Genomic DNA, 56,193 nt, shown 5'->3' on the forward strand with positions numbered 1-56,193 from the left:
CCAGGCCCCCAATACCGCGCCGGTCAACTGGGCGAGGATGTACGGAACCAAGGCAGATCTCCGCAACTCAGCCCGGAACGCCATCACGATGCTGACCGCCGGATTGAAGTGCGCACCGCTGACGGGGCCGAACACCTCGATAAGGACGTAAAGGCCACCTACCGTGGCCAGCGTGTTGGCCAGCAGCGCAACGGCAACATTCCCGCCAGCCAGGCGCTCGGCCATGATGCCTGAGCCAATCACCACCGCAAGCAGCAGCGCCGTGCCGATGAGTTCCCCGGAGATCTGGCGTGGCAGATCAATCTTCGTCATAAACTAGCTCCGCGCGAGATGCTGAAGCGTCTCTTCAAGCTCAGCATTGCTCATATCGTCCAGCGGAAGGAGCAGGAGTTGCAGCATCCGGTACGCGATGGCTTGCCGGGTCAATTCAAATGCCTGGCGCTTCTTTTCGTCGCCGCCTTCCGTGTTGGATGGATCCGGGTAGCCCCAATGTACCTTCACAGGGCTACCGGGCCAGTACGGGCATTCCTCATCGGCCGCGTTATCGCAAACGGTAATGACAACGCGCATTTGTGGGGCGTTCTCACCGATAAACTCATCCCAGCTCTTGCTGCGAAATTCGCTCACATCGACGCCGGCATTGCTGAGCGCTTCAATGGCAAACGGGTTGACACGACCGCTGGGCGAGCTTCCGGCGCTATAGGCACGCACATCGCGGCCAAACTGCTTAGCCAGATGATTGAGCATGCCTTCACTCAGCACGCTTCGGGCAGAGTTGTGAGTACAGAGGATCAGTACGTTAGTAGTCATATGGGTGCTGCGAAGCAATGTTTGGTATGGCAAAGAGCTTCTTAGCTCTTTCCGATGTCCTGGACCGCCTTCTTAAGCGCGACAGCGTCCAGCTTCTGAAGAGGTAGGGACAGGAACAGCTCAATGCGGCGCTTCAGCGTAATCGCCACGTCATTGATGGCTTGCTGCTTCTGGGCGTCGGTACCTTCGCAAGCTGCCGGATCGGGCACGCCCCAGTGCGCCGTCATCGGCTGACCCGGCCACACGGGGCAGACTTCACCCGCTGCCTTGTCACATACCGTGAAGACGAAGTCGAGTTGAGGCGCACCGTCCTGCGAGAACTCGTCCCAGCTCTTGCTGCGGAAACCCGTGGTCTCCAGGCCATGGCGCGCGAGCGCCGCCAAGGCCAGCGTATTCACCACACCCGTTGGATGACTGCCCGCCGAATACGCACGGAAGCGTCCTTCGCCCAGATGGTTCATCAGCCCTTCCGCCAAAATCGAACGGGCCGAATTGCCGGTGCAGATGAACAGCACGTTGTAGATCTTTTCGCTCATGGGGCACCCTTAGCAGCAGGACGACGTCGAGTTGACCGCAATGCCGACCGGCTTGCCCTTCGGAGCGCGACGGGCGCAGCACGCGGAGTCCGGCTTCGCGTCATCGATCTTTCGCGACTCGCCATACACCGGCACCCTGCCAAGGGTGTGGAAGTGCTCCCAGGCAATGCCCTGCGGGTCCGTCAGCCAGTACTTGTCGCTGCGTGCATCGCAGCAGGTGGTCTCGCCTTCGTCGAGCAGCGCCATGTCGGCCGCTTCGGCTCGCTGCTTCAACTCTGTCAGTTCGCCCGCTTCATCTGTCTGGAACCCGAGGTGGTCCACGCCGACGTCGGCTCCGCGCGCCGAAATGGCGAAGTTCACGCGAGGATCCTCCAGCATCCACTTTGCGTAGTCTTCTTTCACCACGGTCGGTTCGGCTGCGAAGAGTGTTGAGTAGAAACGAATGCTCGCAGACAGATCCGCGAGCTGACGTGAACATGGAAGCGTTTCATGATTGGGTCTCGGAGGCAACGGAGCAGTTGGACACAGGAGAGCACGGATTGCCGCCACAGCAGTTCTCCGTGAGGTAACCCAGCAATGCGTTCATGGTCTCGAAGCGAGCCATGTAAATGATCGAGCGACCGTCCTGGCGGCTGGAAAGCAAGCCGGCGCGATGCAGTTCCTTCAGGTGGAACGATAGCGATGACGCCGGCATTTCCATCAATTCGGCGATTCGACCGGCGGGAAGCCCTTCGGGCCCGGCCTCTACCAGCAGCCGAAAGACGGACAGACGTATCGAATGCGCGAGCGCGGCGAGCGCTTCGAGGGCGTGATCTGTTTTCATGATTCGACTATATTCGAATCATGAAACATTTCAAAATGAATTTTGCGTGACAAGGGGAGGCTAAGCCTGCACGTCGCAGGAGGATGCGAGTTGTGCACAAGCGAGCCGGCTATTCAGGGCCCTAGAGTTTCGGGTGACCTATATGCTGGAAGGCCTGCCGACGTCGGCTACTACCTAATGCTGGTACGCTCGCGAAGTCGCAAGCTGTGTTTTGTGTTCGCGGAGCGTTCAATTAACGCGTAGGCGGAGTCCAGATGCGTGTTGTCCCCCGACTGCAAGGCCAATAACTCGAGCGCACAAAGCAGATGATCAGCGACGCCGTCATTCTCGTGCCGCAACGCCAGTACGTACGTCGCATAGATGGCCTCCGCCAATGGAGGGGCGGTCAACTTAGTCATAGCGCACTCCTGATCCCGGACGTTAGTGCATTCGCGTCCGAGGATTAAGAACAGACTGTCGACCTTGCTACAGGGGGAAGGTCAAGAGTCTGACATTGGCCGGATCGCCAAGGTGCCGTCTAGCTAGCAGATGGCACATCAGTTCCTACTTCGTCGCATTGATCGTCTGTGCAGCAATGAGCCCGGCCTTAACCAGCAATTCTTCGGGCACAACCTCGCAGGTGTCGCCACCTACGTCGACAGTTCTGCACTCCGAGTCTCCGCAGACCGAACAACAAAGGCTGCTGCCCACTGAGGCATTTACCCATTCCTCCACCGGCTTTCCCGCGATCCGGATGCGATTGGATTCGGAAGGATTGGCTTTGAAGGTGGCGTCATCAATCTCCCGGGTCTCCAATACCAGCTCGATGCCCAACGGCATCAACTGCTCGCGAAGTTTTTGGTAGGCCCTCTCAACTTCATCTCCGGTACCAGCGCATCGCGGGCAAGTCTCCCCGCCAGAAACGAGGCGCTGCCAAATGATAGGAAGTGTCTTCATGGTGTTAGCTCACGGAGGCTGAATCAGACGCGCGGCCAGGCTCCCGAGCGACCAAATGCTCCAGGCCCGTGACGCCGACAGGAGGCTCAGCGAGCCACGGTATCAGCGCGCAGTCTTGTGCCAGGTCATCTACGACACGACGGATGAATGGCACCTCGTAGGCACCGCGCTGGCAGAGCACGGGGTGAGTTGTCCCGCTCGCCAAGAGCGACTGGTTGATGACCCACGCGTAGGGCTTGATACCAGCGCGGGCCAGGTCCTTGCCAAGACGCTCCGCCTCATGAGCGGGCGTGGCTTCCGGCAGGGTGACAATGAGCACCCGTGTGTAGCTGGGGTCGCGCAGTCGGGGTAGCAACTGCCGCACTGCCTCGGGCATATCCCCTTGCGGTGATAGGCCTCGGCCGCGTCGAGCAACAGGATAGTGTGGCCCGTGGGGGCCGTGTCTAGCACCACAAATCCGTCCTTGCCGTCGTCGACGGTGCGGGCAAACGCTCGGAATACGGCAATCTCCTCGGTGCACGGCACCCAGGTGTTCCTCCAGCATCGCGCGCCCAGCGGCATCGAGTTGCTGGCCAGCCTTGGTGAGGACCTCCTCCGTGTACTGACGCACTTCCGCGGAGGGGTCGATTCGGGTCACAGTCAGACCAGGAAGTGCACCGTCAATGGTGGCAGCGATATGCGCGGCCGGGTCGGTGGTCGACAGCACGACTCGATGGCCCTTCTTCGCAAGCGCCACGGCAACCGCGGCCGCGACAGTGGTTTTGCCCACGCCGCCTTTGCCCATCGTCATGATGACGCCTTGGCCAGCGGAAGCCATGCGTGGGCGCGCGAGGTCAGTTCCCAGGCGACCGAGGTAGCAATCCGTGTGGGCGTGCTCAACCGCATGGCTGAGCTCTCTCGCCCGCAGTCCGTCCGCATTGCCTGATTTCCAACTCAAAGGGGTAGCTCCGCCTTCAAATTCGATTTATGCAACAATGCCGTGGAGAGACCTCGCACAGCTACCGACCGCTCAGGCCGCTTTGGCCAAGGGTTGCTCCACTTGCCGAATAGCCATCAGCATGACGATGGCCCCCAACGCCAAGGGCCGATGACAGCCAAAGTGCCTTTGCGCCGAAAGCAGGTTCCGGCGCGTGTTGCCGAGGCATTGGCGCCATGGCTATTTGGGATCTTGCTGGATGCTCATAGACTTCCAGCCGAAGTCTGCAAGACCCTAGAGCAAGCCAAGAGCCAAGCCAGTACCTATGCTTAACATAGCTATTGCAACAATGAGTTGTACCGTGCGCAGCGTGACCTTCTGCAAGATGCGCTTGCCTACAAGAGCACCGATGAACGCGCAGATTGTTCCCACGACAACGGGTAATGCGAGTGTCTGAGCCTGTGAAAATTGGCCTGCAAGCATGAAGGTGCCGTACACCCCGAGGCGCACAGCGTCGACGATCACCGCCGAAACAACACCTGTCGCCACGAACGCATCTTTGGACAGGCCCGCCTTCAACAGGAACGCCGAACGCAACGCACCTTGGTTGCCCGATAACCCCCCGAAGAAGCCCGAGAGCGCCCCGCCAACAGGAAGCCAGCGCGCTGGAAGAGCGAGCGCTTGAAAGCGAGGGGATAGTTCAAGCAGTGCAAACAGCACGATCAAGCTGCCGATGACCGCTTTTACGGCGGTGATTTCAAAACCTGAGCCTGCGATGGTGTAGTGCCAGAGGGGCGGCAACTGATCGAAGAACGCGAGGGAGCGTGCGCCAAGGATTGCCGTCATGGCGGCGGGCACGCTGAATTTCACCACGACTGGCCAATCTGCCTGCCGGGCCATCAGCCCCAACTTAAAGAGGTTGCTGGCGAAATGCACCACGGCTGTTGCAGCGATGGCAAGCGACAACGGGAAAAACAGGGCGAACACCGGCATCAGGATCGTTCCCAAGCCGAAGCCAGAGAACAACGTCAGCCCGGATGTTAATAGGGCCACAACTCCGATCAGAACGAGTTCCATGATGGGATTGTTTCGTTATCGTATTTCGTTATCGAATTTCGATTATTATGGCTCAACTCTGCCACATAGCAAGATGTGACCATGACCGACATCACCATGACTGACCGCAGCCCTTGGACTGTTTTTCTGATTTTTCTCCGACTGGGCCTGACCTCTTTCGGCGGCCCAATTGCCCACCTAGGCTACTTTCGCGATGAGTTCGTGACGCGGCGGCAGTGGCTCACCGAACGAAGCTATGCGGATTTGGTCGCCCTCTGTCAGTTCCTTCCGGGCCCTGCCAGCAGTCAGGTCGGGATCGCGCTCGGGCTGTCCCGATCCGGCTATGCCGGGGCGTTGGCCGCCTGGGCGGGGTTCACGCTCCCATCAGCGATTGCCCTGATCCTGTTTGCACTGGGCATGGCTAGTTACGGGGATGCGATCCCGGCTGGCGTGCTGCATGGCTTGAAGGTGGTGGCCGTTGCAGTAGTTGCGCAAGCTGTATGGGGGATGGCTCGCAATCTTTGTCCAGACGCACCGCGCATCACCATCATGGCAGCGGCGACATGCCTTGTGCTTCTGGTGCCGTCCGCTTGGGGGCAGGTGGGGGTCATCGCCATTGCAGCGGTCATTGGCCTGTTGCTGTTCAAGCCTCAGCAGGGGCCAGCGCATGACCCGTTGCCGATTGCCATCACTCGTCGCGTTGGCTTGTTCTGGCTGACGCTATTCTTTGCCCTCCTGATGGGGTTGCCCTTGTTGACAACCTTGTTCCCGAATCAGGCGCTGTCGATGGTGGATGCCTTCTACCGTGCCGGGTCACTGGTCTTTGGTGGCGGGCATGTCGTGCTGCCCTTGCTGCAAGCCGAGGTCGTGCCGACTGGCTGGGTCAGCAATGACGCATTTCTGGCGGGTTACGGTGCTGCGCAGGCCGTCCCTGGCCCTCTGTTCACCTTCGCGGCTTTTCTCGGCGCTTCTATGAACCAGGCACCCACTGGCTGGCTCGGCGGCCTTATCTGCCTGCTGGCAATCTTCGCGCCATCCTTCCTGCTGGTCGTGGGAGCATTGCCGTTCTGGGAGCGCTTGCGTCGCAACCCCCGCACGCAAGCGGCGCTGTCTGGCATTAATGCGGCCGTGGTTGGCCTGCTGCTGGCTGCCCTCTATCAACCGGTATGGACGAGCGCGATTCACGCGCCAAACGATTTTGGTTTGGCCCTTGTGGCGCTCGTTGCCCTGATGTTCTGGAAGCTGCCGCCGTGGCTGGTTGTGGTCGGCAGTGGTGTTGCGGGCTGGTTGTTGAGCACGGTTCTGTGAGCTTCGGGAATGACAGACAAAGACCTTTATGGTGGCCTGATCCGTTTGCACATCCTCCACCACGCAGCCGAGGAACCCATCTTCGGCCTCGGCATCATCGAGGAGTTGCGACACCACGGTTACGAGATCAGCGCAGGAACTTTGTATCCAATGCTGCATGGCTTGGAAAAAAAGGGCTATCTCACTTCACGTCATGAGCGTACCGGCCGACGTGATCGGCGGGTTTACGAAATCACCGAGCAGGGCCTTATCGCGCTGAAGGATGCCAAGTCCAAGGTCAGGGAGCTTTTTGGAGAACTAATTGAAGGAACATGACGGAATAAGGTTGGTACGGTCGGTGACTCACGGCCTCATTGGTCTTTCATCTTGGCCGCATTGTTGACGTGGAACTGGGAGCGACCGACGGCATGATGCACTACCGTTTCCGCTGTGAGTACCAGCCCCCGTGGTCGTGCTCATCGTTCGTCGCCCCGACTGTGGCGACCTGCGACTGGAACCGAATCGGCGGTTTGTCGTATGGTCTGACGTCAACGTCCTGCAGGAAGGATTGCCGCTCGATCATGTACCGGCAGCCAGTTCGATCCCGCGCCAGGTCGCCAAGCTCGGTGGCCGGCTGGAAGCGGAGCAGGCCACCGACGCGCGGCAGCAGGCGGAGGTGGAGGCGAGCGTCCGCTCGCCCGAGATCCCAGAGCCCAGTCCGGTCGCGCGGTCGGCATTGACGGCGGCTACCTTCGGCGGGCCGGCCACCAGCGCCGCCAGGATGGCTGGTTTGAAGTGATCGTCGGGAAGTCCCTGCGGGATCAGGATGGCGGGCATAGTTTTGCCTACGGGCACAAGCTGGAGCGCCGACCGGCCGATCGCATGTGGAACTTCCTGCTACGAGAAGGTGTGCAATCCAGTCAGCCGGTCACCTTCCTGTCGGACGGCGGGGACACCGTCCGGTTTGCCCAACTTGGCTTTGGTGACCGCTGTGAGTACGTTCTCGATTGGTTCCACATCTCCATGCGGGTACAGAACCTCGAACAGATGATCAAGGGTCGGCCGGCACCCGTACGCACGGTGGTGTGGGAGGGGCCGGGCCGCGAGGCCCGCCCCTATCCCGATTACGCGGGCATAGGCCTGCCCAAGACACCAGATGGCCGGCATCGGAAAAGCGCGTCATGTCGCCGCCGATCTCCGCCAACAGGACTTGAGCGGTCAAGTCGCTAACCCCGGGGATCGTGGTCAGCACGCGGGCGCGCTGTCGGATCGGCGCCGGCGCTTTTCCCGCGACGGCATCGAGCTCGGCGAGCGTCAATGATATCCAGATGCAACTTGACCATCGTGCGTGTTCGGTAATGCGTCCGCGCAGGGCCAGAAATCGGGGTCATGCCAAGATGCGGGCAATCGGCTATCTTAAGTCATGGGGTTATATAGACAAGCAAAAACCTTCCGGTTGGTTATAACGCCGGTCTAGAATTTTGCCACCGTCCTCGGCTAGACTGGCTGGCCCTTCAGCGATTGCCGAGATCCTGTATGGCCACCGTCGAGCGTACCGCTTACCCGCGTTTCCCGAAGGTTTTCTCCACCAAGGAGCTACAGGCGTGCTACACGCCGGATGCCGAGGAACTGGAGTGGGCCACCCGCTCAACCCGCGGACAAGGTCCGCGACTTGGCTTGCTAGTGCTGCTGAAGGTCTTCCAGCAGCTGCATTACTTCCCCAACCTGGACAGCATTCCCGTCGTCGTGATCGACCAGGTGCGCGCCAGCGCTGGTCTGGCGCCAGATGCCGCGTTTGGCTATGACCGCAAGCTGTCCCCCACGCTGTACCGGCATTACACGGCAGTGCGCGAACTTCTCGGCGTCCAGCCCTATATTGGCACCGATGCCAACGAGGTAACGATCCGCGCCGCGCGCGAAGCCGCGGAAACGATGGACCAACAGGTGGACATCATCAACGCCACCATCGATGCGCTGATCCTGCACCAGATCGAACTGCCAGCGTTCTCCACCCTGGACAACATTGCCGAGCAGATTCACGCCCGCACGCAGACCGCCCTGTTTCGACGCGTCGCAAGGCGCTTGTCGGATGAGGAACGGCAGCGGCTGGACCGGCTTCTCACCCGGGAATTGACCAACCGCCTGACCGCCTACAACAACATCAAGCGCCACGCGCGCCGTCCATCACGCAAGCATCTCAACCTACTCATAGAACACCTGACCTTACTGGACGGTCTTGGCGATTTCTCACGCGCCATCGCCGGCGTGCCAGCCTCGAAGCTGCGCTCGCTGGCCAGCCAGGCCATGAGCCTGGACGCGGCCAATCTACGGGAGATCCTGCCGGAGAAGCGCTACACGCTGATCGTCGCCTTGCTCAACCATATGCGCGTGCGCACCCGCGACGATCTCGCCGAGATGTTCATCCGTCGCATGGGCGCCATCCACAAGCGGGCGCGCGACGAGATGGAGCGCATCCAGTCCCGTCAGCGCGCGCAGATGGAGAAGCTGGTCACCTTGCTCGACGGCGTGGTCGATATCGTCGCCGATGGCCAGGACGACGCGCTGATCGGCCGGCAGGTGCGCCGCTTCCTCGCGCCGTCCGGCGATCTGGAGCCGCTGCGCGAGAGCTGCGCCGAGGTGCGGGCCTTCAGCGGCAACAATTACCTACCGCTGCTATGGCGGCATTTCCGCGCGCACCGCTCCGTGATGCTGCGCCTGGCGCAGGTGCTGGAATGGGAGTCGACCAGCCAGTCGCGCACGCTGCTGGCGGCACTTGCGGTGGTGTTGGACAATGAATCCCTGCATCGCGAATGGATTGCCGCCGACGTCGATGTGAGCTTCGCCTCGGAACGCTGGCGCAAGCTGGTGCGCCGCTCCCACGACCAGGGCGCCCCCACCAACCGGCGCTACCTGGAACTGTGCGTGCTCTCGCATATGGTCAACGAGCTGCGTTCGGGCGACCTGTGCGTGGTGGGTTCCGACGCCTTCGCTGACTACCGGGTGCACCTGCTGCCCTGGCGCGAATGCGAACGGCGCCTGCCCGAATACTGCGCCAAGCTGGACATGCCGGCCAACGCGCAGGACTTCGTGTCGCATCTACGCCAGTGGCTGACCGACACGGCGCGTACGCTGGATGCCAGTTTTCCCGACAAGCGCCAGCACGTCACCATCGGCCAGGACGGCGAACCCGTGCTCAAGCGGACCATTGCCAGGGAGATCCCGGCCAGCGCGATCGCCCTGCAACAGGCGCTGCTCCGGCGCATGCCGACGCGCAATCTGCTGGACGTGCTGGCCAACATCGAGCACTGGACCCACTTCACGCGGCACTTCGGCCCGCTATCAGGTAGCGACCCGAAAATTCGCAATGCAGCCGAGCGCTACCTCCTGACGATTTTCGCGATGGGCTGCAACCTGGGGCCCACGCAGGCCGCCCGCCACATGGGGGATCGGGTCACGCCGCACATGATGTCGTTCGTCAACCGCCGGCATCTGAGCCTGGAGCGTCTCGAAACCGCGCAGCGGGAATTGATCGAGCTGTATCTGCGGCTCGACCTGCCCAAGCACTGGGGGGATGGCAAGACCGTCGCTGCTGACGGCACCCAGTACGACTTCTACGACAATAATCTGCTGGCCGGCTACCACTTCCGCTACCGGAAGATGGGCGCGGTGGCCTACCGGCACGTGGCCGACAACTACATCGCGGTATTCCGGCATTTCATTCCGCCCGGCGTGTGGGAAGCCATCTACGTGATCGAGGGTCTGCTCAAGGCTGGCTTGAGCGTCGAGGCCGATACCGTGCACGCCGACACCCAGGGCCAGTCGGCCGCGGTGTTCGCCTTCACTCATCTGCTGGGCATCAAGCTGATGCCGCGCATTCGCAACTGGCAGGATCTGAAGCTTTACCGTGCCGATGCCAACACCAAATACAAGCACATCGACCGGTTGTTCTCGGACACGGTCGACTGGGACCTGATCGCGTTCCACTGGCAGGACCTGATGCAGGTCGCGCTGTCGATCCAGGCCGGGACGATCTCGTCGCCGCTGCTGCTGCGCCGGTTCGGCTCGGAAAGCCGCCGCAATCGCCTGTTTCTGGCCGCGCAAGAACTCGGCAAGGTCGTGCGCACGGCGTTCCTGCTCGAATGGATCGGGAGCCGCGAGCTACGGCAGGAGATCACCGCCAGCACCAACAAGATCGAGTCCTACAATGGCTTTGCCAAATGGTTCTCATTTGGTGGCGATGTGCTGGCCGAGAACGACCCAGACGAGCAGCAGAAGCGCCTGCGCTACAACGACCTGATCGCCTCGGCCGTGATCCTGCAGAACACGGCGGACATGATGCAGGCCCTGCGCGCGATGGTGAAGGAAGGGATCCAGGTCGACGTGGCCGACATCGGCTTCCTGAGTCCCTACCTCACCAGCAATATCAAGCGCTTCGGCGACTATAAACTCAACCTGGAGCGGGTGCCGGAAGCCTGGATTCGCGACAGCCTCTTCGCGAGTCCCGCCCATTCCGTCCGCAAGCCTCGCCATGCCTGACATCGATACACCTTACGGCAAGGTCGACGCCGAGGCGCTGCAAGCGCTTCGGGACACGTTCGACACAACCACCATCCTGCGCGTGGTGGACCAACTCGATGCGATCCGCGCGCGTTGCTGTGAGCCAGCCGGACTGCGCGACGATCTGCTGCGCTTGCACGGCATGGCGCATACCGTGATCAATGGCGCCGCGTTGGCATATTCGACCACCGCCCCCAACCTCGTGGACCAGGCCGAAGACATCATTGAGGAACTGGATGACTGGGTCTTGCTGCTCAAGCGCGCCGTTCAAGCGCTGCGCCCCCTGGAGTCGCTTCGCCCCGGCGACGATGGTTGATCCAGTCTGGTCGCGCATCGGTCGAGATGGCGAGCGCGTTCGAGTAGGAATCGGAGCACTGACACTGTGCTGGCTTCTTACTTGACCAATGTGACCGGCACGGCTGACATCCGAATCAGCCTGTTCGAGAGTCTCCCAGCCACGAGCGTACCAATCAGCGAGCGTCCGGCCGTTCCCATCACGATGGCGTCGCACTGATTTGCCGCCGCGCATTGCGCAATCGTCCTGGCCACCGGCCCAACTTCGATCTGGGTCACATAATGCGCGCCGGCGTCATCCAGGATGCCTCGCGCCTTCCGCAAGGCAGCCTCGGCTTGCTTTCTTCCGATCTCGCGGAGTGCGGACACGGAGTGAAAGGCAATTGCACGGCCATGCTCAATTGGCCCCTGGACATTAAGCAACACAATGTCGGATACGCAGCGATCGAGAAACAGGTGTGCCGCATATCGCACAGCATCTAGCGCATGTTCGGAGCCGTTAACGGGAACCAGTAGCCTTAACATACTTCGCCATTCCTAGATTGCAGATCGGCGCATTTGACGCGCGGTCTCGGCGATCCGCCAGTTGAGCCTGCACCTTCATCGCAGAGGGTACTTTTGCCTTCGCTGGCATCATTTATAGGAATCGGTGCGCAAAGATTGCATAAAGAAAAGGCCGGCTTGTCAAAAGCAGCCTGTGGCAGCGCCGCGTAAATCCTGCTGACGTGCAGGATAGGCTACATCAAGGACTTGCCCGGCCGGATCCCAGCTAGCGAGACGGCTCCCGGGAGCGGCGTCGCGTCTTTACACAATCTTTATGTCGTAGGTCATGTTTTTGATACGGTCTTTACACCTGTTTTTCTACATTCCGTTTATCTCCTAGCGACGGAGCCATCTCGTGGACACGCTGGTCGGGCTATCGATCGCCGTCTTTGGCGCAGCGCTATGGGCGCTGATTGCCGGCTGCCGCCGGCTGGAGCGTCGATCCCATGAGCGCTGAGCTAATTTACTGGCTGGCGGGCGGCGTCACCATCGGCCTGTTCCTCTACCTGCTTTACGCGCTGTTTAACGCGGAGCACGTGGCATGAACACTTCCCCCTTCATCCAACTCGGCCTCTACCTGGTCGCGCTGTTCGCGCTGGCCTGGCCGCTAGGCCGCTACCTGACCGCCGTCATGGACGGCCGCCTGAGCGTCCGTTACCGCTGGCTCGGCGCCTTTGAGCGCGGCATCTGCAGGTCGATCGGCACCAGCGCCGATGAAGACATGCCGTGGTGGCGCTACGCCACGGCCATCGTGTTGTTCAATCTGCTCGGCGTGATCGCCGTCTATGCGTTGCAACGGTTGCAAGGCGGGCTGCCACTCAATCCGGCCGGCGTGGCCGCTGTAGAACCAGGCTCGGCCTTCAATACCGCTGTCTCCTTCACCACCAACACCAACTGGCAAGGCTATAGCGGCGAAAGCACCATGAGTTACCTGACTCAGATGCTGGCGCTGACGGTGCAAAACTTCGTTTCGGCTGCCACGGCGATTGCGGTGGTGGTGGCCATGGTTCGTGGCTTCGTGCGCCGCTCCGCCGACGGCATCGGCAATGCCTGGCTCGATCTCGGCCGCGCCACTGGCTACGTGTTGTTGCCGCTGTCCTTTTTGCTTGCCGTGTTCCTGGCCGGCCAGGGGGTGATCCAGAACTTTGACGCCTACCAGGATGTGAAGCTGATCGAGCCGGTCGCCTACCAGCAGCAAAAGCACGACGCCAACGGCAAGCCCATGGCCGACGCCGCCGGCAAGCCGGTGATGGAGACCCTGAGGGCCGGCAAGCAGACCATCGCCATGGGTCCAGTGGCCTCGCAGGAAGCGATCAAGATGGTGGGAACCAACGGTGGTGGCTTCTTCAACGCCAACTCGGCTCACCCCTATGAGAATCCGAACGGCGCCACCAATTTCGTCGAGATGCTGGCGATTTTGCTGATTCCGGCCGCACTGTGTTTCATGTTCGGCGCCATGGTCGGCGATATGCGCCAGGGCGTGGCGGTGGTCGCCGCGATGACGGTGATCTTCGTCGCCATGTTTGCCATGGTGCAGTGGTCCGAGATGCAGGCCAACCCGCTGCTGCCCCGTCTCGGCGTCGATGGCATGGCCGGCAACCTCGAAGGCAAGGAGACGCGTTTCGGCATCACCGCGTCCAGCCTGTTCGCCACCATCACGACGGCGGCGAGCTGCGGCGCGGTGAATTCGATGCATGACAGCCTGATGCCACTGGGCGGCCTTGCGCCGATGCTGCAAATGCAGCTTGGCGAAGTCGTATTCGGCGGCGTCGGCTCGGGCCTGTACGGCATGCTGGTATTCGCCATCCTGGCGGTGTTCCTGGCCGGCCTGATGATCGGCCGCACGCCGGAATACCTTGGCAAAAAGATCGAATCCTATGAAATGAAGATGGTGTCGGCTGCGATCCTGATCACCCCGCTCCTGGTGCTGGGCGGCACCGCGGTCTCGGTGCTAGCCAAGGATGGCCTCGCGGGCATCCTGAACCCGGGCGCGCACGGCTTCTCCGAAGTGCTGTACGCCTTTTCCTCCGCGGCCAATAACAATGGATCGGCCTTTGCCGGGCTGAGCGCAAACACGCCTTACTACAACCTCCTGCTGGCGCTGGCAATGTGGTTCGGCCGTTTCGTTCCCATCGTGGCCGTGCTTGCCATCGCCGGCAGCCTGGCCAGGAAGCCGCGGCTGGCGGTATCGAGCGGCACCATGCCGACCCATGGCGCGCTTTTTGTGCTGTTGCTGGTCGGCACGGTGATGATGGTCGGGGCGCTCACCTATATTCCAGCCCTGGCGTTGGGTCCCATGGTCGAACAGCTGCAACTGTTCGCGCATTAGGACACCGGACATGAACGATACGACAAAATCCGAACTGCACCCGCAGGCGGTCCACAAAGCTGGCGCCCACACCACGCTGACGCTGCCGTTGTTCGACCCGGCACTGGTCAAGCCGGCCATTGCGGAATCCTTTCGCAAGCTTTCGCCCCGCGCCCAGCTTCGTAACCCAGTGATGTTCGTGGTCTGGGTCGGTAGCGTGCTGACCACGCTGCTGGGCATCCAGGCCGTCTATGGCCAGGGGGAAGCGCCGGCCGGCTTTATCTTTGCCATCTCGGCCTGGCTGTGGTTCACGGTCCTGTTCGCCAATTTCGCCGAAGCGCTGGCCGAAGGCCGTGGCAAGGCGCAGGCCGCCACGCTGCGCCACAGCCGCAGGAACGTCATGGCAAAGAAGCTCGACCATCCCCGGCGCGAAGCCGAGATCACGGTGATCGACTCCGCCAGCCTGCGCCGGGGTGATCTTGTATTGATCGAGGCGGGTGAAATCGTGCCGGCCGACGCCGAGGTGTTGGAAGGTGTTGCCTCGGTGGACGAATCGGCCATCACTGGTGAATCGGCACCGGTCATCCGCGAATCCGGTGGCGACTTCTCTGCCATCACTGGCGGGACCCGCGTGTTGAGCGACTGGCTGATCGCACGCGTTACTGCCAACCCGGGCGAGGCTTTCCTTGACCGCATGATCGCTATGGTGGAAGGCGCCAAGCGCAAGAAGACGCCCAACGAGATTGCCCTGACCATCCTGCTGGTCGCGCTGACACTGGTGTTCCTGATGGCCACCGTTACGCTGCTGCCGTATTCGATGTATGGCGTGAACGCGGCGCAAAGCGGTAGCCCAGTCAGCATCACCGTGTTGGTCGCGCTACTGGTCTGCCTGATCCCGACCACTATCGGCGGCCTGCTCTCCGCCATCGGCGTGGCGGGAATGAGCCGCATGATGCAGGCCAACGTGATTGCGACCTCTGGCCGCGCGGTGGAGGCTGCTGGCGACGTTGACGTACTGTTGTTGGACAAAACCGGCACCATTACCCTTGGCAACCGCCAGGCCAGCGCGTTTCTGCCGGCACCGGGCGTGACCGAAAGCGAGCTCGCCGATGTCGCCCAGATGGCTTCGCTTGCCGACGAAACGCCGGAAGGTCGCTCCATCGTGGTGCTGGCCAAGGAGAAGTTCGCTCTGCGCGGGCGTGAGTTGCACGACGCCCACTTCATCCACTTCACCGCGCAGGCCCGGATGTCGGGCGTCAACATCGGCGAACGGCAGATCCGCAAGGGTTCAGCCGACGCCGTGAGGAGCCACGTGGAAGCCATGGGGGGCCAATACCAGCAAGGTGTGGCCGACCTGGTCGACCAGATTGGCCGCCGCGGCGGCACGCCCCTGGTGGTGGCCGATGGCCAGCGCGTGATGGGCGTGGTCGAATTGAAGGACATCGTCAAGGGCGGCATCAAGGAGCGCTTTGCCGAGCTGCGCGTGATGGGCATCAAGACGGTGATGATCACCGGCGATAACCGCCTGACCGCGGCCGCCATCGCCGCCGAGGCCGGTGTCGACGACTTCCTCGCCGAGGCCAGGCCGGAAGACAAGCTCAAGCTGATTCGCAGCCACCAGACCGAGGGCAGACTGGTGGCAATGACCGGCGACGGCACGAACGACGCTCCGGCGCTGGCGCAGGCAGACGTGGCGGTGGCCATGAACAGCGGGACGCAGGCTGCCAAGGAGGCCGGCAATATGGTCGACCTCGACAGTAACCCCACCAAGCTGATCGAGATCGTCGAAACCGGCAAGCAGATGCTGATGACGCGCGGCGCGCTGACCACCTTCTCGGTGGCCAATGACGTGGCCAAGTATTTCGCCATCATCCCGGCCGCGTTCGCGGTCACGTACCCGCAACTGAAGGTGCTGGACGTCATGCACCTGTATAGCCCGGCCTCGGCCATCCTGTCGGCGGTAATCTTCAATGCCGTTGTCATTATTGCCCTGATTCCGCTGGCGCTGAAGGGGGTGAAATATCGCGCGCTGGGCGCCGACGCGCTGTTGCGGCGCAACCTGCTGATCTACGGCCTGGGCGGCCTGGTTGTGCCATTCGTCGGTATCAAGCTGATCGACGTGGTGCTCGGACTTATCGGCGTCGCCTAGCCGGCGGGAAGCTCGCCAGATGAAGTGAAACAGGATTCAGCAAGGGGCTCTGATCATGAAAAATCTAGTTCGACCGGCCGTGTCGCTGTTCCTGCTGCTGAGCATCTTGACCGGCCTGGCGTATCCGGTGGCTATCACGGGCGTGGCCAGGCTGCTGTTCCCGCGTCAGGCGGCGGGCAGCCTGATCCAGCGTGGCAACGAGGTGGTCGGCAGCGAGCTGATCGGCCAGTCCTTCAGCGGCAAGGGCTACTTCTGGAGCCGCCCGTCGGCCACCGCGCCGATGCCGAACAACGCCGCGTCTTCCGGCGGTTCCAACCTGGGCCCGACCAATCCGGCCCTGGTCGACGCGGTCAAGGCTCGCGTCGACGCGGCCCGTGCCGCCCATCCGTACCAAACCGGACCGGTGCCGGCCGACCTGGTGACGGCGTCCGCCTCCGGTCTTGACCCACACATCTCGCCGGCGGCGGCCTACTATCAAGTGGATCGTGTCGCCAAGGCTCGCGGCATGCTCCCCGCCAAGGTCAGGCAGTTGGTCGACCAATATCGCGAGGGCCCGAGTTGGGGCATCTTTGGCGACAGCACCGTGAACGTGCTCAAATTGAATCTGGCGCTCGACAAGGCCTGACCCGCTCTCCCCCAAGGTCGGTGGAATGCGAGCTTTCAAGCCTTGCCGGGCGCGCCGTTTCGGGACCAGCTAGACTAGCTATGAACGCCGAACGCCCCGATCCTGACCGCCTGCTGGAAGCGATCAAGGAGGAAGAAGAGGCCGCCGCACGCGGCAAGCTGAAGATCTTCTTCGGTGCCTGCGCCGGCGTTGGCAAGACCTACGCCATGCTGCAGGCCAGCCGGCAGAAGCAGGCCGAGGGCGTGGACCTGGTCATCGGCGCGGTGGAAACGCACGGTCGGGCCGAGACCGCCGTGCTGCTCGACGGCGTGACCGTACTCCCGTCGCGCAAGATCACCTACCGCGACCGGCTCCTGCCCGAGTTCGATCTCGACGCCGCGCTGGCGCTGAAGCCCGCCCTGATCCTGGTAGACGAACTGGCGCACTCGAACGTCGAGGGTAGTCGCCACCAGAAGCGCTGGCAGGACGTGGAAGAGCTGCTGGCGGCCGGCATTGACGTCTACACGACGCTCAATGTGCAGCACCTCGAAAGCCTCAATGACGTGGTCGGATCGATCACCGGAATCCGAGTGCGCGAGACGGTACCCGACCGTGTGTTCGACGCGGCCGACGAAGTCACCCTGGTCGACCTGCCGCCTGACGAGCTCCTGATCCGGCTTGCTGCGGGCAAGGTCTATCTGGCCGATGCGGCCGACCGAGCGGCCAGGAATTTCTTCCGCAAGGGCAACCTGATCGCGCTGCGGGAGCTGGCACTGCGCCGCACCGCCGATCGGGTCGATGCGCAGATGCGGGCCTACCGCGCTGACCGGGCCATCTCCAGCGTCTGGCAGGCGAAGGAGCGCCTGGTGGTCTGTGTCGGCCCCGGCCAGAGTGGTGAAAGGCTGGTGCGTGCCGCCGCCCGGCTGGCGACCAAGCTGCAGGCCGACTGGATCGCCGCGTATGTCGAGACGCCGGCGCTGCAGCGACTGCCGCCCGCGGGCCGTGCGCTCGTACTGAGCGCGCTCAAGCTGGCTGAAGACATGGGCGCCGAGACTGCCACGCTGGCCGGCAGCGATGCCGCCGCCACGCTGGCAGCGTATGCCAAGAGCCGCAATGCCAGCAAGCTGGTGATTGGCCATCGGCTCATGCCCGGCTGGCGCCGCAAGCTGGTGCCGGGCCTGACCGACCGGCTGTCGGAACGGGCGGCCGAGCTGGATCTCTATCTGGTCGGCGTCGATGAAAGGGCGTTGCCGCCCGAGGAGCGGCGTGCCCCGCTTGGCCAACTGGACTGGCGCAGCTATGGTGCTGCCACTGCTATCGTGGCAGCCACCACGGTGGTGACGGCGGGCCTGCTGTCGGTGTTCGATCTGGCCAATGTGGTGATGGTGTTCCTGCTTGCGGTGGTCGGGATCTCCATCCGCTATGGGCGTGGCCCCGGTGCGCTCGCTGCCATGTTGTCGGTGCTGGCCTTCGATTTCTTCTTCGTCCCGCCTAAGCTGACCCTCACGGTCAACGACACCCAATACTTCTTCACCTTTGCCCTGATGCTGGTGGTGGCCCTGGTGATCGGCCAGTTGGCTGCCCAATTACGATTCGAGGCCAAGATCGCACGCCTGCGCGAACGGCGCGCCGGCGAACTGGCCGCGCTGGCGCAGCAGCTCTCGGCCGCCTTGACCACTGAGCAGATCGTTGGCATCGCGATCGACCGGATCGACGCGATCTTCCGGGCCAAATCGGCCGTGCTGCTGCCCGACAGCCAGGAGCGGGTACGCGAACCGCATGAGGCGAGCGAGGCGGCCTCGCTGGCGCTCACCGATAACAGCGTGGCGCAGTGGGTTTACGACCACCAGCAAGCGGCCGGCCAGGGCACCAATACGCTCCCCTCGGCGCCGGCGCAGTACCTGCCGCTGAAGGCGCCGATCCGCACCCGCGGCGTGCTGGTCATCCAGCCAGCCGACGTCGCGCTGTTTGATACGCCCGAGGACATGCGTTTGCTCGACGCCTGCGCCGCGCAGATCGCGCTGGCACTGGAGCGGGTGCACTTTGTCGAGGTGGCACAGGACGCATTGGTCAATATGGAGCACGAACGACTGCGCAACAGCCTGCTAGCCGCCGTCTCGCACGACTTGCGCACCCCGCTGACGGCGCTGGTGGGACTGGCCGATACGTTGACACGGAACGGGCTGACCGCCGAAGTCAGGCGGGAACTGACGGTTGATATGCGGGAGAAGGCCAAGGCTACCGCTGAACTCGTGGGCAAGCTTCTGGATATGGCGCGACTGCAGTCCGGCGCGGTCAAGCCCAAGCGCGATTGGCAGTCGCTGGAGGAGGTGCTCGGTTCGGCGCGGCGCCAACTGGATCCAATGCTGGCTACTCACCGTGTCAGTAGCCGGCTCCCGCCTGATCTGCCGCTATGCGAATTCGATCCCGTCCTGATTGAACGGGTACTGGTGAATCTGTTGGAAAACGCCGCCAAGTACACCCCGCCGGGGACTGAAGTGGTGGTTTCGGCCACGGCTGGCGATGACACCCTTCGCGTGGCCGTCGATGACAACGGCCCCGGCTTGCCGGCCGGACGCGAGGAAAAGCTGTTCGGCAAGTTCGAGCGGGGCGAAAGCGAATCGGCCCAGCCCGGCGTTGGTCTCGGCCTTGCCATTTGCCGCGCCATCGTCGAGGCTCACGGTGGCCACATACACGCCGAGCGACGGAGCGAGGGCGGCGCCCGCTTCGTCTTCACGCTACCGCTCGGCACTCCGCCAGCCATCGTCGAAGTCGAGTCTTGAATCAGCCATCTATTCGCCACGCGCATCATGAAATCCGCTGCCCGCCTTCTGGTCGTCGAAGACGATGCCGATATCCGCCGCTTCGTCTGCACTTCGCTGGAAGCTGAAGGCTTCAGCGTATTCGAAGCCGAAACCGCGACTCGCGCGCTGATCGAAGCCGCCAGTCGGCAACCCGAGTTGTTCATCGTCGATCTCGGCTTGCCCGACCGCGATGGACGCGAACTCATCGCTGAACTGCGCGGCTGGACCCTGGCCCCCATCATTGTGCTGTCGGCCCGTGACCGCGAGGAGGAGAAGGTGGCAGCGCTGGATGCGGGCGCCGACGACTACCTGGTGAAGCCCTTTGGCGTGCCGGAACTGCTGGCCCGGGTCAGGGCACAGTTGCGTCGCAGCGCCGTCGTGGCTGGTGCCGATCACGCCAAAGTCGTGAGCTTTGGCGAAGTCACGGTCGACCTGGCCCATCGCGAAGTGACACGCCAGGGTGAACTGATACGACTGACACCCATCGAGTACCGCCTGCTGGCTGCCCTCATTAAGGGGCACGGCCGCGTGCTGACGCACCGCCGCTTGCTGGTCGAGGTGTGGGGACCGAATGCGGTGGAGCGTGCTCACTATTTGCGGATCTATATGGGCAATCTGCGGCAAAAGCTGGAAGTCGATCCGGCAAAGCCGCGTCACTTGCTTACGGAACTGGGGGTGGGGTATAGGCTGATTGGCCTGAACTGAGTCATGAACCCAAGCGGGCAGCGAAATCCGTCTACGAAGCCACGTCACTGCGGTGCGGTCGTGGCTTCGCAAGGGGCCTGAGCAGCTCAGAACATATCAACGATCAGGAGGAGCAGTCGTGGATTCTCATGCCAATAACCTCGTAATGCCAGGCAACTCGCATCTGCAGCAATCCCGTGCCGCCCTGACGCTGGCAGCACTGGGTGTTGTCTACGGTGACATCGGCACCAGCCCTCTTTATGCGGTCAAGGAAACCTTCAATCCCGCTCACGGGATCGCTCCGCTCCCCGAGAACATACTTGGCGGCATTTCGGCTATCTTCTGGGCGCTGATGGTGGTCGTCTCCCTCAAGTATGTGATACTCATCATGCGGGCGAACAATAAAGGGGAAGGCGGCATCATGGCACTGCTCGCACTTGCCTTGTCATCCGTGAAGAAGACGGGGCGCTCATCCGCCCCGATCCTGCTCGTCGGCTTGTTCGGCGCTTCGCTCTTCTACGGTGACGCCGTGCTGACGCCTGCCATCTCGGTACTTTCTGCAGTCGAAGGCATCGAGGTGGGGACTAAGGTTCTCAAGCCTTATGTCCTGCCGATATCCGTGGGGGTGTTGATCGCGCTGTTCCTGTTCCAGCGGCATGGCACAGCGACAATCGGTGCCCTGTTCGGTCCGATTACGGTATTGTGGTTCCTCGCCCTGGCCGCGGCGGGCATCTACGGCATTGTCCAACATCCTGCCGTCCTGGGCGCGCTCAACCCGCTGCATGCATTCGGTTTCGTCACGCAGCACGGGTTCGCCTCGTTCGCGGTGCTGGGGGCGGTGCTGCTCGCGTTCACCGGTGCCGAAGCGCTATACGCCGACATGGGGCATTTCGGCAGTGGCCCGATCCGATTGGCATGGTTCGGGCTGGTTTTCCCGGCCCTTATGCTCAACTACCTGGGGCAGGGCGCGTTGCTCATCGTCAATGCAAAGGCGATCGAGAACCCCTTCTACCTGCTCTTTCCGTCGTGGGCTCTGTATCCGATGGTCGCACTCGCGACTGCGGCAACGGTGATTGCTTCGCAGGCCACGATATCCGGTGCCTATTCGCTTACCAAGCAGGCAATCCAGTTGGGCTATCTGCCCCGCATGAACGTGGTGCAAACCTCGGAGAAGGCAATTGGGCAGATCTACATACCGAGTCTCAACGGGATTCTGCTCGTGGCCGTTCTTGTTGCAGTGCTTGGCTTCGGTTCATCTTCGAACCTCGCCTCGGCATACGGCGTCGCAGTGACAGGGACGATGGTAGCGACAACCCTTCTCACCTTCTTTGTGATCCACTACGGCTGGGGCTACAACCTTCTGTTAAGCATCTTCGCCACCGGTTTCTTCATTGCGGTGGACGTGGCGTTCCTGTCCTCAAGCCTGTTGAAAGTTGCCGAGGGCGGCTGGTTCCCGCTCATTGTCGGAGCCGGGATGTTCATCGTGATGATGACATGGCTGCGCGGCCGGCAAGTCCTGATGGCAGCGCTTCGTAGTTCCGACCTGCAGCTCAAGACGTTCCTGGATTCGCTCTTCCGTGCGCCACCGCCGCGCGTGCAAGGCACCGCCGTCTTCCTCACTGCGACGCCCGATGTGGTGCCACACGCGCTGATGCATAACCTCAATCACAACAAAGTGCTGCACGAGCGCGTTCTGTTCCTTACCGTAACGATGAAGGACGTGCCTTGGGTGCCTTTGAGCGAGTGCGCCTCCGTCGAATCGCTCGGGCATGACTGCTATCGGATCACACTGCGCTTCGGTTTTATGGACCAGCCGGACGTCTCGCAAGCGCTTAATGCTCAGCTCCGAGAGTCTGGCCTGGCGTTCGACATGATGGACACCTCGTTCTTCCTGAGCCGAGAGACCATCATCCCGGTGGCCACCGTCTCCAGTGGTATGGCGCCTTGGCGTGAGGGCCTGTTCGCCACGATGAGCCGAAACGCTAGCAATGCGGCCGATTACTTCAACATACCGGCAAATCGCGTGATCGAGATTGGTACGCAGATCCAAATCTAGATCTTGGCGTGCTTAGAAGATTGATTGCTTGACGCGCATGTAGGCCGGTCGGCTATTGGCCATCGGTTCCGATGAGGCGTCGTCCGCAACGCGCCGTGCCCTGGTGGCGGGAGGTGAGTACCCTTTCTTTTCCAACCCGTGCAACATGGGGTACAAGCGTCCCAGCACTCATCTCGTAGCCGTGATGCCGAAGTTCTTCGATAATGCCAAGTCCGAAGACGGGGCCCTCGGCTGCGTGGTGAAAGATATGCAAACGGATCAAGGCGCCGTAGAGGTCTTAGTCGGTCATTCTCCGGCCTCACAGGGGCACACTCAGCAGCCATCCCGCCGCGCCGCTGCCCACGACCACCAGCCACGGTGGGAGCTTCCAGAACATCAGGGCAACCAGCGCCATCAACGCGAGGCCAAAATCGTGCGGCTGATGTACGGCGGTCGTCCATACTGGCTGATAGAGCGCCGCCAGTAGCAGCCCGACCACCGCCGCATTGACCCCGGACAAGGCAGCTTGCGTTCGTACATTGCGGCGAAGCTGCTCCCAGAACGGCAATGCGCCGACGACCAGCAGGAAAGACGGTGCGAAGATCGACAGCAGGCAGACCATGCCGCCAACCCAGCCCGAGGGGGGCGTGCTCATGGAGGCGCCGAGGAACGCAGCGAACGTGAACAAGGGTCCGGGCACCGCCTGCGCGGCGCCGTATCCAGCAAGAAAGGCTTCATTGCTGACCCAGTCGGACGGAACGACTTCGGCCTGCAGGAGCGGCAGCACGACGTGGCCGCCGCCGAAAACCAGCGACCCGGAACGGAAAAAGGCATCCACCATCGCCAGCGTATGACCGGGCGTCAGCTTCGCCAGGGCCGGCAGGCCGGCCAGCAGGACAAGAAACAGCAATAACCAGATCGTGCCGGCACGGCGGCTGACCGCGATCGGCAACGGATCATGCGCGGCGGCCTGCGGCGACTGGAACAGCAGTAGGCCCGCAATGCCGGCGGCCGCGATCACGCCGACCTGGCCCCAGGCCGACGGCACCAGCAGGACAATGCAGGCGGCAATCGCCATGAGGGTGACACGCAGAGCATCCGTACACAGGTTGCGCGCCATGCCCCACACCGCTTGGGCGACCACGGCAACCGCAACCAGCTTCAGGCCGTGCAGCACGCCGGGCGAGATGACATCGCCATAGCTCGAAACGCCCAACGCGAACAGGATCAGGGCGATGGCCGAAGGCAGCGTAAAGCCCGTCCAGGCCGCCACGGCACCAGCGTACCCGGACCGGGACAGTCCCAGGGCCATGCCGACCTGGCTGCTGGCGGGCCCCGGCAAGAACTGGCAGAGCGCAACCAGATCCGCATAGCTGCGCTCGGAAAGCCACTGCCGCCGCGCGACGAACTCGTCGCGAAAATATCCCAGGTGCGCGATGGGGCCGCCGAAAGAAGTGAGGCCAAGCCGCAGAAAAATGAGAAAGATCGTCCAGGGGCGGCGGTCGTCGGTACGCGTGTCAATCATGCCTGTTGAATAAGCTAAGCGAAATTCGATAACGAAACTCGATTATATGGACCTCTACCGACACTTGCGCGCTCACCCTGTACAGGAGGGTCGGCCGGAATTCGTTTTACGTGGCGGCGGCGCCAGCACCCGCGCGGCGATCAACATGACCGGCGGCGATGCCGCGCTCGATCTGAGCGCGGTGCCGGCGGTGGTGTTCATCGACCCGCAGGTCGCCACCGTGGGCTACAGCGAGGCGCAAGCGCACCACGACGGCATCGAGACCGATAGCCGGCTGCTGACGCACGACAACGTGCCGCGCGCGCTGGCCAACTTCGACACGCGCGGCTTCATCAAGCTGGTCGCCGAGGCGGGATCGGAACGCTTGATTGGCGTGCAGGCGGTGGCGCCAGAAGCGGGGGAACTGATCCAGACGGCGGCGTTGGCGATCCGGGCGCGGATGAGTGTACGGGAACTGGCCGATCAGCTGTTCCCGTACCTGACCATGGTTGAGGGGCTGAAGCTCGCGGCGCAGACCTTCGCCAAGGATGTGAAGCAGCTGTCTTGCTGTGCGGGGCGGTGAGGAAAAGCCAATCCTTGTGGCGTCAATGCCGTAAGGTACGACTGCGCGGAAGGTGCCCACTCCTATGCGGGATAGGCCACGCAGCACGCGATGCGAGAACGTTCGTGCTGGTGCCGGTCCGTTAAGTGCAGCAGGATTCAAAGCGGCAAGCAGAAGCCCGCCTGATCGGGAGAGATAGCGCCGCCGAACAGAGATTTCTGGTCGGCCGCGACGGGGATGTCATTGGTTCGGCGACGACGCATTGATCCTCCCCTCGTCATGCGATCCTTGGCAGCCGGATGCAGGGGGACATTCCCGTTTCTCATGGGCACTGCCGTTGGAGGAAGGGAGAGATCTCCTCGGGGCGCGCGAAGACCACTGTGGCGCGGTCGCCTTGCATGCCGGTGCCGATCAGCGCCGGCCCGCCGGCGGGCGGCCCGTCAGGGCTGCCATCCGTCTTGAAGCGCAGGTTGAACTCCCAGAAGATGTGGGTCTTACGATCGGCGGTGGTGACCCGGTACGCGTCGCCACAGTAGCGGATCATGGTGACCCGCGAAACCGGGTCCAGCTCCCGCAAGCTTGGCAATCCGCCGTCTTCGGGTGCTGACACGCGACCTGCAGAAATTGCCTCGATGTAGGAAACCAGACCGGCTCGGGTGCGCGCGTCGGGAATTCCGGGAAAGCCCATCGCGTTGCCTGGCACTAGCGCTGCGGGGTTTTTCAGCCACGCATCCAAGTTTTTTCTGTCCCACACCAGGCCTGAACGCCTCAAGGCATCCGAGTAGCGTGCGAATCCGTCGACAGTACCGGCCTTGCGACCCCAGACATGAGCCAGGCTGGGCCCTGTCATGTGGCGCCCTGGTGCAAACGAATGGCAGGCCATACACGCCCGTGCGGCTTGCGCGCCGCGCATGATATCGTCTTCGGCGCGCACTGGCGCGCTGAGCGCCAGGGTGGTCAAGGCGGTCGCGATCGCATTTCGGCAACATTGTCGAATCATTGGACGGCTCCTTCGATATGTAGAGGGCGTCAGCACGATCGCCGCCTTGCGAGGCCTTTCGAACTCATTTCGCCGCGGCGAGCGTCTCCGGCTTGCCAATGTTGCCGCGCCACCGACGCTCTCCCAATTGAGGCCCTTACTACGAAGGGGGCCTTTTTCGCGTCTTTCCCGGCTTGCGACCACTCTTGCGCGAGCGAGTAACATGGCTGCGGCCGCGCGAGCGGCCTGCGCCATACCGACGCCTGAGATACCAGGCAAACAGGCATATCGCGACAAGCGTCAATGCCAGGCTGATCAGGACCGCCTCAATGACATCACGGGGGAGATGGAAAGGAGGCATTCAGTTGATGGTCAGGTGCTCCGATCCGCTGACGAATTCAAGTCGGCTTGGCTGTTCTCGATCAGTCAGTCTGGAAGGGAAATAGGCGGATCGCACGACGACAGCCTTCTTCGCCGACTTTGGCGCCTCGACGCGAACATACTCAGACTCCCGCTGGCGGTTGAGCCGCATGGCGTGCCCGCCGCTCCAGGCGGCGGGCAGATGCTCAAATGCCTACTTGTGACGCATTTCCACGACGGTCGGCTTGCCGTCGACTTTGTCGAACGTGGCCAGGACTGAATCGCCTTCCTTGAAAGTCTTCAGCGCGGCGCGGTCCTTCACCGGGAACGCCATGGTCATGGCGGCCATGCCGAGGTTCTCGATTGGGCCGTGCTTGAGTGTGACCTTGCCTGTCGGCGCGTCGATCTTCTTGATCTCGGCCGCAACGGGTTGCGGGGACTGTTGCGATGCTGGCGATGGGGCAGACGGTTTCATGTCCATGCCGTTCATCGAGCCCGCCGCGAAGGCGACCGGGGCGGCAACGATGGCTAGCGCGAGGGTGAGCGTCTTGACGTGTTTCATGGTGCGTCTCCTTGAAGTGAGGGTTGGGTTGAAATGGGGGAGGACTTTGTCTGGCGTCGGCGTATCAGCAGGTACACCGCCGGCACAACAAACAGGGAGAGCAACGGTGCGGTCACCATGCCGCCGACCATCGGGGCGGCGATGCGCTGCATGACCTCCGATCCGGTGCCGTGCGACCACATGATGGGAACCAGCCCGGCCAGAATGACCGCGACCGTCATGGCCTTGGGACGCACGCGTAGCACCGCGCCTTCCTGGATGGCGTCGAGCAGCGCGGACAGGCTGGCTTCACCTCGGTCCTCGCGTTCGCTCCACGCCTGCTTCAGGTAGAGCAGCATGATGACGCCGAACTCGGCCGCCACGCCGGCGAGCGCGATGAAGCCGACGACCCCCGCCACCGAGAGGTTGTAGCCCAGCAGATAGAGCAGCCAGAATCCGCCGATGAGCGCCAGCGGCAGCGTGCCCATGATCAGCAGCGCCTCGTCCAGGCGGCCGAACACCAGGTAGAGCAACACGAAGATGATAAGTAATGTGAAGGGCACCACCACCTTCAGCTTCGCCGTGGCCCGCTCCAGGTACTCGAACTGCCCCGACCAGCTGAGGGAATAGCCGGCCGGCATTGGCACCGCCTTGGCCACGGCGGCCTGCATGTCGTGGACGGCCGAGCGCAGGTCGCGCCCGCGAATGTCCACATACACCCAGCCGGACAGGCGGGCGTTTTCGCTGCGTAGCATCGGCGGGCCCTGTACCACCTGGATGCGCGCCACATCGGACAGGACGATTTGCTGGCCCCTGTCGGTGACAATCGGGAGGCTGCGCAGTTGTTCCACCGAGTCGCGGTAGTCGCGGGGATAACGGACATTGATGGGAAAGCGCGCCAGCCCGTCGACCACTTCCCCGACGTTGTCGCCGCCGATGGCCGAGGACACGATGCTCTGGACATCCTCAATGTTGAGCCCGTACCGCCCGGCCGCCATGCGGTCGATGTCGACATCGACGTAGCGCCCGCCGGACAGGCGCTCGGCAAGGGCGGACGTGACGCCCGGCACCGTCTTGACGGCTTCCTCGATGCGCGTGGCCAGCCGATCGATCTCCTTCAGGTCCGTGCCCGCCACCTTGATACCGACCGGGCTCTTGATGCCAGTGGCGAGCATGTCGATGCGGTTGCGGATCGGGGGCACCCAGATGTTGGACAGGCCGGGCACCTTCACCACGCGGTCGAGCTCTTCCACCAGCTTGTCAGTCGTCATGCCGGGACGCCACTGGTCGCGCGGCTTGAACTGGATGGTGGTCTCGAACATCTCGATCGGCGCTGGGTCGGTCGCGGTGTCGGCGCGGCCGGCTTTGCCGAACACAGTGGCCACCTCCGGCACGGTCTTGATCAGGCGGTCGGTCTGCTGCAGCAGCTGCGCCGCCTTGCCGGCGGACAGCCCCGGCAGTGCCGACGGCATATACAGCAGGTCACCCTCATCAAGGGGCGGCATGAACTCGCCACCGATCCGCATGATCGGCCAGGCAGTCGCGACCAGCAGAATTGCCGCAATCGCCACGGTGGTCTTCGGCCAGGCGAGCACCCTGGCCAGCACCGGCTGATAGGCGCGAATCAGCCAGCGGCTTAGCGGATTGGACCGCTCTGAGGGAATCTTCCCGCGGATCATGTAGCCCATCAGGACCGGCACCAGGGTGACGGACAGCCCCGCCGCCGCGGCCATGGAGTAGGTCTTGGTGAACGCCAGCGGCGAGAACAGCCGACCCTCCTGCGCCTCCAGCGTGAACACCGGGATGAACGACAGCGTGATGATCAGCAGCGAGAAGAACAGTGCCGGCCCAACCTCGGCCGCCGACTCGCCAATCACGCTCCAGCGCTCGTGCCCGGTCAGTTCCCGCCCGGGATTGTCCGCATGCCAGTGTTCCAGATGCTTGTGCGCGTTCTCGATCATGACGACCGCGGCATCGACCATGGCGCCGATGGCAATGGCGATGCCGCCCAGCGACATGATGTTGGCGTTGACGCCCTGGTAGCGCATGACCAGGAACGCCGCCAGCACGCCCAGCGGCAGCGAAACGATGGCCACCAGGGCCGAGCGCAGGTGGAACAGGAAGACCAGGCAGACCAGCGCGACGACGATGAATTCTTCGATCAGCTTGTGCGTGAGGTTCTCCACCGCCCGGTTGATCAGCGCGGAGCGATCATAGGTGGTGACGATCTCGACGCCGGCCGGCAGGCTCTTCTGCAGCGAGGCGAGCCTGGCCTTGACCGCGTCGATGGTCTCCAGCGCGTTCTTGCCTGAGCGCATCACGATGACACCGCCGGCCACTTCTCCCTGGCCGTCGAGTTCGGCGATGCCGCGTCGCATCTCGGGACCAAGCTGGACCGTGGCGACATCGCCCAGTCGCACCGGAATGCCGGCATCGCTGGTCACCAGCGGGATCTGCCGGAAATCATCGAGCGTCCTCAGATACCCGCTGGCGCGGACCATGTATTCGGCCTCACCCAGCTCCAGCACCGAGCCGCCGGTTTCCTGATTGGCGCCCTTGAGCGCCGTCAGCACCTTGGCCTGTGACAGGTTGTAGGCGCGCAGCCTATCCGGCATCAGGACGACCTGGAACTGCTTCACCATCCCGCCCAGCGAGGCGACCTCGGCAACATTGGGCAGCGACTTCAGCTCGAAGCGCAGGAACCAGTCCTGCAGCGCGCGCAGCTGACTGAGGTCGTGCCGGCCGGTCTTGTCCACGAGCGTGTACTCGTAGATCCAGCCGACGCCGGTGGCATCCGGCCCCAGCGCTGGCTTGGCGGCGGCGGGCAGGCGGGATTGCACCTGGTTCAGGTATTCGAGCACCCGGGAGCGCGCCCAGTACAGGTCCGTGCCATCCTCGAACAGCACGTAGACAAACGAGTCGCCGAAGAACGAGTAGCCCCGTACCGTCTTGGCGCCCGGCACGGACAGCATGGTGGTGGTGAGGGGATACGTGACCTGGTTCTCGACAATCTGCGGCGCCTGGCCGGGGAACGGCGTGCGGATAATCACCTGCACATCGGACAGGTCCGGCAAGGCATCGAGCGGCGTGCTGCGCACGGCCCACAGTCCCCATGCGGTCAGCATGACCGTGGCCAGCAGGACCAGGAAGCGGTTGCGGATGGAGGCGAGAATGAGCCGGGCGATCATGGCTTGGCTCCCGGGGCGCTGGCAGCGGGCTCGACCGAGGACAGGATCGCCATGCCGTCGCTGTTCAGGTGGAAGCGGAAGCGGATGCGGTCACCGGGCTTGAGCCCTTTGGGCAGGCCGGCAGGCGGCGCGGCGAAATCCATGGTCATCGCGCCCCATTGTGCCGAGGGGATGGGGCCATGCGAGATCGTCAGGCCCCCGCCGGTCACGGCCTCGACGCGCCCGACGCCCTCATGCTCGGGCGCAGCCGCAGCCGCAGCCGGGGCAGAGGCCGCCGGCGTGGCGCTCATGCGCTCGGCGGTGCCCCGCAGGCTGGCCTCCGAATCGATCAGGAACTGCCCGGAGGTGACCACTTTCTGCCCGGCCTTCAGTCCGTCGAGCACCTCGACCATGCCCGCGGCCTCGCGCCCGGTCTTGACTTCCGTTGCCACGAAGCCCGCCTTGCCCGCATCCACCATGACGATGCTGCGCTGGCCGGTACGGATGACGGACTCCACCGGAATCAGCAGCGCCTCCTTCTGATCGCCGCTGTCAAACCGGACCGTCGCGAACATGCCCGGCAACAGGCGCCTGCCCTTGTTGGCCAGGACGATGCGGACCTTGATCGTTCGCGTCGCCGGATTGACGTCGGGCAGGACGGTATCGATCTTGCCAACCAACGGCTCGGGCGCGCCGGTCGGCAATACCTTGACCGCCACGCCGGGAGCGATGGCACGGGTCTGCCCCTCCGGTACCTCGGCTATCACCCAGACCTGGCTCAGGTCGGCCAGGCGGAACAGGGTCATGCCGGGCGAAACGGTCATGCCCTCACGGACCGCAACCTCGGTCACGAGGCCGTCGACCGGACTCACGATGCCAAGATGGGGCTGGAGCTTGCCGGATGACTCGACCGCGCTGACCTGGCCCGGCGTCATGCCAGCCTGCAGCATGCGGGCCCTTGCTGCGCCGCGCAGGTCGGTATGTTCACCCGCGGCCAGGCGGGACACGGCGAGATATTCCTCCTGCGCGGCCACCCAGTCGGGCGAGTACAGGGTCACCAGCGCTTGTCCGCGCCGGACGGGGTCAAGCGTCGCCTTGACCGCGACATGCTGGACGAAGGCGTTGGTTCGTGCCTGGATCACCTGGACGCTGCGTTCGTCGATGGCGACATTGCCCGGTGCCTCCAGCACCGGGCTCATTCGGCTCGGCTTGACCTCAGCTGTGCGGATGCCCAGGTTCTGCGCAACACGACTATCGACCGTGACGCCGCTGCCGCTGCCGCTGCCATCCCCGTCCGCATAGACCGGCACGAGCTGCATGTCCATGAAGGGGGACTTCCCGGGCTTGTCGAAGCGCTGCCCGGGCACCATCGGGTCATGCCAGTACAGGATCTTCTTGCCCGTCTTCGGGTCGGTGTCGCCCGCCTTGAGCGCAGCTTGCGCGCCGGGCGATGCCGACGATTGCGACGACTGCGCCGATTGTGTGCCCCGCGTGACGCCAAAGCGGTAGGCGCCATAGAGGGCGGCACCAACGAGAACGAGGACTGCCGCCGTGGCGATAATGTGCTTTCTCATTGGAATTCCTTGATGGCGGGCTCGGTCTGCGCGGTGGGCAGCGGGACCAGAAACGTCAGGTCCGCCCATAGCTTCGCGGTTTTGGCTTCGAGTGCCAGCCGCTCAAGCTTCGTGTCGATGACGCGATGGTTGGCCTCGGCGACCGCCAGCAGCGATCCGGTGTTGGCCCGGTAAGCGGTCAGGGCCGCCTCCGCCTGGATGGTGGCGAGCGGCAAGGTTTTCTCGTCGTAGCGTTGGAGCCGATCCCGGTTGCGTTGCAACTCGGCCAGCCTGGCCCCGACCATGGTCTGCGTATTGCGCCGGATGATTTCAGACTTGGCCCGCGCCTCCTGCGCCTGGGCCAGCTTGGCAGCGACTTCACGGTCCTGACGATTGGGCTGATCCCACGGCACGGGAAAGCTGACGTTCACAGAACCCATGTTGGAATATGCGGAGCCGCGCTGGCTGTACATCAGTTCGACGGTGACATCCGGCCTCTTGGTTTCGATGGCAGCCCGGATCTCCGCCTCCGCCCGGGCCACCTCGCGCTGCGCGGCCGCCAGCTCCGGCACCGCGTCGAACTGGCCTTGTGCCAGCTGCTTGACCTGCTGGGACACGTCGAGACGCGGGCGTTCGGAGAGCGGGCGCCTGGCCGCCGGTCCGACCCAGCGCTCCAGATTGAGCGCGGCGGTCGCCGCAGCGATCCGGTTTTCGTCCTGCCGATCATGCAGCTTCTGAACCTCCAGCTCCGCTGCGAGTACGTCTGCTCGCGTGCCACGTCCGCTGCGATAGGCAGCGGTTGCCGCCTGCAGCGCCAGTTCGAGGGGATGGCCGTGATGACTGAGCAGGACGCCGGCCTGTTCGGCATACCACCGATCGAGCCAGGCACCCACGGCATTGCGTTGCACATTGGCCAGTCCGACCCCGCGCTGCGCCTCGGCTGCGGTCGCCTCGGCTTCGAATCGGGCCACCTTGGCGCGCCGCTTGGCCGAGCGCGTGAACTCCTGCATCACGCTGATGGACCGCATGGTCATGAAGTCCCGGCTGAGCGAGAACTGGTCCGGCCCGTTCACGGGGACGTTGTTGAGCCCGAGCTTGAGCACCGGATCCGGCAACTGACCGGCGGCAACCGCCATCTGCACGGCCGCCTCGACGGCACCGCGCGAGGATTCGGCATCGCCGGCGTGAGTGGTCGCGAGCGCGACGGTTTCCTCAAGGGAAAGAGAAGGAGCGGATTGCGCAGCCGCGGCATGCGGCACCGCCAGGCCAATAGCGGGCGCGCAAAGCAGCGCCAGCGTCAGGCGACGTGGAAAAAGCATAAAGCCTCCATGAGCGACGACAGCTACCCGAGTCTAGGCGGGCAGCACGAAATCGACGTCGATCCGGAGGCTACGTTTGAAAACTGCAGTGAAGAATGTTCAGGGGCGGTGGGCCACGCGCCTCTACCTCCGCGCGCAGCGCGATGCGGACCTCGGCCAGGAGCACGCGCGTCGGTTCAACGACGCGCATCAGCACCGGCAGAAATGCCGGCAGCTGTGGCGAGACATGGTCGGCACTCTTGGAATCGGCCTGGCAATGCGCCAGGCAGAGGGCACTCTGGTCAGCGCCCTGGTCGTCACCGTGCGCCGCCATGTCGGCACAGGATTCGGTCAATGCCGCCTTCGTGCCGCCGCCTTCCATCTGGTAGCGGCTGCCGGTACAGGCGTACGCGGCCGCTGCCAGTTGAACTGCCAGGAACACAATGAGCAGGAGGCCGGCGAGCCAAGGGTGCCGGCGGCGTGTGTGACGCAAGAGTGCTTTTCGGTGGAATGACAGTCGGAAGGATACTGTTTTTTGCTTGGAATGCAACCTGTCCAATTGGCGTAGGCGTTCCTCGCCACGCCCGGCATTGACCGACGCAGGTTTCGTCAAATCGTGTGCTTGACCTTCCCATGGGGGCAAGGTCTATCGTGAACTTATCGAGATCCGGCCTGCGCCTGCGACCCTCCAGGCGATCCAAGGTTAGCACGTTGGCGGGAAACGACTCGATGAGGCGAAGGGGCACACATGAATATCGGGCAAGCCGCCAGCGTATCTGGCGTCTCGGCCAAAATGATCCGCTATTACGAACGTATCGGCTTGGTGACTTCTGCGGCGCGCAGCGCCGGAAACTACCGAAAATATGGCGAAGCAGACATCCATACGCTGCGCTTCATCGGACGCGCCCGGGCGATGGGCTTCTCGATGGCCCAGATTCGAGAGCTGCTTGGACTGTGGCAGAACAAGCGGCGCGCGAGCGCAACGGTGAAGGCGATCGCTAAACAGCGGATTCAGGAACTGGACGCCCGAATCGCCGCGCTCTCCGGCATGCGTGACACGCTGCTGTACTTGTCGCGGCATTGCGAAGGCGACGATCGCCCCGCCTGTCCGATCCTCGATGAAATCAGCCGTGCAACTCAGCCACAACTGTTGGTGGCGCAAGCAACGAGGCATTGATGAATACGAGCGATCGGCAATGGCACGCAGAGGCCATGGCCGCTGCGCGGGACGACATGCAGGCTCACTGCGGGCACGGCACCGCGAACGAGCACGCGCCAGATCAACGGGACCAGCGCGTCTCTGCCAACGGCTCGCCCATGCCTGAGGCCAGTGCGCGCGATCCTGTGTGCGGCATGACAGTCAAACGTGATGTGCCATACCAGGCGAGCTACGCCGGGGCACAGTATTTCTTTTGCAGTAGCGCCTGCAAGCAGCGGTTTGAGGCCGACCCAACGCGCTATGTCGAGGAACAAAGCGAATCGGCACCCGACGAAGGCGAAGCAGCGTCGGGCACCACCTACACGTGCCCGATGCACCCCGAAATCCGCCAGGATCGTCCCGGCACCTGCCCAAAGTGCGGCATGGCGCTGGAACCGGTCATGCCGAGTCTCGAGGACGACCAGAATCCCGAGCTCGCCGCGTTTCGCCATCGCTTCTGGTGGACCCTGCCGCTGACGGTTGCTGTCGTGCTGCTCGCGATGCTGGGGGACCGCCTCGGGGTCCTGGAACCGGCAACGCAAAGCTGGCTGGAACTCGCCTTGTCCGCGCCCGTGGTGCTGTGGGCGGGATTCCCGATCTACGCCCGCTGCCTGCAGTCGTTCCGAAACCGCAGCCCGAACATGTGGACGCTGATCGGCCTGGGTACTGGGGCGGCGTTCATGTACAGCGTCGCGGCCACCGTATCGCCGGAGCTCTTTCCCCGCACCTTTGTCATGCATGGCCGCATCGCCGTCTACTTCGAAGCTGCGGCCGTCATCATTTCGCTGACCTTGCTCGGTCAGATCTTTGAATTGCGGGCGCGCTCGCAGACGTCGGCGGCCATCAAGTCGCTGCTCGGCCTGGCTCCCAAGACGGCGCGCCGCCTCAATCCGGACGGCAGTGAGGACGATATCCCGCTGACGCACGTGCATGTCGGTGATCTGCTGCGGATTCGCCCGGGCGAGAAGGTACCCACCGATGGCGCCGTGACCGAAGGGGCCAGCGCCATCGATGAATCGATGATCACCGGTGAGCCCTTGCCAGTTTCCAAGCGCGTCGGCGATCACGTGATCGGCGCCACCATCAACACCTCGGGTAGCCTGGTGATGCGCTCGGAAAAGGTTGGCGCCCAGACGGTACTGTCGCAGATCGTGCAGATGGTGGCCCAGGCGCAGCGTTCCAAGGCGCCCATGCAGCGGATGGCGGACCGGGTGGCCGGCGTGTTCGTGGTGGTGGTCGTGGCCATCGCCTTGCTCACCTTCTTCGCCTGGGGCGTCTTCGGCCCTGAGCCGAGCTGGGTCTTTGGCCTGGTCAATGCGGTGGCGGTGCTGATCATTGCCTGTCCCTGCGCGCTGGGGCTTGCCACCCCGATGTCGATCATGGTGGCCAGCGGGAACGGCGCGACCAAGGGCATCCTGTTCCGGGATGCGGCGGCCATCGAGCACTTCCGCAAGGTCGACACCCTTATCGTCGACAAGACGGGCACCCTGACCGAAGGGCGTCCGAGCTTCGAACGGGCGTTTGGCGTCGATCCGTTTGATGAGACCGAAGTGCTCCGCCTGGCGGCGAGCCTCGACCAGGGCAGCGAGCATCCGCTGGCGGCGACCCTCGTCAGCGCCGCGCGTGAGCGCGGCCTGGCCGTGGCGAAGGCGCAGGAGTTCGCCTCGGACACAGGGATGGGGGTACGCGGCCGCGTCGATGGCTATCAGCTCGTGCTGGGCAATACCGCCCTGATGCACCAGGACCAGATCAAGGTCGAAGCCCTGGCGGCGCAGGCGGATACCCTCCGGCAGCAAGGCGCCAGTGTCATGTATCTGGCGGTGGATCGGAAATTGGCCGGGGTGCTTGCGGTCTCCGACCCCGTTAAGACCAGTACGCCCGAAGCGCTGGCGACGCTCAGGCAAACCGGAGTGCGCGTGGTGATGGCCACTGGTGATGGCGTTGTCACAGCCAGGGCGGTGGCCGGGCGCCTTGGCATCGACGAGTTCCACGGCGAGGTCAAGCCGGCCGACAAGCTGGCGCTCGTCGAGAAACTGCAAGCGGAAGGCCGCGTGGTCGCGATGGCCGGCGACGGCATCAACGACGCCCCGGCATTGGCCAAAGCCGACGTGGGCGTCGCCATGGGCACCGGTACCGATGTGGCGATGCACAGCGCCCAGATGACCCTCGTCAAGGGCGATTTGCGCGGCATCGCCCGCGCCCGCGAACTGTCCGAAGCCACTATCGCCAACATGCGGCAGAACCTGGGCTTCGCCTTCGTCTACAACGCGCTGGGCATCCCGCTGGCGGCGGGGCTGCTGTACCCGTTCACCGGCTGGCTGCTGTCGCCAATGATCGCGGCACTGGCCATGAGCCTGAGTTCGGTCTCGGTGATTTCCAACGCGCTACGGCTGAGGCGCCGTGTGGCCTAATTATTGGAAATTACGAGTGATGCGACTCGACCAACCCGTGCCCGTCTCGCCTTGCCGCCCAATATGGGCAGGGCTAGACTGAAAACCAGTCACTGGCTTGATGTATGAAGCGTAGTCATAGCCCATTCGCCCGCTTGCTTGCGCTGCTGTTGTTGGCGACGGTACTCTTTGCGCGCCTCGCAGTAGCCGGGTACCTATGCCCGCAGGAGTCCGAGGGGGCAATGGCACCGGCGGCGATGACCACCCTGGCAAGTTGCCTGGAGATGGACCACGCGCAGCCGGCCTTGTGCGCGGACCATCAGCAGGACGGTCGGCACTGGGCCGACAGCAACGGTCACCCGGCCGATCTCGGTGCCTTGCCGACCGCGGCTGAGCTTTGGCACGTCCTCCCATCGACGCCGTACACCGTACGGCCCCTGCGGACGGCTGACAGAGCGAACCCCTCGCCTGGGCCGATCTATCTCGCGACAGCCCGCTTGCGAATCTGATCTATCCCCGCGCGTAGCCCAGTTTGGCCACGCGCACGACTTCCGTTGCACTGACTGAGCGTGGGGCGCTGCCCCCCTCGCGGCTGCGCCAAACCGAATTCTGGGGAAGATCATCATGCACTCCACTCTCAAAACTATTGTTCTTGCTTCCCTCGGCGTTGCGACCGCGCAGGCGCTCGCCGGCCCGGACTGGGACGTCATCCATCGCGCGCGCACGGCCGCGCAACATGCAACCGCGAGTGCCTCCGCCGCAAAAGAGGCACAACTGGCGCGCTGCGACGAAATGATGAAGCAGATGGATTCCGGCCCGGCAGGAAGCGGAAGCCTGAACGGTTCGCCAGAGCCCAATTGACCGAGTGCGCTTCGGCCAACCAGGCGAGGCGCACGCATCCGCGCGATCCGGCTGCGGAAGCGACTAGGTGGAGCTGGGCGGACCGGCTTCGCCAAGGCGTCCGGCGCCCGATTGGTGCGGGATCATTGCACCACCATCGATATGGAGATCGACATGAATGCGAAGTCGCTGATGGCTACAACCCTAGCCCTCGTAACGCTTGGCGCCAGCGGCTGGTCCGTGGCGGCCGGCTCAAGCCATGGTGCCGAAGGCCCCAAGGCGGGTGCACAGGACAAAGGGCACGACATGATGATGGGCCACATGATGGGTGGCGGCATGATGGGCAGTTGTCCCATGATGGGGCTGCCTCCTGGGAACGAGAAGCTCTCGATGCAAATGCACGCGGACATGATGCAGGCGATGGGCGAAATCATGCGCAAGTACGCCGACAAGATCCAGACGCCACCGACGAAGTAGGGACGCCGTTCCGATTCAAGCCTTGCCGACAGGAGTACCGCAATGCAACGCAATATGAAGACGATGGTCGCAGCCAGCATCGCCCTGCTGACGATGCTGGCGATGCTGGCTGCGGCCTATGCCGTATGGCCGCCGGTCCGTGCGCTTGTCCTGGGCATTGGCCCGTATTTGCTGCTCTCGCTCTGCCCGCTGTCGATGTGGCTGATGATGAAGAGCATGGGGGCGCACGATGATCAAGTGAGCGCGATGGCCGAGCGCCTGCCAGCGCAGAAGCCCGATCCGTTCCGTATCAAGGAGTTAACTGGACGGTCGGAGGTCGCCGGGCACGCGCTGCGGATGCGTGCCCGCGCCGCCAACGAAGATGAGAGGTAGCGCGTGAACAAGTCGTTGATATGGAGAGCCCTCCTGATCGTGTTCGCCGTCATCGGCGTGCTCGCATCCCTTGGCGCGGTCGGCATGCTCGTGCTGCATCAACGCATGATGGGCGGGTTCGGCCTTTGTTAGCCCGGGTGCGCGCGATGATGCGGCGCCTGAAGTAAACAGCCAAGAGCGTGCCATGGTGACGCAAGGGGACTCGCAATCGTGTGGAACCTTGTTGCAAGGAGGTAACGATCATGTGCAGCATCAAGACAATGATCAAGTTTGCCATCGGATTCGCCGCACTGCTTGTCGTCGGGTACGTGGTATTCCCGCAGTACCAGGGCGCCATTCGTGCCGTTGCGCCGATCCTGCTGATCCTGGCATGCCCGCTGGCGATGTACTCCGGCATGAAGGAGATGAAGCCGCGCGACGAACGCAAACCGCCACGGCCGGAGGACAAGTAAGGGGTGCGGATGCTCAGGCAACGTCTGCCTGAGCCGCCAATGACGCTACCGTTGGGGAGGCGTACTGTGAACGATATCGCTGGGTTTAGCGCGCACTACGGCCACTGGGGTCTGGTAGCGGTCGTGGTCGTCCTGGTGTCGTGGGTCTTGTTTCGATACGTGGCGCCACAAGGCTGGCGGGAATGGGCCGGGGCTGGTCTGGTTCAGGCATTCATCATCGCGCTGTACGCCGAGATGTACGGCTTCCCCCTCACGATCTACCTGCTGACGGGCTTCCTTGGGCTCGATATCCCGCGCACCGCCTACAGTGGGCACCTGTGGGCAATGCTTCTCGGCTATGGCCCGGCTGGCGCCATCATCGAGATGCTGCTCGGCGGTATCTTCATTCTCACCGGTGTTGTGCTGCTGGTCCGGGGCTGGGGTGCCGTCTATCGGGCAAGCCGCGAGGGGCGCATGGCTCAGGAGGGGCCTTACGCTGTAGTCCGCCATCCCCAGTACACCGGCATCATGCTGGCCGTGTTCGGCCACATCGTGCATTGGCCCCACTGTGATCACCGTGGCGCTGTTTCCGCTCATTGTGTTCGCCTACGTGCGTCTTGCCCGCAAGGAGGAGCGAGACATGGTGCGCCGCTTCGGGGTGGCCTACGAGGCGTATCGAACAATGGTGCCTATGTTCGTGCCGGGCCGCGGCCAATGGATCCAGCTACTCGGCACACGCGGCCACTGAGTTGTTGGCGGCCAGTCGCGTTGCTGGCCAGATGGACCCTGGATTGGAGCTAATTGCGATGAGCAATCCAACGGCAGTTTCACGGAACGCAAGCCAGCGCAGGCTACTGCTGCTGGCCACCGGCACCTTGGGTGGAGTAGGACTGGTCGGCACCATGGTGCCGTTCGTAGCGAGCATGGCGCCAAGCCAGGCCGCGCGATCACGCGGCGCACCCGTCCAGGTGAACCTCGACACGGCGGCGCCAGGGTCTCTGGTCACCATTGCCTGGCGTGGCAAGCCAGTCTGGATCTTGCACCGGACCTGGGATATGTTGGATCGTCTGGGCAGGCATGATCGCTTGCTGGCCGATCCGCTGTCCAGGGAGGCGCAGCAGCCCACCTACGCACGCAATGCGACCCGCGCGCTGCGCCCGGAGTTCTTTGTGGCGATCGGCCTCTGTACCCATCTGGGCTGCGTCCCAACCTATCGTCCCGAAGTTGGCGCTGCGGATTTGGGCGAGGACTGGCCTGGGGGATTTTTCTGTCCCTGCCATGGTTCCAAGTTCGATCTGGCCGGACGCGTGTTCCGCGCCGTTCCCGCGCCGCTCAATCTGGAGATACCGCCATATGAATACCAGAGCGAAACCCGACTGGTGGTCGGCCAGGATCTCAATGGGCCCGCCTGATCGGGGCCGCCAATCGCATGTATCGGAGTTAGCAAGGAGACTTCCATGAGCACAAGATGTGTCATCGCCATCGTTCCCTCCGAGCTGTTGGAAAGACTGGAAAAGCGGCTCGCAGCCGTCCATGCGCCCGGAATGACGGCAACGAAAGTCAAGGGGTACGGCGAGTACCGGAACTTCTACTCAAGCGACCTGACCACCGTGCACACCAAGATCGAGATCTTTGCGGAGGAAACCGACGTCGAGGCCATCACCAACGCGATCGTCGAGGTGGGAAGATCTACGGTGCCAGGCGCCGGGATCGTGGCGGTAGTCCCCGTCGAGAAGTTCTTGCATCTGCACGTTTCCCCTGGAGCGTCAGTGGATACGGCAGAATGACCCGAATCGCCTTATGCGATGGGCGCCGGCGGCGATGAGCGCCTCGGGATTGGGAGAGACACAGATCGGCCGTGGGGCCATATAACGATGCGCGTTGCACTGAGGTGCTAGGGCACGTGGCACCGGTCAGGATGCAAGTGGCTCGAACCGCGGCATTGTGTGGCCGGTAATGCAGATCCAGAGGTGGGCTATGCAATTTGGCATGGCAGTCGCATGTACTGGCGACACCGGGCGAGTACGGCGCTTCGTCCCGGGGCAATTCCTCCTGGGGCTGCTCCCCCTCACGTGGCTCTGCATCGGGGGCGCCGCTGGCGCTGCCCGCGTCGCGAGCGAGGAAGATATTCTGCCTCCTGAGCGGGCCTTCCGCTTTGCTCGCCCGTCGAGACGGCGCGTGTGAGGCCGGCTGCGACGAAGCGGCAGAACGGAAGCCGGAACGAGCCAGAGCAGCGTAGCAGCATCCACTACCCCCCTTGGCGCACTTTTCCCGCTAGCAGCGATGCGATCAGCGGGCAGGATACGTTGTCTCGACAGGCATGGCAGGCGCACACCAACTCGGACAGCATGGTCTCCATGCGTCGCAGGTCGGGAAGCTGCGATCCGCATCGCACCAAGACCGTAACCTTTCTCCGCCTGTCGACGAATCTTCCAGTACCGGCTTCCCGTGGAGCGGTTTCCTTTCGGGAAGCGGGTCACCGATGGAAGGAGGTGCGGCAATGGTCAAGAAGTTATGGCTTCTCATCGTGGTAGGTATTGGCGTGCTGGGGGCAGGCGCGGCGTACAGCGGCACGACGCGGGACGTGTTCACCGATGGCAGCAGCATCATGGGCCCGCGCGATCCGTACACCGACGGCGCTAAGGCGGGGAAATTCGACGTCTATTCGGATGGCGCAAGGGTTGGCGACCGGCGTGACCCGTTTACGGACGGGGCCAGGAGCGGCAGGTTCGACCCCTACACGGATGGCACGCGCGCCTCGGTGCCTGATCTCACGGCCAGCACGTTGGACAACGCGCGTACCGGTGACGGCACGCTCTACGGCTATCGTGTCTGAGGCCCGAAGCGCAACCGAACTTTGCGTCCGCCCAAGGCAGCATGCCATGTACCGCAAGCCCATCATTGCCGCGTTTGCCGTCGTCGTTGCCTTGTCCTCATTCGCGGCCGACAGGAGTGACATCGTGAAGTCCTATGCCCTCAAGGACGGCTCGACCCTGCACGTCTTCAGGGATGGGAAGATGGGCGTCGAGAATCCGTTCGGCCGCGCCGTGGACGTGAAGGCGGGTCAGGTGCTGGAGGCGAAAGATGGCAGCAAGCTCACCATGAACGGCAATGAAGTGATTCGGCTCGAGCAGGTGTTGAACGAGGGCCGGCGCGGGCACTGAGTCGTGCCGCACGTCGTTGCAGTCACTGGGAGCGGGCGTGCCGTCGCGGCGACGGTGCCATGTATCCCGGTGCCATCAATGGGGTGTCGCCCAGGCGAATAACCAGGAGCCGTACCGAGCGCTGATGCCGACAAACAGCAGTGCGACGCCGAAGTTCCACAGCAGGACCATGGCCGAGGCGTCGATCGGGTGAAGGAAGGACAGCGCCGTTGTCGTCATCGCAGCGACGGCGAGGGCGCCGCACATCGCGACCGGCGTGGGGGACAGCCGTGCCGTGTACCGAAGCATGCGTAGCAACGCAAACGACAGCGGCGTGCTGACCAGCGCCAGCGTTGCGAGGCAACTAGCGGTTTCGCCGGGCGAGATGCCCCCCGGCCCGATCCGGATCCAGTCGGTCAGGCAGCCGTAGCCGATCGTGGCGAACCATACCAGCAGGGACGGCACGGGCAGCAGCAGCCAACGCCGCGAGTGGCCGGGGACACTGGCCATGAACGCAGCCACGGCGGCCAGTACGCCGGTAAGCGTGGCAGCCGCCACGCCAGTGACGAAGACCTCCTGCTCCAGCCTCAGTGCCAGGTCCGGTCGCAGGCCATGGTGGAACGCCACCAGCGCCAGCGTCACGACCGCCAGCAGCAGCCAGCACATTGCCCGCATCGCCGGCGGGCGCAGGCGGCGCACCGGCGTCGCGTCGGCTACCAGTGCGTCGATCAGGTCAGGGGTGCGTGTCACGGCTTGCCACCTTGCGATTCGAACCACTTGCGCAGCGTTTTCAGGGCACGGTGGGTCGCCACCTTCAGCGCCGCGACCGACGTGCCGCTGGCGGCCGCGGCCTCCTTCAACGACATCTCCTCCAGCTTGAGCAACTGCACCGCCTCGCGCTGTCCGGCCGGGAGCCGTGCTACCGCATCCCTTACCGCGCGCGCGTCCGCGGCGTCTTCCTGAAAGTTCGTGGCAAGGGGCGAAAAGGTTTCCAGGCCGTCATCCGGCACCGTTTCGTGCGACTGGATGCGTCCCCGCCGGCGCAGGCCATCCACGATGCGCCGGTTGGCAATGGCCACCAGCCATGGCCCGAACGGCCGGGCCGGATCATAAGTGTGGCGCACCGCATGTACGGTCAGCAATACATCCTGCACCGCGTCCTCGATATCGTTGCGAGGGTCGGCCGGAATTCGTGAAATTTTCGCCAAAGTTGCCTTAAGTATTTGATCCGAAAAGAAAAATTTGTTCTCCTCCTCGGGCCAAGGCGCGGTTGTGCGGGCAATGCCGAGCGCGTGACGCAGCTATCGCGTACGGATGTAGGCACCGAAGAGGCCCGCGTGCAGGTCGCGCAAGGCCTTTCGTCGTTCGAGCAGTTCATGCTGCCGGCCTTCGCGTTCAAGGCTCAACATCTCAAGCATGATCCGCATGCCCTGTTCGGGCAACGTGCGTGTCGAGAATTCGGCCGCGCGCAGAAACGCGGCAAGCCCAGGCCTTTCCGTCAATGCCCAAGCCGGGAACCACGCGAGGTCATCGAGCGTACCGTCACCATCGAAATTCGCGTCGAATACCCGGCGCAGCGCCAGCAACGACGAATCACCGAGCCCCTGCATCAACGCGCCGAGCCGCTTCGGCGACAACCAGGCGAGTTCGGCCAGCAGCGGCCACGCTGATTCAAGCCCTTGGAGCCGGTAAACCGTTTCCGCCATCCAGGCAAGCGTGGTGGGGATGCGTCGCCACGACTCGATCCGTGCGATGCTCTCGCGAGCCGCGAGCCACTCCGCCGCCCGGATCCATAGTGGCGCGGTATGCCATTCCGGCATATCGCGGCGAAACGGCAGATCGGAGGCGGCTTGTGCAAGGGTACGCCACAGCGGCAGGCACCAGGCCGTGCCGCCGGCGTCGCCGAATGCACGGCGCGCCGCCGGCACGATCTGCGAAGACCATGCCTCGAAAGTGTCGCGCAATACTGCATGACTTGTCACAGGCTCCGGAATAGGACGCTCAAGGACTTCCACCAGCATCGCGAGGGTTGGCGCGAGCGCGTCGATCGGATATTCCGAGGTCAGCCGAAGCAACGCTTCACGTCCGGCAGTGACATTGCATTGCTCAAGCGCGGCCAGCGGTTTCCCAAGAATCTGCGTCAGCAGCTGCCCCATGCAAGAGCGGCCCGGTATCCAAAATTCCTCTACGCCGCCGATCCGAAAACGAAATCGATCGACGTATCGAGCGGCGGCACCTTCCGCTGGAGATCCACCAAATAAGACCCGAGCCGGTTGATGTGGTCCTTCCGGTAAGGCGACAGCGCCTGGAGCACCTCGGCGTCGACAGGATGGCCCTTCATTTGCAACTCCTTCAGTTTGCGCGACATCCACTGCACGTTGTAGAGGATGACCATGTTCGCGACGAGCTGGTTGTACTTGATGACTTTGCGCTGCTCGTGTCGGACGTTTTCCGCGATGACGTCACCGCCGAACATCAGCCATTTCGCAAAATCGTTGAACTGTTCGCTCTTGTTCGTCGCGGCATGGATCGTCCGGCGCATTTCGGGGTCCTTGATGTAGCGCAGCAGAAACAGCGTGCGGATTACCCGCCCGAGCTCGCGGAATGCGAAATACAGCTTGTTCTTGACACTTTCGGAGCCGAGGCGCCGCAGGATCGTCGACGGCGTCATCCGACCGGCTTTGATTGAGATGGCGACGCGCAGCATGTCCGGCAAGTGCCTTTCGATCAGGGCCCAGTCGACGTTGCCGCGGAACAATGATTCGATGTTGGTGTAGCGACGGCGCCGGTCCGCTTTGTAGAAGCGCAGTTCCTTGATGTCGCGGATGCGGGGCATTAGTTTGATGCCGAGCAGGTGCGCGAGTGCGAAGACCGGCGCGCTCTGCGCTTGGGTATCGCCATGGACCGTGTCCGGCTGCACGTCGGAGGTATTCTTGATCAGCCCGTCGAGGATGTAGACGGCTTCATGCACCCCGCATGGGATGAAGTGGCTGAAGAGCGCGATGTACTTGTCCGACACGTGGTAGTAGCCGATACCGCCATAGCCGCCGTACCGGATGTGATATTCGGACAGCAGATTTTGCTCATAGAGATTCCATTTCGTGCCGTCGGCCGAAACCCGGCTTCCGGAACCCCAGAACTTCGGCAACGCAAACTGGTTGTATGCGTTGATCACCCTGACGATGGCCTTGTCCAGGCGCTCTTCGGTCACGTGGCGCAGATTCAGCCAGGCGACCTGCTTGCGGCTGAGGTTCTTCACCGAACGCGCCGTCTGCGCCGGTCCGAGATTGCACCCATAGCAGAACAGCGTCGTGATGAAGCGCTTGCGCGGCTCGTCGATCTTCGCCTCGAAGCCGGATAACGGGCCAAACAGCCGGTGCAGATCGAGCCACTGTTCGGTTTCGGTCAGGATGTCAAGGATGCTGACCGACCGCATCGACGCCGTGATGGCCTGGTCGATCAACATCTTGTTTGGCGGGTCGGGCTTCTTCTCGAGCTTGTGGAGAATCAGACCTTGGTCGCCAATCTCGACGTAGTCGTTCTCCGGAAAGGCAGCGTCGACCTCGTCGGCCAATGCGCTGAGTTGGTCCTTCAGTTGCTGGACGAAGGCCCGGCTATCGACCGGGAAGTCGACGAGTTCGCCATAGCGCGGCAGTTCTTCGCGGAATTCGTCCCACGATACCTGATGTTCGCGGGGATCATCGTACTGGTCGCTGTGCTCGACGTAGACGTCGCCAGAGTTGAGTTCACGCCTGAGCTGGCTGAACACGCATAGCTCGAAATATTTCCGGTGCAGCAGTGGGGCGGTCCGCCCGTCCGGGAAGACAAATTTCTCCCACTTCTCTGGCATCCAGTCGAGCGGCAGCTCTGCGAGGTCCGCGTCGCCCAGCAGCAGGCATTCGCGACGTGACGCCCGGTACTGCTGGATCCAAGCGAGCGCGCCGAGCAGGGCATCGTCCTGGGAGCTCGAGCGCAGTGACAGGAGATCGAGGCACTGGAACAGCAGTGACCGCAGATTCCTGTACGGGGCCAGCAGAAACGGGATGGCGTGATTGCCGGTATATGCGATGTGCTCGTTGCATCGGTTCAGGGCGTTGCCGGGATCGTCATTGAGGGATGCCCTCATGCGCGCAATGCGCTCGGCGGGCGGCGCCTCGTCGTCCTGCAGGATGTGGAGCACATCTCGAAACTGACTGACGAGCGATTCGAGCTCGTCCGCGTGCGCCAGCCGATACTGTTTCATGCGCAGTTCCGCCGTGCCTTCCAGGTTGCGGACCGTCTTGATGAAGATTTCCGCGACGTCATCAAGTGCCTTCTGCAGCTGCGCGAGGATGAATAGCACGGCAAGCGTGTAGCGCTTCGCCGGCTTGAGCACGCGCATCTCATGGACGTCGAGGGCCCGTGCTTCAAGGACGAGTTGCATGCGCTTGGGGACCGAGAGCATTTCCGGCGGCGGCGGTAGGCCGTCGGCCAGCTCGTTCAAGGCCTGGATGTGCTTGAGGAAGCTTGCGACCTCGCGCGGCCTCGGCCGTTTTGGTTCCCGCTTCAGCTCGTCCCAGGGCGTGCGTCCCGCCCGGTTGCTGAAGAGAGCGTCGAGGCGGGCTCTGAGCGGCTCGTCCAACGCGTCGGAGAAGGCCTGGTAGATGGCCTCGTGAAGCCGGCTGCGGGCGGAAGCAGCAATGCGCGAGAGGGTTGCCAGCGGCGGCAGTTCGTAGCGCTGCCTGATGAGCTCTTCGAGCAGCACGTTGATGATGTCCGGCAACTCTGCCTTCGTGCGCGCGGCGATGGCCGCTACGACAGCCAGCCATTCATGGGTAAGCGCATCAACGACGCGGATGCCGACAAATTCGCGCAGCACCTTCTGGTGCCGAGACTTGCTGCCCGACCGGTCATAGCGCTTGAGCGTTGTGCGGGGCGGCGATCGGACCTTGAGCACCGAGCACATATGGGCGACGATTTCGGGCGGCAAGTCTGACATGGGCGGCATGTATCCCAGACGCTGGAGCAGTTTGAGCTGCGTCAGAATCAGCACGCGTGTTGGGGCTTGCCGGAACTGGCCGTACACGAAGCGGATTTCGGCGGCGCTGGGCGTGTAGACTGCCCGCAACTCGTCTGCGGCAATCTCCGCTGGCAGTAACGGGTACGCGGTTTCGGAAATCGGGTTCATAGGTGCCGCGCGAATCGAGCCAGCCGGTACCGTTGCAGCATGTTGCGCCTGTCAGCGTTGCGGCATTTTGAGCGAGCCCGATAACACCGCAGCGGCAAGGTCCGCATCGCTCATGCCCATGATCCGGTCGATCGTGCCGTGCGACAGCGCGTCTGCCAGCGCGAGAAGATCGTCGAGCAGCGCCGCCAGCCGTCGATCCGCGCGCTCAGATGAGCCAGTGCTTCGCGCTCCTGCGGTGTGAGCGGCCCGGATCGCCACCGTGCCACCTGCTCGCGCTGGATCGGCAGAAAATCCCGTTGTTCGCCGTAGACCTGGCGCGTCCGGGCCAGGGTGGCGTCGTCAAGCACATGGGGTCGCGACCGGCACCGGGTCAGGGCGTCGAAAGTGGCCTGTACCTCATCAATCTGCGCGCCGGCGAGATCAAGAATGACCGGCAGCGCAGCGATCGGCTGCCAGGCTGGTGGCTGTGGTTCGTTCGTGTTCATGAGGCTCGGTTTCCTGTCGGGCGGTTGCTCATGGCACTGCATCGGTCCAGCGCCCGCAGGCGATGACCGAAGGCCCGATTGTAGCGCGGGCGCTGACGCGCTCGGCGGTAGTTCGAAAACCGTTGCTCGGTGTTGGCTCAGCCGGCGCGACGCCTGGCTGTACGCGCTGGCGCAGACTCGTCGCGGCCCTTGAGCTGGCCCTGCAGCAGGGCGACCTGTTGGGTCAGGGAATCGCGCTCACGCCGCAGTTCGCGCGTCTCTTCCATGACACCGGCGAGCTGTTTTTCATGCCGTTCGGCCAGCCGGCGGTGTTCGGCAGCGTCGGCGCTGAGCCGCTGCCCGTCTGCCACAAGTTGCTCGTTACGCTGGCGGGTCTTCGCAAGGGCCGCTTCCGCGCGACGCTGGGCTTCGCGCGCTTCCTCGGTCTGCAGCATGACGAGCTTCTGCACGCCTTCGAGCCGGGCGGTAGCCTGGTCGACCTCCACCCGCAGGGCGGCCTCGTGTTCGGCGCGGGCAGCCCGCAGTGCTTCCAGTTCGCGGGCATGGGCGGACTGCGCGTCGCGCCAGGCCTGCTCTGCTTGTGCGCGCACGGCATCACCCTCGGCCGCGGCGGCTTCGGCCCGCCGGATGGCAGCCTCCAGTTCGGTTTGGCCCCGGGCGTGAGCGGCCAGCGCGGTGGCGAGCCGCGCCTGCAGGTCGTCAACCTGGGCGCGAAGCGCTTGCACTTCCGCCTGCAACCCTGTGTTGGCGGCGTGCAGCGAATCGGCGCGCGTGATGGCGGCGGCCGCTTCGGCCTCAAACTCCCCGCTGCGCTGCGCGAAGACCTGTTCCCCCTGTTCAACGGCCAACGCCCAGACCGACAGCATCGCGTTGGCGACTGCTGGCGGCAGCGCGGCGGAGAGCGCGTCGTTGCGCGCCTGCTCGTCCTTCCACAGCTTCAGCTCGTCGTTGATGGTGGTGCGGCTGCCCTGCCGAATCTCGGCATAGATAAGGTCGACGGTGAGCTCATGCGGGTGCCGGCCCGCGGCAACCAGGCGCGCGGCGGCTTCACGGGTGCGTAGACGGGTATCGCTGATACGGCTCATGGGCGGAAGCTGGCTGAGAGGGTGGAATTTCGTGATTCTGAGTAATGTATATTAATGTATTACGTTATATCTGTAATCTAAAGCCGTAGAAATTTACGATAACGCGCATAATCGTAAGCTTCATAGGTGTACGATGCGGAACCCCGCCACAAAATCGTGTCAGTCCATGAACCTGCCCGCTCCAGCCCCCGAATCGCTCCTGCCGATCACTCTGCCCGCCGCACTGGACGGCCGTGACGGCACCAACCGGGCGCGCGGCACGATCCGACAAATCACCGCGGACACCGACCTCGAGGCCGTGCGCCTGTGGCTTGCCGAATATGCGGGCTCGCCGCACACGTTGCGCAGCTACCGAAAGGAAGTGGTGCGGCTGCTCGTCTGGGCAACGCGCGCCCTGGGCAAGCCGCTCTCCAGCCTCACGCGCGAGGACTTCCTGCTGTATGAGCGGTTCTTGGCCGCGCCGACGGCGGACTGGACCGACCCGGCGCTGCCGCGCCGCGGCGGGGCGCGGCGCCTGTTCGAGGGGGCGCTCGCCGAGCGCAGCCGCCGTCAGGCGCTTGGCATCCTTTCCGGACTGCTCGACTATCTCGTGGCGGCCGGCTACCTCGCCGGCAATCCGCTCGCCCTGCGCCGCAACCGTGCGACGCGCGCCGCGCGCACGAGGCGTGTAGAGCGCTATCTCGATCATGCGCTGTGGCAGGTGGTGCTCGCGTCGATGGAGGCCTGGCCGCAGGGCACGCTGCGCGAACGCCAGCACTACGAGCGCAGCCGCTGGGTGATGCGCTTCCTCTACCATACGGCGCTGCGCGCGAGCGAAGCCGCCCACGCGAAGGCAGCCGACATCGTCCAGCGGCGCGGGCGCTGGTGGCTGCACGTTGTAGGCAAGGGCGGTGCCGAGGGCGAGGTGCCCGTGAGCGACGCGTTGATGGCCGAGTTTGCCCGCTATCGCGCGTTCCACGGCCTGCCGCCGATGCCGGGGCCCGGTGAGCTGAGCCCGGCCATCCTGAGCGTCGCCGGCGATGCGAAGCGGCACCTCACGCCGACGGCGGTCTATCTGATCGCGAAGGAGGTGTTCCGGCGGGCGGCCGCAGTGTTAGAGGCGAGCGATCCGCTGGGCGCGGCGACGCTGGCGCGTGCCTCGACGCACTGGCTGCGCCATTCCGCGGCTTCGCACCAGGCCGACGCCGGCACCGATATCCGCTTTATTCAGAAGAACCTGCGGCACGCTTCGATTGAGACGACCGGCATTTACCTGCACGCCGAGGACGACCGGCGGCATGCGCACACCGTGGGCGAGCAGCAAGCTCAACCATCCACCGCGCCCGCCGCGCCACAGTAGGCGCTTATCGCCCCCAGTTATTTGTGAGGGCGCTCGGACCTCTACATCGGCCGCGAATGGATCGGCCCCGTCGGTTTGCACTTGCGGCGCGCCGACAACGGCATTCGCACCTACCAAAGCGCCGCACTTGCGCGACTACCTAACAGGCGCGTAGGTACCGTCGTTGTCCCAACGCGGCGTCATCGATCGCACGCGCCAAAGCTTGTCGGAACCCATTGGCCCCTTGCGGAATGAAATGAATCGCGCGGACCCGGCGACGACGGGTTGCATGTTCATCCGCGGCCCCGGCAAATCAGGGCCACAATGGAATCCTTGGCGAGCGCACTCAGGCACGCTGCCGTCCTAACCCCAGAGCAATAGGCGATCGCCGACAAGAATTTGGGGATGACGGCGGCCACCATGCGTGATTCAAACCACCGGCCTAGAAACGAGAAGGGAGTTTCTGGGTCGTGAACCATCGCGGGATATGCCTTTGCAGATAAGGGCTGAACAACGCTTGCTCTTGAGTGCCTTATGTACGCGCCCGCACAGATCCTGCGAGCGGCACAGCCGTAGCCTGACGTTGTCGGCACCTTCCCCGCCGTAAAAGGTGATCAACTCTGCGGTCGACACTAGAGTAGTCATGAAAGACACCCCGCGGGGGACGACAAATGGGCAAGATCGCCTTCGACGCAGCTTCGGCGTCCTTCAGGGGAGATTGATGGGCCAGTTCAAGCCGCTCACCAGTCTGCGCTTCTTTCTGGCGCTCTGGGTGCTATGCCTCCATTGGTTCCACGTTTACCCCGACGGCCGATACTTCGACATTGGCATCACCAGTACGTTTTTTGATCATGGCTATCTTGGGGTCGACGGCTTCTTCATCCTGAGTGGCTTTATCCTTGCTTACAACTATGATCCGGCGCCCGGCGAGCGGCTGGACTGGAAGAAGTTCATCATCGCCCGGATCGCACGCATCTATCCAGCATATGTAGCAAGCCTTCTCGTTTTTTCGGCTGCGGTAATTGGCCGTGACCTGATCTTGCATTCAGCCATGGTCGGATCGACCAACTACACTTTGCCCGACTTCCTGCTTGGGCTGTCGCTGCTTAGCGCGTGGCGGTATGCTGGACCGACTGGATGGAATGATGTCGGCTGGTCCGTCAGTGCCGAATGGTTTGCCTACGTCTGGTTTCCCCTCTTCCTGTTGGCGGCGCCGCGTCTGGGAAAAATCCGCATCGCATTGATGGCAATACTCGCACTGGCCGTGGTCGGTGTGGTGGAGGCGACGTCGCCCACGCACCTGTCGATGAGTGGTGGCGTCGCCCGCCTGATCCCGGAGTTTATGCTGGGTGTGCTGCTATGCCGGTTGCGAGAGGCGATGCCGAGCTACCAGGGGTTTATTTGGGGAAGCTTGTTGTCGCTCCTCGTTTGCGCAATCGGCGTGAAAGTTGGAATCGATACGGTTTTCGTCGCTGGCGCCGCTGGACTGGTGTTTTCACTTTCTTATGGAATCGATGCACTGACAGGAGTCTTGTCATCGCCATCGTTGGTGTTTCTCGGGGAAATCTCCTACTGCCTTTATATCGTGCAGCGGATTCCTCAATACCTGTTCTCGTTCGCGAGGTCCCAGCGACCTGAGTTGGCTGCGTTACCTGCTACGGTTCAGGCGCTGCTGCTGCTGGCGCTTACCATCGGCGCAGCCGTACTACTCCACTTCGGTATCGAGAGGCCCATGCGTTCCTGGATAAACCGCCGATTCGGCGCCAGTCGCAGGTCGCCAAAGTCAATCGCCGGGGCGACGAACAATGAGCGCGACCACCGGGGCTGGTACATACAGCGGAAACGGTAGCACATCATGCCGCCGGTCGCGCTCAGATCCACTTCAACGGTGCGGCCAAGAAGAATAACAATGAGGCCCATGAGTCGCCGACAGATTTCCAATCTTCTGCCGTCATTTGCCTTCAATGAGTTCTCCAAAAAGCTCCCTGACCTTGGATTTGGCATCCTTCAACGCAATACGGCCTTGCTCGGTGATTTCGTAAACCCGCCGATCACGTCGGCCGGTACGCTCACGACGTGAAGTGAGATAGCCCTTTTTTTCCAAGCCATGCAGCATCGGATACAGAGTTCCTGCGCTGAGCTCGTAACCGTGGTGTCGCAACTCCTCGATGATGCCGAGACCGAAGATGGGTTCTTCGGCTGCATGGTGCAGGATGTGCAAACGAATCAGCCCCCCGTAAAGGTCTTTGTCTGTCATTCCTGAAGCTCACAGAACCGTGCTCAACAACCAGCCCGCAACACCACTGCCGATCACAACCAGCCACGGCGGCAGCTTCCAGAACATCAGCGCAACCAGTGCCACAAGGGCCAAGCCAAAATCGTTTGGCGCGTGAATCGCGCTCGTCCATACCGGTTGATAGAGGGCAGCCAGCAGCAGGCCAACCACGGCCGCATTGATGCCAGACAGCGCCGCTTGCGTGCGTGGGGTGCGACGCAAGCGCTCCCAGAACGGCAATGCTCCCACGACCAGCAGGAAGGATGGCGCGAAGATTGCCAGCAGGCAGATCAGGCCGCCGAGCCAGCCAGTGGGTGTCTGGTTCATAGAAGCGCCGAGAAAAGCCGCGAAGGTGAACAGAGGGCCAGGGACGGCCTGCGCAGCACCGTAACCCGCCAGAAATGCGTCATTGCTGACCCAGCCAGTCGGCACGACCTCAGCTTGCAGCAACGGCAGCACGACATGCCCGCCACCAAAGACCAGTGACCCGGCACGGTAGAAGGCATCCACCATCGACAACGCCGGATTCGGGAACAAGGTTGTCAACAAGGGCAACCCCATCAGGAGCGCAAAGAACAGCGTCAGCCAGAACAAGCCAACGCGACGACTGATGGCAATCGGCAACGGGTCATGCGCTGGCCCCTGCTGAGGCTTGAACAGCAACAGGCCAATGACCGCTGCAAGGGCGATGACCCCCACCTGGCCCAAAGCGGACGGCACCAGAAGCACAAGACATGTCGCCGCTGCCATGATGGTGATGCGCGGTGCGTCTGGACAGAGGTTGCGAGCCATCCCCCATACAGCTTGCGCGACTACTGCAACGGCCACCACCTTCAAGCCATGCAGCACGCCAGCCGGGATCGCATCCCTGTAACTAGCCATGCCCAGTGCAAACAGGATCAGGGCAATCGCTGACGGCAGCGTGAAGCCCGCCCAAGCAGCGAACGCGCCGGCATAGCCGGATCGGGACAGCCCAAGTGCCATTCCAACCTGGCTGCTGGCAGGACCCGGAAGGAACTGACAGAGGGCGACCAAATCCGCATAGCTGCGTTCGGTGAGCCACTGCCGACGCGTCACGAACTCATCTCGAAAGTAGCCTAGGTGGGCAATTGGGCCGCCGAAAGAGGTCAGGCCCAGTCGGAGAAAAATCAGAAAAACAGTCCAAGGGCTGCGGTCAGTCATGGTGATGCCGGTCATGGTCCCATCTTGCTATGTGGGGTCGCCTCAGAAAACGGAAAATAAAGCACGCTAAGCCGGTTGCAGCGGTCGTAGCGGCCTGAACTTGCCCGCGCCGATCTTGGCGCTGCTGCGCCAGAGGTAATCGCCGGTGAGGTTGATGTGCTCCCAACCGAGCGGCGACAGGTACTGCAACAGCGCGTCATCAACGGCATGGCCGTTGCCACGCAGCGCGTGCGCAGCCCGTTCCAGATAGACCGTGTTCCACAACACGACGGCAGCCGTTACCAGATTGAGGCCGCTAGCCCGGTAGCGCTGCTGCTCGAAACTGCGGTCGCGGATTTCACCCAGGCGGTTGAAAAACACTGCCCTGGCCAGCGCATTGCGCGCCTCGCCCTTGTTCAGGCCGGCATGCACGCGGCGGCGCAGTTCCACGCTTTGCAGCCAGTCCAGGATGAACAGCGTGCGCTCGATGCGGCCCAGCTCGCGGAGCGCCACGGCCAGGCCGTTCTGGCGTGGGTAGCTGCCGAGCTTTCGGAGCATCAGGGAGGCCGTCACCGTGCCCTGCTTGATCGAGGTGGCCAGCCGCAGGATTTCGTCCCAATGGGCGCGGACGTGCTTGATGTTGAGCGTGCCGCCGATCATGGGTTTCAGCGCGTCATAGGCGGCGTCGCCCTTCGGGATGTAGAGCTTGGTGTCGCCCAGGTCGCGGATGCGCGGCGCGAAGCGGAAGCCCAGGAGGTGCATCAGGGCGAAGACGTGATCGGTGAAGCCCGCCGTGTCGGTGTAATGCTCCTCGATCCGCAAGTCGGACTCGTGGTACAGCAGGCCGTCGAGCACGTAGGTCGAATCGCGCACGCCGACGTTCACGACCTTGGTGTGAAATGGCGCGTACTGGTCAGAAATGTGGGTGTAGAACGTCCGCCCTGGGCTGCTCCCGTATTTCGGGTTGATGTGGCCGGTGCTCTCGGCCTTGCTGCCGGTGCGGAAGTTCTGGCCGTCCGACGATGAGGTGGTGCCGTCGCCCCAGTGCTCGGCGAAGGGATGGCGGAACTGTGCGTTGACCAGATCGGCCAGCGCCGCCCCGTAGGTTTCGTCGCGGATGTGCCAGGCTTGCAGCCAAGCCAGCTTGGCGTAGGTCGTGCCGGGGCAAGACTCCGCCATCTTGGTCAGGCCCAGGTTGATCGCGTCGGCGAGGATCGTGGTCAGCAACAGGTTCTTGTCTTTGGCCGGGTCGCCCGATTTCAGATGCGCGAAATGCCGAGTGAAGCCCGTCCATTCGTCCACCTCCAGCAGCAGTTCGGTGATCTTGACGTGCGGCAGGATCATTGCCGTCTGGTCGATCAGCGCTTGGGCGGTGTCGGGTACCGCCGCGTCGAGCGGCGTGATCTTCAAGCCTGACTCGGTGATGATGGCGTCCGGCAGCTCGTTGGCCGTCGCCATACGGTTGACGGTGGCAAGCTGTGTTTCCAGCAGCGTCAGCCGGTCGTTCAGGTACCGGTTGCAGTCGGTGGCCACGGCCAGCGGCAATTCGCTGGCCTGCTTGAGGCTGGCGAATTTCGCGGGCGGCACCAGGTAGTCCTCGAAGTCCTTGAACTGGCGCGACCCCTGCACCCAGATGTCGCCGGAACGCAACGCGTTCTTCATCTCCGACAGCGCGCACAGTTCGTAGTAGCGCCGGTCGATGCCGGTGTCGGTCATGACCAGCTTCTGCCAGCGCGGCTTGATGAACTCGGTCGGCGCGTCGGCGGGCACCTTGCGGGCGTTGTCGCTGTTCATGCCGCGCAGCACCTCGATGGCGTCGAGCACGTCCTTCGCGGCGGGAGCGGCCCGCAGCTTGAGCACGGCAAGGAATTCCGGCGCGTAGCGGCGCAGCGTGGCGTAGCTTTCGCCGATGCGGTGCAGGAAATCGAAGTCCTCGGGCTGCGCAAGCTTCTGCGCTTCGGTGACGCTCTCGGCGAAGGCATCCCAGGACATGACGGCCTCGATGGCGGCGAACGGATCGCGGCCCGCCTGCTTGGCCTCGATCAGCGCCTGGCCGATGCGGCCGAACAGCCGCACCTTGGCGTTGATCGCCTTGCCGGACGCCTGGAATTGCTGCTGATGCTTGTTCTTGGCGGCGTTGAACAGCTTGCCCAGGATGCGGTCGTGCAGGTCGATGATTTCGTCGGTGACGGTGGCCATGCCCTCGATGGCAAGCGCCACCAGGGTGGCATAGCGTCGCTGCGCCTCGAACTTGGCCAGGTCGGCGGGCGTCATCTGGCCACCCTCACGGGCGATCTTGAGCAGGCGGTTCTGGTGCACCGACCGCTCGATGCCAGAAGGCAGGTCGAGCGCCTGCCACGCTTTGAGGCGTTCGATGTGTTCCAGCATGTGCCGCGAATTCGGTTTGACGGGCGATTGGCGCAGCCAGGCCAGCCAGGTCGTTTTGCCGTTGTCCCGACGCTTGAGCAGATCGTCGAGGCGGCGGCGATGCGCGTCCGACAGCGGTTCGGCCAAGGCATCGTAGATGCGCCGGTTGGCGCGGGTGATTGCTTCGGCGCTCGCCCGCTCGACGGCGTTGAGGGCAGGCAGAATGACCGACTGCTGCCGCAGGTGCTCGATCAAGGTGCTGGCCAGCACGATGCCCTTGTCGGTCTGCAAGGCCATCTCGGTCAGCAACTGGACGGCCTGCCGGTAGTGGCCCATGGTAAAGGGCTGGAAGCCGAACACCGTTTGCAGTTCGACCAGGTGCTCGCGCCGGGTCTGCTCCCGCTGCCCGTATTCGTCCCAGCTTTCGACGCTGACCTTGAGCTGGTCGGCGACCAGTTTCAACAAGGGCGGAAACGGCGGCTCATCGACGCCCAGGATGACACCAGGAAAGCGCAGGTAACAGAGCTGCACGGCGAAGCCCAGCCGGTTGGCCGGGCCGCGCCGCTGCCGGATGATGGAGAGGTCGGTTTCGCTGAACGTGTAGTGACGGATCAACTCATCCTTGGTGTCCGGCAACGCCAGCAGGCTTTCGCGCTCGGCGGCGGACAGGATTGAACGACGTGGCATATTTACTGATCCGTTCTCAAGTATTGATACAGGGTTTCGCGACTGATTCCGAATTCACGAGCCAGCTTGGTCTTTTGCTCGCCAGCCTCGACACGTTGGCGCAGTTCGGCAATACGCTCAGACGACAGGGATTTCTTCCTGCCACGGTAGGCCCCGCGCTGCTTGGCGAGCGCGATGCCCTCGCGCTGCCGCTCGCGGATCAAGGCGCGTTCGAACTCGGCGAACGCGCCCATTACCGACAGCATCAGGTTCGCCATCGGCGAGTCCTCGCCGGTGAAGGTCAAATGCTCCTTAAGGAACTCGATGCGTACGCCGCGCTGGGTGAGGCCCTGCACCAGGCGGCGCAGGTCGTCGAGGTTGCGCGCCAGACGATCCATGCTGTGCACCACGACCGTGTCGCCTTCGCGCACGAAGGCGAGCAGCCGTTCCAGTTCGGGCCGCCGTGTGTCCTTGCCCGACGCCTTGTCGGTGAACACTTTATCCACCTGGAT

General features: G+C 63.3%; 53 protein-coding genes and 7 pseudogenes (2 of these 60 cut by a window edge). 29 read left to right on the plus strand and 31 right to left on the minus strand.

Annotated elements, in window-relative coordinates:
• The 10 genes and pseudogenes from JTE92_RS20185 to JTE92_RS30665 all read right to left on the minus strand — a co-directional run.
• A protein-coding gene (locus JTE92_RS20185; protein WP_063238939.1) for an aquaporin crosses the window boundary here: on the minus strand, positions 1-312 show its start. Its footprint begins 405 nt before the window's first position; the window shows 312 of its 717 coding nt (coding positions 1-312); its start codon is at positions 310-312; the stop codon falls past the left edge of the window.
• A gap of 3 nt (positions 313-315) precedes the next feature.
• Positions 316-810, minus strand: a complete 495-nt coding sequence (locus JTE92_RS20190; RefSeq protein ID WP_063238938.1) for an arsenate reductase ArsC — start codon at positions 808-810, stop codon at positions 316-318.
• Between the two features lie 41 nt (positions 811-851).
• Positions 852-1,346 carry an arsenate reductase ArsC gene (locus JTE92_RS20195; protein ID WP_063238937.1) on the minus strand — a complete coding sequence of 165 codons (495 nt, stop codon included), beginning with the start codon at positions 1,344-1,346 and terminating at the stop codon, positions 852-854.
• A gap of 9 nt (positions 1,347-1,355) precedes the next feature.
• Positions 1,356-1,837, minus strand: a pseudogene (locus tag JTE92_RS20200) (ArsI/CadI family heavy metal resistance metalloenzyme).
• The gene (locus JTE92_RS20205; RefSeq protein WP_063238936.1) at positions 1,834-2,169 is read right to left on the minus strand and encodes an ArsR/SmtB family transcription factor; all 336 of its coding nucleotides are present in this window, start codon (positions 2,167-2,169) and stop codon (positions 1,834-1,836) included. Before JTE92_RS20205 ends, JTE92_RS20200 begins: the two are co-directional and overlap by 4 nt.
• Before the next feature lie 170 nt (positions 2,170-2,339).
• Positions 2,340-2,567 carry a hypothetical protein gene (locus tag JTE92_RS20210; protein WP_063238935.1) on the minus strand — a complete coding sequence of 76 codons (228 nt, stop codon included), beginning with the start codon at positions 2,565-2,567 and terminating at the stop codon, positions 2,340-2,342.
• Between the two features lie 145 nt (positions 2,568-2,712).
• Positions 2,713-3,105 (minus strand): DUF2703 domain-containing protein, encoded by a 393-nt coding sequence (locus JTE92_RS20215; protein ID WP_063238934.1) that lies wholly within the window; start codon positions 3,103-3,105, stop codon positions 2,713-2,715.
• Between the two features lie 4 nt (positions 3,106-3,109).
• A complete protein-coding gene (locus tag JTE92_RS30655) occupies positions 3,110-3,481 on the minus strand; it encodes an ArsA-related P-loop ATPase (protein ID WP_253072981.1) in 372 nt (123 codons plus the stop codon).
• A gap of 77 nt (positions 3,482-3,558) precedes the next feature.
• Positions 3,559-3,666 (minus strand): annotated as a pseudogene (locus JTE92_RS30660) (hypothetical protein); the annotation flags it as partial.
• A pseudogene (locus tag JTE92_RS30665) lies at positions 3,614-3,922 on the minus strand (ArsA-related P-loop ATPase); the annotation flags it as partial. The pseudogenes JTE92_RS30660 and JTE92_RS30665, both read right to left, overlap by 53 nt.
• On the opposite strand from JTE92_RS30665, the pseudogene JTE92_RS20225 reads away from it, so the two are divergent.
• Positions 3,911-4,030 (plus strand): annotated as a pseudogene (locus JTE92_RS20225) (IS5/IS1182 family transposase); the annotation flags it as partial. The pseudogenes JTE92_RS30665 and JTE92_RS20225 overlap by 12 nt on opposite strands.
• Positions 4,031-4,315: 285 nt before the next feature.
• On the opposite strand, the gene JTE92_RS20230 reads toward JTE92_RS20225, so the two are convergent.
• Positions 4,316-5,098: a TSUP family transporter gene (locus JTE92_RS20230; protein ID WP_063238933.1), complete on the minus strand. Its 783-nt coding sequence runs from the start codon at positions 5,096-5,098 to the stop codon at positions 4,316-4,318.
• 81 nt (positions 5,099-5,179) lie between these two features.
• Here JTE92_RS20230 and chrA (JTE92_RS20235) point away from each other — a divergent pair, with 81 nt between their 5' ends.
• From chrA (JTE92_RS20235) to JTE92_RS30485, 3 genes and pseudogenes are all read left to right on the plus strand, one after another.
• A complete protein-coding gene (chrA, locus tag JTE92_RS20235; RefSeq protein WP_063238932.1) occupies positions 5,180-6,385 on the plus strand; it encodes a chromate efflux transporter in 1,206 nt (401 codons plus the stop codon).
• 9 nt (positions 6,386-6,394) lie between these two features.
• On the plus strand, positions 6,395-6,700 hold the full coding sequence (locus JTE92_RS20240) for a PadR family transcriptional regulator (protein WP_063238931.1): 306 nt from the start codon (positions 6,395-6,397) through the stop codon (positions 6,698-6,700).
• A gap of 194 nt (positions 6,701-6,894) precedes the next feature.
• Positions 6,895-7,429: pseudogene (locus JTE92_RS30485) on the plus strand (ISKra4-like element ISBte1 family transposase); the annotation flags it as partial.
• Here the strand turns inward: JTE92_RS30485 and JTE92_RS30490 are convergent.
• Positions 7,416-7,586 (minus strand): transposase, encoded by a 171-nt coding sequence (locus tag JTE92_RS30490; RefSeq protein WP_232353354.1) that lies wholly within the window; start codon positions 7,584-7,586, stop codon positions 7,416-7,418. The pseudogene JTE92_RS30485 and the gene JTE92_RS30490 overlap by 14 nt on opposite strands.
• On the opposite strand from JTE92_RS30490, the gene JTE92_RS30495 reads away from it, so the two are divergent.
• From JTE92_RS30495 to tnpC, 3 genes are all read left to right on the plus strand, one after another.
• Positions 7,521-7,685 carry a hypothetical protein gene (locus tag JTE92_RS30495; RefSeq protein WP_232353380.1) on the plus strand — a complete coding sequence of 55 codons (165 nt, stop codon included), beginning with the start codon at positions 7,521-7,523 and terminating at the stop codon, positions 7,683-7,685. The two genes, JTE92_RS30490 and JTE92_RS30495, sit on opposite strands and share 66 nt — an antisense overlap.
• A gap of 215 nt (positions 7,686-7,900) precedes the next feature.
• Positions 7,901-10,900: a Tn3 family transposase gene (locus JTE92_RS20255; RefSeq protein WP_063238928.1), complete on the plus strand. Its 3,000-nt coding sequence runs from the start codon at positions 7,901-7,903 to the stop codon at positions 10,898-10,900.
• Complete coding sequence (tnpC, locus tag JTE92_RS20260; protein WP_063238927.1) at positions 10,893-11,237, plus strand: Tn3 family transposase post-transcriptional regulator TnpC; 345 nt, start codon at positions 10,893-10,895, stop codon at positions 11,235-11,237. Before JTE92_RS20255 ends, tnpC begins: the two co-directional genes overlap by 8 nt.
• 77 nt (positions 11,238-11,314) lie before the next feature.
• Here the strand turns inward: tnpC and JTE92_RS20265 are convergent, their stop codons facing one another.
• Positions 11,315-11,740: a universal stress protein gene (locus tag JTE92_RS20265; RefSeq protein WP_063238926.1), complete on the minus strand. Its 426-nt coding sequence runs from the start codon at positions 11,738-11,740 to the stop codon at positions 11,315-11,317.
• A gap of 464 nt (positions 11,741-12,204) precedes the next feature.
• Here JTE92_RS20265 and kdpF point away from each other — a divergent pair, with 464 nt between their 5' ends.
• The 7 genes from kdpF to JTE92_RS20300 all read left to right on the plus strand — a co-directional run bounded on the left by kdpF (position 12,205) and on the right by JTE92_RS20300 (position 22,363).
• On the plus strand, positions 12,205-12,303 hold the full coding sequence (kdpF, locus tag JTE92_RS20270; protein ID WP_084254566.1) for a K(+)-transporting ATPase subunit F: 99 nt from the start codon (positions 12,205-12,207) through the stop codon (positions 12,301-12,303).
• Positions 12,300-14,087, plus strand: a complete 1,788-nt coding sequence (kdpA, locus tag JTE92_RS20275; RefSeq protein WP_063238925.1) for a potassium-transporting ATPase subunit KdpA — start codon at positions 12,300-12,302, stop codon at positions 14,085-14,087. Before kdpF ends, kdpA begins: the two co-directional genes overlap by 4 nt.
• 10 nt (positions 14,088-14,097) lie before the next feature.
• Positions 14,098-16,215 (plus strand): potassium-transporting ATPase subunit KdpB, encoded by a 2,118-nt coding sequence (gene kdpB, locus JTE92_RS20280; protein ID WP_371136930.1) that lies wholly within the window; start codon positions 14,098-14,100, stop codon positions 16,213-16,215.
• Positions 16,216-16,270: 55 nt separating this feature from the next.
• Positions 16,271-16,840: a potassium-transporting ATPase subunit KdpC gene (kdpC, locus tag JTE92_RS20285; RefSeq protein WP_063238924.1), complete on the plus strand. Its 570-nt coding sequence runs from the start codon at positions 16,271-16,273 to the stop codon at positions 16,838-16,840.
• An 80-nt stretch (positions 16,841-16,920) separates the two neighbouring features.
• Positions 16,921-19,602, plus strand: coding sequence for a DUF4118 domain-containing protein (locus JTE92_RS20290; RefSeq protein WP_063238923.1), 2,682 nt, complete (start codon positions 16,921-16,923; stop codon positions 19,600-19,602).
• Between the two features lie 27 nt (positions 19,603-19,629).
• Positions 19,630-20,328: a response regulator gene (locus JTE92_RS20295; RefSeq protein ID WP_063238922.1), complete on the plus strand. Its 699-nt coding sequence runs from the start codon at positions 19,630-19,632 to the stop codon at positions 20,326-20,328.
• 145 nt (positions 20,329-20,473) lie between these two features.
• A complete protein-coding gene (locus JTE92_RS20300) occupies positions 20,474-22,363 on the plus strand; it encodes a potassium transporter Kup (RefSeq protein ID WP_063238921.1) in 1,890 nt (629 codons plus the stop codon).
• A gap of 298 nt (positions 22,364-22,661) precedes the next feature.
• On the opposite strand, the gene chrA (JTE92_RS20310) is transcribed toward JTE92_RS20300, so the two are convergent.
• Complete coding sequence (gene chrA / locus JTE92_RS20310) at positions 22,662-23,867, minus strand: chromate efflux transporter (protein ID WP_063238920.1); 1,206 nt, start codon at positions 23,865-23,867, stop codon at positions 22,662-22,664.
• 121 nt (positions 23,868-23,988) lie between these two features.
• On the opposite strand from chrA (JTE92_RS20310), the pseudogene JTE92_RS20315 reads away from it, so the two are divergent.
• Positions 23,989-24,429, plus strand: a pseudogene (locus tag JTE92_RS20315) (oxidoreductase dimerization domain-containing protein); the annotation flags it as partial.
• 301 nt (positions 24,430-24,730) lie between these two features.
• Here JTE92_RS20315 and JTE92_RS20320 read toward each other — a convergent pair.
• The 6 genes from JTE92_RS20320 to JTE92_RS20345 form a co-directional block, all read right to left on the minus strand.
• Positions 24,731-25,408 (minus strand): c-type cytochrome, encoded by a 678-nt coding sequence (locus tag JTE92_RS20320; protein WP_063238918.1) that lies wholly within the window; start codon positions 25,406-25,408, stop codon positions 24,731-24,733.
• 553 nt (positions 25,409-25,961) lie between these two features.
• Complete coding sequence (locus JTE92_RS20325) at positions 25,962-26,309, minus strand: copper-binding protein (RefSeq protein ID WP_063238917.1); 348 nt, start codon at positions 26,307-26,309, stop codon at positions 25,962-25,964.
• A complete protein-coding gene (locus JTE92_RS20330) occupies positions 26,306-29,476 on the minus strand; it encodes an efflux RND transporter permease subunit (RefSeq protein ID WP_063238916.1) in 3,171 nt (1,056 codons plus the stop codon). Before JTE92_RS20330 ends, JTE92_RS20325 begins: the two co-directional genes overlap by 4 nt.
• The gene (locus JTE92_RS20335; RefSeq protein ID WP_063238915.1) at positions 29,473-31,029 is read right to left on the minus strand and encodes an efflux RND transporter periplasmic adaptor subunit; all 1,557 of its coding nucleotides are present in this window, start codon (positions 31,027-31,029) and stop codon (positions 29,473-29,475) included. Before JTE92_RS20335 ends, JTE92_RS20330 begins: the two co-directional genes overlap by 4 nt.
• The gene (locus JTE92_RS20340; protein WP_063238914.1) at positions 31,026-32,327 is read right to left on the minus strand and encodes a TolC family protein; all 1,302 of its coding nucleotides are present in this window, start codon (positions 32,325-32,327) and stop codon (positions 31,026-31,028) included. The genes JTE92_RS20335 and JTE92_RS20340 overlap by 4 nt, the downstream gene beginning before the upstream one ends.
• Positions 32,328-32,397: 70 nt before the next feature.
• Entirely contained in the window at positions 32,398-32,799 is a 402-nt protein-coding gene (locus JTE92_RS20345; protein ID WP_063238913.1) for a hypothetical protein, read from the minus strand.
• Positions 32,800-33,054: 255 nt separating this feature from the next.
• On the opposite strand from JTE92_RS20345, the gene cueR reads away from it, so the two are divergent.
• The 10 genes from cueR (at position 33,055) to JTE92_RS20390 (ending at position 39,801) form a co-directional block, all read left to right on the plus strand.
• Positions 33,055-33,483, plus strand: coding sequence for a Cu(I)-responsive transcriptional regulator (cueR, locus tag JTE92_RS20350; RefSeq protein ID WP_063238912.1), 429 nt, complete (start codon positions 33,055-33,057; stop codon positions 33,481-33,483).
• Positions 33,484-33,623: 140 nt separating this feature from the next.
• On the plus strand, positions 33,624-35,915 hold the full coding sequence (locus JTE92_RS20355; RefSeq protein ID WP_063239056.1) for a heavy metal translocating P-type ATPase: 2,292 nt from the start codon (positions 33,624-33,626) through the stop codon (positions 35,913-35,915).
• A gap of 603 nt (positions 35,916-36,518) precedes the next feature.
• On the plus strand, positions 36,519-36,755 hold the full coding sequence (locus JTE92_RS20360; RefSeq protein WP_084254564.1) for a hypothetical protein: 237 nt from the start codon (positions 36,519-36,521) through the stop codon (positions 36,753-36,755).
• A gap of 153 nt (positions 36,756-36,908) precedes the next feature.
• Entirely contained in the window at positions 36,909-37,211 is a 303-nt protein-coding gene (locus JTE92_RS20365) for a hypothetical protein (protein WP_063239055.1), read from the plus strand.
• Between the two features lie 42 nt (positions 37,212-37,253).
• Positions 37,254-37,583: a DUF2933 domain-containing protein gene (locus tag JTE92_RS20370; RefSeq protein WP_084254563.1), complete on the plus strand. Its 330-nt coding sequence runs from the start codon at positions 37,254-37,256 to the stop codon at positions 37,581-37,583.
• A 3-nt stretch (positions 37,584-37,586) separates the two neighbouring features.
• A complete protein-coding gene (locus JTE92_RS30670) occupies positions 37,587-37,715 on the plus strand; it encodes a hypothetical protein (RefSeq protein WP_255286405.1) in 129 nt (42 codons plus the stop codon).
• Positions 37,716-37,843: 128 nt separating this feature from the next.
• Positions 37,844-38,035: a DUF2933 domain-containing protein gene (locus tag JTE92_RS20375; RefSeq protein ID WP_169834811.1), complete on the plus strand. Its 192-nt coding sequence runs from the start codon at positions 37,844-37,846 to the stop codon at positions 38,033-38,035.
• Positions 38,036-38,101: 66 nt separating this feature from the next.
• A complete protein-coding gene (locus JTE92_RS20380; protein ID WP_232353272.1) occupies positions 38,102-38,815 on the plus strand; it encodes a methyltransferase family protein in 714 nt (237 codons plus the stop codon).
• A gap of 5 nt (positions 38,816-38,820) precedes the next feature.
• A complete protein-coding gene (petA, locus tag JTE92_RS20385; RefSeq protein WP_063239054.1) occupies positions 38,821-39,426 on the plus strand; it encodes a ubiquinol-cytochrome c reductase iron-sulfur subunit in 606 nt (201 codons plus the stop codon).
• 45 nt (positions 39,427-39,471) lie between these two features.
• A complete protein-coding gene (locus tag JTE92_RS20390) occupies positions 39,472-39,801 on the plus strand; it encodes a P-II family nitrogen regulator (RefSeq protein WP_063238909.1) in 330 nt (109 codons plus the stop codon).
• Positions 39,802-40,262: 461 nt separating this feature from the next.
• Here JTE92_RS20390 and JTE92_RS30845 read toward each other — a convergent pair.
• Positions 40,263-40,394 (minus strand): annotated as a pseudogene (locus JTE92_RS30845) (MerR family transcriptional regulator); the annotation flags it as partial.
• Between the two features lie 120 nt (positions 40,395-40,514).
• Between JTE92_RS30845 and JTE92_RS20395 the strand changes: the two are divergent.
• Entirely contained in the window at positions 40,515-40,850 is a 336-nt protein-coding gene (locus JTE92_RS20395) for a hypothetical protein (protein ID WP_084254562.1), read from the plus strand.
• Positions 40,851-40,896: 46 nt separating this feature from the next.
• Positions 40,897-41,178 carry a periplasmic Cu(I)/Cu(II)-binding protein CopK gene (copK, locus tag JTE92_RS20400; protein WP_063238907.1) on the plus strand — a complete coding sequence of 94 codons (282 nt, stop codon included), beginning with the start codon at positions 40,897-40,899 and terminating at the stop codon, positions 41,176-41,178.
• Positions 41,179-41,253: 75 nt separating this feature from the next.
• On the opposite strand, the gene JTE92_RS20405 is transcribed toward copK, so the two are convergent.
• From JTE92_RS20405 to JTE92_RS20430, 6 genes are all read right to left on the minus strand, one after another.
• Positions 41,254-41,907 (minus strand): NrsF family protein, encoded by a 654-nt coding sequence (locus JTE92_RS20405; RefSeq protein WP_063238906.1) that lies wholly within the window; start codon positions 41,905-41,907, stop codon positions 41,254-41,256.
• Positions 41,904-42,365 carry a sigma-70 family RNA polymerase sigma factor gene (locus JTE92_RS20410; protein ID WP_306431146.1) on the minus strand — a complete coding sequence of 154 codons (462 nt, stop codon included), beginning with the start codon at positions 42,363-42,365 and terminating at the stop codon, positions 41,904-41,906. The genes JTE92_RS20405 and JTE92_RS20410 overlap by 4 nt, the downstream gene beginning before the upstream one ends.
• A 93-nt stretch (positions 42,366-42,458) precedes the next feature.
• On the minus strand, positions 42,459-43,313 hold the full coding sequence (locus JTE92_RS30500; RefSeq protein ID WP_063238905.1) for a hypothetical protein: 855 nt from the start codon (positions 43,311-43,313) through the stop codon (positions 42,459-42,461).
• 29 nt (positions 43,314-43,342) lie between these two features.
• On the minus strand, positions 43,343-46,324 hold the full coding sequence (locus tag JTE92_RS20420) for a Tn3 family transposase (RefSeq protein ID WP_063238904.1): 2,982 nt from the start codon (positions 46,322-46,324) through the stop codon (positions 43,343-43,345).
• A gap of 110 nt (positions 46,325-46,434) precedes the next feature.
• Entirely contained in the window at positions 46,435-46,809 is a 375-nt protein-coding gene (locus JTE92_RS20425) for a hypothetical protein (RefSeq protein ID WP_232353274.1), read from the minus strand.
• Between the two features lie 137 nt (positions 46,810-46,946).
• The gene (locus tag JTE92_RS20430; RefSeq protein ID WP_063238903.1) at positions 46,947-47,894 is read right to left on the minus strand and encodes a DNA-binding protein; all 948 of its coding nucleotides are present in this window, start codon (positions 47,892-47,894) and stop codon (positions 46,947-46,949) included.
• A gap of 166 nt (positions 47,895-48,060) precedes the next feature.
• On the opposite strand from JTE92_RS20430, the gene JTE92_RS20435 reads away from it, so the two are divergent.
• Both JTE92_RS20435 and JTE92_RS20440 read left to right on the plus strand, forming a co-directional pair.
• Positions 48,061-49,233, plus strand: coding sequence for a tyrosine-type recombinase/integrase (locus JTE92_RS20435; RefSeq protein WP_063238902.1), 1,173 nt, complete (start codon positions 48,061-48,063; stop codon positions 49,231-49,233).
• 622 nt (positions 49,234-49,855) lie between these two features.
• Positions 49,856-51,061 carry an acyltransferase family protein gene (locus JTE92_RS20440; RefSeq protein ID WP_232353276.1) on the plus strand — a complete coding sequence of 402 codons (1,206 nt, stop codon included), beginning with the start codon at positions 49,856-49,858 and terminating at the stop codon, positions 51,059-51,061.
• 102 nt (positions 51,062-51,163) lie between these two features.
• Here the strand turns inward: JTE92_RS20440 and JTE92_RS20445 are convergent, their stop codons facing one another.
• The 4 genes in view from JTE92_RS20445 to JTE92_RS20460 are tightly spaced (at most 51 nt apart) and all read right to left on the minus strand, a layout consistent with a single transcriptional unit that may run on beyond the window.
• A complete protein-coding gene (locus tag JTE92_RS20445) occupies positions 51,164-51,469 on the minus strand; it encodes a PadR family transcriptional regulator (RefSeq protein WP_063238900.1) in 306 nt (101 codons plus the stop codon).
• A 9-nt stretch (positions 51,470-51,478) separates the two neighbouring features.
• A complete protein-coding gene (gene chrA, locus JTE92_RS20450) occupies positions 51,479-52,684 on the minus strand; it encodes a chromate efflux transporter (protein WP_063238899.1) in 1,206 nt (401 codons plus the stop codon).
• Between the two features lie 51 nt (positions 52,685-52,735).
• The gene (locus JTE92_RS20455; RefSeq protein ID WP_001138070.1) at positions 52,736-55,702 is read right to left on the minus strand and encodes a Tn3 family transposase; all 2,967 of its coding nucleotides are present in this window, start codon (positions 55,700-55,702) and stop codon (positions 52,736-52,738) included.
• Between the two features lie 2 nt (positions 55,703-55,704).
• On the minus strand, positions 55,705-56,193 hold the 3' portion of the coding sequence (locus tag JTE92_RS20460) for a recombinase family protein (protein WP_003124096.1). Its footprint extends 72 nt past the window's final position; 489 of the gene's 561 nt are visible here — the last part of the coding sequence; its start codon lies off the right edge, out of view; the stop codon is at positions 55,705-55,707.

The sequence above is a fragment of the Cupriavidus oxalaticus genome (genome assembly GCF_016894385.1).
In the GTDB taxonomy this organism is placed as follows: Bacteria; Pseudomonadota; Gammaproteobacteria; order Burkholderiales; family Burkholderiaceae; genus Cupriavidus; species Cupriavidus oxalaticus.

Bases quoted from the DNA above. Each gene is read 5' to 3' on its own strand.
- kdpC (WP_063238924.1), top strand. From the start codon at position 16,271: ATGAAAAATCTAGTTCGACCGGCCGTGTCGCTGTTCCTGCTGCTGAGC.
- JTE92_RS20265 (WP_063238926.1), bottom strand. From the start codon at position 11,740: ATGTTAAGGCTACTGGTTCCCGTTAACGGCTCCGAACATGCGCTAGAT.
- JTE92_RS20360 (WP_084254564.1), top strand. From the start codon at position 36,519: ATGCACTCCACTCTCAAAACTATTGTTCTTGCTTCCCTCGGCGTTGCG.
- JTE92_RS20195 (WP_063238937.1), bottom strand. From the start codon at position 1,346: ATGAGCGAAAAGATCTACAACGTGCTGTTCATCTGCACCGGCAATTCG.
- JTE92_RS20335 (WP_063238915.1), bottom strand. From the start codon at position 31,029: ATGAGAAAGCACATTATCGCCACGGCGGCAGTCCTCGTTCTCGTTGGT.
- cueR (WP_063238912.1), top strand. From the start codon at position 33,055: ATGAATATCGGGCAAGCCGCCAGCGTATCTGGCGTCTCGGCCAAAATG.
- JTE92_RS20390 (WP_063238909.1), top strand. From the start codon at position 39,472: ATGAGCACAAGATGTGTCATCGCCATCGTTCCCTCCGAGCTGTTGGAA.
- JTE92_RS20425 (WP_232353274.1), bottom strand. From the start codon at position 46,809: ATGAACACGAACGAACCACAGCCACCAGCCTGGCAGCCGATCGCTGCG.
- JTE92_RS20430 (WP_063238903.1), bottom strand. From the start codon at position 47,894: ATGAGCCGTATCAGCGATACCCGTCTACGCACCCGTGAAGCCGCCGCG.
- JTE92_RS20370 (WP_084254563.1), top strand. From the start codon at position 37,254: ATGCAACGCAATATGAAGACGATGGTCGCAGCCAGCATCGCCCTGCTG.
- JTE92_RS20440 (WP_232353276.1), top strand. From the start codon at position 49,856: ATGAAAGACACCCCGCGGGGGACGACAAATGGGCAAGATCGCCTTCGA.
- chrA (WP_063238899.1), bottom strand. From the start codon at position 52,684: ATGACCGGCATCACCATGACTGACCGCAGCCCTTGGACTGTTTTTCTG.
- JTE92_RS20445 (WP_063238900.1), bottom strand. From the start codon at position 51,469: ATGACAGACAAAGACCTTTACGGGGGGCTGATTCGTTTGCACATCCTG.
- JTE92_RS20365 (WP_063239055.1), top strand. From the start codon at position 36,909: ATGAATGCGAAGTCGCTGATGGCTACAACCCTAGCCCTCGTAACGCTT.
- kdpA (WP_063238925.1), top strand. From the start codon at position 12,300: ATGAACACTTCCCCCTTCATCCAACTCGGCCTCTACCTGGTCGCGCTG.
- JTE92_RS20340 (WP_063238914.1), bottom strand. From the start codon at position 32,327: ATGCTTTTTCCACGTCGCCTGACGCTGGCGCTGCTTTGCGCGCCCGCT.
- JTE92_RS20295 (WP_063238922.1), top strand. From the start codon at position 19,630: ATGAAATCCGCTGCCCGCCTTCTGGTCGTCGAAGACGATGCCGATATC.
- copK (WP_063238907.1), top strand. From the start codon at position 40,897: ATGTACCGCAAGCCCATCATTGCCGCGTTTGCCGTCGTCGTTGCCTTG.
- tnpC (WP_063238927.1), top strand. From the start codon at position 10,893: ATGCCTGACATCGATACACCTTACGGCAAGGTCGACGCCGAGGCGCTG.
- JTE92_RS20210 (WP_063238935.1), bottom strand. From the start codon at position 2,567: ATGACTAAGTTGACCGCCCCTCCATTGGCGGAGGCCATCTATGCGACG.
- JTE92_RS30655 (WP_253072981.1), bottom strand. From the start codon at position 3,481: ATGCCCGAGGCAGTGCGGCAGTTGCTACCCCGACTGCGCGACCCCAGC.
- JTE92_RS30500 (WP_063238905.1), bottom strand. From the start codon at position 43,313: ATGGGGCAGCTGCTGACGCAGATTCTTGGGAAACCGCTGGCCGCGCTT.
- kdpB (WP_371136930.1), top strand. From the start codon at position 14,098: ATGAACGATACGACAAAATCCGAACTGCACCCGCAGGCGGTCCACAAA.
- JTE92_RS20455 (WP_001138070.1), bottom strand. From the start codon at position 55,702: ATGCCACGTCGTTCAATCCTGTCCGCCGCCGAGCGCGAAAGCCTGCTG.
- JTE92_RS20190 (WP_063238938.1), bottom strand. From the start codon at position 810: ATGACTACTAACGTACTGATCCTCTGTACTCACAACTCTGCCCGAAGC.
- JTE92_RS20205 (WP_063238936.1), bottom strand. From the start codon at position 2,169: ATGAAAACAGATCACGCCCTCGAAGCGCTCGCCGCGCTCGCGCATTCG.
- petA (WP_063239054.1), top strand. From the start codon at position 38,821: ATGAGCAATCCAACGGCAGTTTCACGGAACGCAAGCCAGCGCAGGCTA.
- JTE92_RS20325 (WP_063238917.1), bottom strand. From the start codon at position 26,309: ATGAAACACGTCAAGACGCTCACCCTCGCGCTAGCCATCGTTGCCGCC.
- JTE92_RS20420 (WP_063238904.1), bottom strand. From the start codon at position 46,324: ATGAACCCGATTTCCGAAACCGCGTACCCGTTACTGCCAGCGGAGATT.
- JTE92_RS20215 (WP_063238934.1), bottom strand. From the start codon at position 3,105: ATGAAGACACTTCCTATCATTTGGCAGCGCCTCGTTTCTGGCGGGGAG.
- JTE92_RS20230 (WP_063238933.1), bottom strand. From the start codon at position 5,098: ATGGAACTCGTTCTGATCGGAGTTGTGGCCCTATTAACATCCGGGCTG.
- JTE92_RS20330 (WP_063238916.1), bottom strand. From the start codon at position 29,476: ATGATCGCCCGGCTCATTCTCGCCTCCATCCGCAACCGCTTCCTGGTC.
- kdpF (WP_084254566.1), top strand. From the start codon at position 12,205: ATGAGCGCTGAGCTAATTTACTGGCTGGCGGGCGGCGTCACCATCGGC.
- JTE92_RS20355 (WP_063239056.1), top strand. From the start codon at position 33,624: ATGCCTGAGGCCAGTGCGCGCGATCCTGTGTGCGGCATGACAGTCAAA.
- JTE92_RS20395 (WP_084254562.1), top strand. From the start codon at position 40,515: ATGGTCAAGAAGTTATGGCTTCTCATCGTGGTAGGTATTGGCGTGCTG.
- JTE92_RS20300 (WP_063238921.1), top strand. From the start codon at position 20,474: ATGCCAGGCAACTCGCATCTGCAGCAATCCCGTGCCGCCCTGACGCTG.
- JTE92_RS20240 (WP_063238931.1), top strand. From the start codon at position 6,395: ATGACAGACAAAGACCTTTATGGTGGCCTGATCCGTTTGCACATCCTC.
- JTE92_RS20320 (WP_063238918.1), bottom strand. From the start codon at position 25,408: ATGATTCGACAATGTTGCCGAAATGCGATCGCGACCGCCTTGACCACC.
- chrA (WP_063238932.1), top strand. From the start codon at position 5,180: ATGACCGACATCACCATGACTGACCGCAGCCCTTGGACTGTTTTTCTG.
- JTE92_RS20255 (WP_063238928.1), top strand. From the start codon at position 7,901: ATGGCCACCGTCGAGCGTACCGCTTACCCGCGTTTCCCGAAGGTTTTC.
- chrA (WP_063238920.1), bottom strand. From the start codon at position 23,867: ATGATTGACACGCGTACCGACGACCGCCGCCCCTGGACGATCTTTCTC.
- JTE92_RS20290 (WP_063238923.1), top strand. From the start codon at position 16,921: ATGAACGCCGAACGCCCCGATCCTGACCGCCTGCTGGAAGCGATCAAG.
- JTE92_RS30495 (WP_232353380.1), top strand. From the start codon at position 7,521: ATGGCCGGCATCGGAAAAGCGCGTCATGTCGCCGCCGATCTCCGCCAA.
- JTE92_RS20375 (WP_169834811.1), top strand. From the start codon at position 37,844: ATGATCAAGTTTGCCATCGGATTCGCCGCACTGCTTGTCGTCGGGTAC.
- JTE92_RS20435 (WP_063238902.1), top strand. From the start codon at position 48,061: ATGAACCTGCCCGCTCCAGCCCCCGAATCGCTCCTGCCGATCACTCTG.